This is a genomic window from Caballeronia sp. dw_19, from assembly GCF_018449515.1.
Lineage (GTDB): Bacteria > Pseudomonadota > Gammaproteobacteria > Burkholderiales > Burkholderiaceae > Caballeronia.
The window spans coordinates 1-57,671 of sequence record NZ_JAAVUQ010000016.1 but is presented as its reverse complement, the minus strand read 5'-3'; the positions used below and the strand labels follow the sequence as shown (position 1 = coordinate 57,671).

Genomic DNA, 57,671 nt, shown 5'->3' with positions numbered 1-57,671 from the left:
CATATCCCACCCATTGCCAGTCTTCACTCGCGCCAAGCGGCCGCATGATCGTCTCGCGGAACACCTCGGGCAACGGCCGTCCGAACAAATGCAGCAGCGCCAGTGAGAACTGGTTGATGCGGACGTCGTTGTATTCCCAGTACGTTCCAGGTGCCTGCACCTGCCGCAGGTCGCCCTTCTTGCCATCGGGCGCGCGTCCGAACGTGACCGCGCGAAAATGGTCCGCCTGATCCGTCAGTCCAAAATACTCGCCTCGCCATTCACTCGTCTGCTGAAGCAGATGCGCCCACGTAATGCGGGCATTGTGCTCATCATCGAAACCGATACCCGGTACGCGTCTATGCACCGGCTCGCTCACATCCGGCAGCAAGCCGCGATCAAACGCCACGCCGGCCAGCAAGGCCAGATAAGTCTTGGCGATGCTGAACGTCAGGTCGGCGCGATCAGGTTCGCCCCAAGTTGTGAGCACTTTGCCATCGATGGAAATCGCACCGGAAACCGGACCGCGATCGTGCACGGGACCCAGCAGCCGGTTCCACGGCGGCGGGTCGTTCACATGCACGCCCCAGGCGCCATCCACATTGCGGTCCCAGAGGCTTTCATGATCTATCGAGAACTGTACGGCTTGCTGCAAATCCTTCATGTCGGTCATGTCCAGTAGTTCATCCAACGGTTTAATGCACTTTCAGGCGCGTTCGCGCCCACAGCAGCGTGAAGAGACTGATGATGGCCGCGAGCATCAGATAAAGGCCGGGCGCCAGATTATTGCCCGTGACCGCGATCAGCGAAGCCACCGCAAGCGGCGTGAAACCGCCGAACACCGTGGTGCCCACGTTATAGCCCACCGCCATGCCGGTAGTCCGCGTACGGACGGGAAACAGGTCCGACATCAACGCGGGAATGGGCGCGAAATAGATGGCCTTGAGTACCGCGACCCAAACAACCGCGGCCAGTAACGTAAGCAGCGAGGGATGCGCGTTCATGAACATGAACGCCGGGTAGATGGTCACGAAAAACGCCGATCCTGCGCCAAGCATGATGCGGGTGCGCCCCACTTTGTCGGACCAATGGCCGACCATCGGCGTCAGCACCATGACGATAAAACCCGCCGCCAGCGTCGCGATAAATCCATACGACGGTGCAAGCCCCAACTGCCTGCTCGCATACGTCGGCATGTAGAGCAGCATATAGTTTGCCGTAGTCGTCAGCACCAGCGAACCGATGCACACCAGCACTCGTTCCTTCTGCGTCGCCATCACTTCGCGAATGGGCGAAGCGGACCGTTCGGTGCGTTCGAACGCGGGGGTTTCATCGACATGCCGGCGGATATACCAACCCACCGGCCCGATCAAGAGGCCGAACAGGAACGGGATGCGCCAGCCCCAGCCTTCGAGTTGCGCCGGCGTAAGCGTGCTCGTCAGCACCGCGCCGAACGCCGATGCAACCAGTACGCTCGCGCCCTGGCTCGCGAACTGCCAACTCGCCATGAAGCCGCTGCGCGCGGGCGCATGCTCGGTGAGGAAAGCCGTGGAACTGCCGAACTCACCGCCCGCCGAGAATCCCTGCAAGAGCCGCGATGCAAAGATGCCGATGGGCGCCAGCACGCCAATGGCCGCGTAGCCGGGCATCAGCGCGACCATGCCGGTCCCGAGCGTCATCATGGCGATGGAGAGTGTCAACGACGCCTTGCGGCCCTTGCGGTCGCTGTACGACCCCAGCACGAATGCACCCACCGGCCGCGCAAGATACGAGAGAGCAAAAGTACCGAGCGTCAGCAACAACGACACCGTTTTATCGGTGGTCGGAAAGAACAGTTTCGATAACGTCGACGCGAAATAACCATAGACCACGAGATCGTAGAACTCGAGCGCATTGCCTATGGATGTTGCGGCAATCAGCTTGTAGATGCTGGCGTGTCTTCGTGCTTCAGGCAAGACGGTGGTGGCGTCGGTGCTCATCGGGCAGACCTCGGCACAAAGGCGGCGTGGTCAGGTTCACCCAGATCCCAGAACAGACCCGCCATGATGCACAACCCCTCACGCACGACCGGACCAAGCAAATGCTCGTCGGGTGCATGCTGCGAGCAGCCAGGATACGAATGCGGCACCCATAGCGTGGGCATGCCGAGGACCTCCGCGAAAGCGTCGTTGGGCAGCGTGCCGCCCACGTTTGGCAGGAGCACGGGTGCCCGCCCCGTGGTCTGCTTGAGCGAGCGCTCGGCCCATTTCACCCAGGCGTTGTCGGGGTCCACGCGCGTGGCGGGCGAGCCCCGATCCACCTCGATGCTGACCCTCTCGAAGCCCCGTTCATCCAGATGGCGACGCACGATCTGCTCGAGGTTTTTCCAGTCCGTTCCGACCACGAAGCGGATCTGCATGTACGCGAACGCGTGCGGCGGGATTGCATTGACCGGCTTCTCGGGATTGCCGGTCCGGAACGCCAGCACCTCCATGTTGTTCCAGCCGAATACGCGTTCAGCCGGCGTGAGGCCGGGTTCGCCGTAACCTGTGTCGACTTCCGGCTCGCCCGGATTGCCGCCGACGGTAATGCCCTCCAGCGCGCGCCGCACCGCTTGCGGCACCTCCGGCGGTCTGAGACCTTCAACGAGGATGCGCCCGTTGGCATCGACCATCGACGCAATCGCGCTGGCCAGCACCACGCCGGGATTGCGCAACAAACCACCCCAGTTGCCCGAATGATGGCCACCTTCGCGCAGGTTCACATCAAGCTTGAAATTCACCAAGCCGCGTGAACCGAGGAAGATCGTCGGGTGCGCGGCGCCCAGACGCGGGCCATCGGAGGCAATCAATACGTCGGCGCTCAATTCGTCGCGAAGCAGCTCGCACACGGCATGCAGGCCGGGCGAGCCCACCTCTTCACCGGTTTCAACCAACAGCTTCACGTTGAAGCCGAGCCGCCCGTCCCGTGCGTCCAGCACGGCCTTGAGCGCGGCCAGGTTGATGCTGTGCTGGCCTTTGTTGTCGGCGGTGCCGCGGCCGTACCAGTGATCGCCGGCGACAGTGACTTGCCACGGCGACATGCCATCGCGCCATTGCGCGTCGTAGCCCCGTACCACGTCGCCATGCCCATAGGTCAGGATCGTCGGCAAGTCATCGCTTTCGTGACGATGAGCAATCAGGAACGGCCCCGCGCCCTTCGCGGGATTGTCGACCAACCGGGACGTGAAACCGAGTTCGGCCAGCGCTGGCGCGATCTCTTCGTCGAGATACGCACTTAGCAACGGGCCGCTTTCCGGCTCCTGGCTTTCGGTGCGCATCGCCACGCGGCGACGCAAGTCTTCGAGAAAAATGCCGGAATCGTAGAGATCGGCTGCAGCTTGAATAGCGGACTCGCGTGTCACTTCTTTATCTCCGATGAAGCACGCCAAAGGCGTTGGGTCTTCTAATCCGGGAAATCGATGACGCGATCTTGATACCGCCGATATTTATGGACAATGACAATATTTGGCAGATTCCGTTGCCGAAAAGGCAAAGCTCCCACGAGGCATGCGTCATGCAAACCACTGCGCTACGTTATTTCCTTGAGGTCGCCCGAAGCGGGTCGCTAAGCCGAGCGTCCGAGCGGCTGTTCGTCGCCGTATCGGCACTTAGCCGGCAGATTGCAAAGCTGGAGGACGAGATGGGCGTGCCGTTGTTCGAGCGGCGGCCGCGAGGCATGGTGCTGAGTGAAGCGGGACGCCTCCTGGCCGCGCATGCGCATCGCAGCCTGATGGAGCAGGATCGCGTGACCGAGGAGATTCGCGGCCTGACGACGGATCATCGCGCCACGATCCGTGTATCGAGTTCCGAAGGGGTTGCCCGGGATTTCCTGCCGCAGGTGTTCGTGCACTTCCTGAAGACCTGGCCGGCGGCGCATTTTCAACTCGATGTGGACGCGCCGACACAAGCCACGCAGCGAGTGCGTGACGGCACCGCCGACATTGCCGTGTGTTTCAGCGTCGCACCGGAAAAGGACGTCAACGTGCATTACGCGCAGCGCGCGCCGATCTTTGCGCTGGTCGCACAAGACCATCCGTTGGCGCAACGGCAATCCGTCTCGCTTGCCGACCTGAAACTGTGGCCGCTAGCGATCTATGACGAGGGCGTAACCGTCAGACAATTATTCGATATCGCCTGCAGCCTTGAAGGCCTGACCTTCGAGCCCGTGTTCGTGAGTAACTATGGCAGCGCACTGCAGACCTTCGTGCAGCAGACGAAGGCGGTCACGCTGGTCGGGTACCTGACGGTTCGCAGCCGCCTCAAGCCGGACAATCTGGCGGCTGTGCCTATCAGCAACCCGGAGTTGCATCAGCGGACACTTCAGGTTCAGACCATGGCCGGGCGTACGCTACCCAAGGCTGTGGCCGCGTTTCTTGAACTGCTGATAACGGCTATTCAAGATCCTTCGTGCCTCGACTGATTTTTTATTTAGGTCAACCCCGGAATCCACGACGTACCGGCTAACGGCACCCGCGCCATGGCCGCGGCTTCGACCGTCAGCGCCACCAGATCCTCAGGTTCCAGATGATGGACATTCTGCTTGCCGCAAGCCCGTGCGATCGTCGTCAGTTCCATGTTCAGCGTCTTCAGGTAATTGCGTACCCGGCGCGAGCCTTCTTCCGGCTGCACGCGCTGTTCAAGCAACGCATCCTGGGTCGTGACACCGACCGGGCATTTGCCGGTATGACAATGATGGCAAAAACCCGCCGATGTACCCAGCGCCGCATAATCCGCCGCGGCCGAATGCAGACCGCCATGCTGGAAATACGTATCGCTGTTGCAACCTAGCGCCATCAACATGCCTTGCCCGATCGCCACGGCATCCGCACCCATCGCCAGGGCCTTCGCAATGTCCGCACCGGTGCGAATCCCGCCCGACACGATCAACTGCACTTGCCCCTTCATGTTCAGGTCCTCAAGCGCGTCCACCGCCTGACGGACAGCCGCCAGCGTCGGAATGCCGACGTTCTCGATAAAACATGTCTGGGTCGCGGCCGTGCCGCCCTGCATGCCATCGACCACGACCACATCGGCGCCGGCATGGACGGCAAGCTTCACGTCGTTGAAGGTGCGCGTGGCACCCACCTTCACGTAGATTGGCTTTTCCCAATCCGTGATCTCGCGCAGTTCCTGGATCTTGATCAAGAGGTCGTCGGGACCGGTCCAGTCGGGATGACGGCTCGCCGAACGCTGGTCGATACCCGCAGGGAGCGTGCGCATGGCAGCCACGCGCGGGTTGACCTTCTGCCCAAGCAACATGCCGCCGCCGCCCGGCTTCGCACCCTGCCCGATTACCACTTCTATTGCATCGGCGCGGCGCACGTCGTCGGGATTCCAACCATAGCGCGACGGCAGGCACTGATAAACCAGCGTCTTGGACGAGCGGCGCTCTTCCTGCGTCATGCCGCCATCGCCGGTCGTGGTCGAAGTTCCTGCTGCGGTCGCGGCTTGCCCGAGCGCTTCTTTCACGTTCGCCGAAAGCGCGCCGAAACTCATTCCTGCAATCGTGATCGGGATATCCAGCACGATGGGCTTCTTCGCGAAGCGTGTACCGAGCACGGTCCTTGTCACGCATTTCTCGCGATAGCCCTCAAGCGGATAACGCGAAAGCGATGCGCCGAGAAACAGCAGGTCGTCGAAATGCGGCACCCGGCGCTTGGCGCCAAGGCCACGAATTTCGTACAGGCCGCGCTGTGCCGCCGTATGGATATAGTCGATCGTGCTGCGGTCATAACCTGCTGACTCTTCTTGCTGCAGCCGGGCAAAATGAACCGGTTTAGCTTCCATGGGGACCTTCTCAGAAGAACGGAAATGTCAATATTCCTGGTTCGCGTCGGCGTTCCAGTGGTAGAGGGTGCGCGCCGAAGCAATGCGCTTGAACGACATCGGATCGTGATTCAGTCCCGCAGCTTTCAGCAGATCGCGAACGGCCGAGACATCGGCGTCGGTCATCTCTTCGTACTGCGCGTCCGCGCCGAGCGACTTCACCGAGCCGCGTACGTAAAGCACCGCTTCGTAGAGGGAGTCGCCAAGCGCATCGCCCGCGTCGCCGCAGATCACCATGCGGCCCGCCTGCGCCATGAACGCCGAGAAGCTGCCAACCGACCCGCCGACCACAATGTCGCCACCTTTAAGCGAGATCCCACAACGCAAGCCCGCGTCGCCGTCAATCACGAGCAGCCCGCCATGCGCCGATGCCCCCGCGCCATTCGACGCAAAACCCTTCACGTGAACCTTGCCGCTCATCATGTTTTCCGCGACGCCCGTGCCCGCGCTACCGTCCACGATGATCGTCGCGTGTTTGTTCATACCGCCTGCGTAGTAACCCGCGTGTCCGTCGATCAACACCTGCACGGGGGCATCCACGCCAACCGCTAAATTGTGGGCGCCGTTCGGCGACACGACCGTCACCTGCCGCCCTTCGAGCGTCTCGGGCGCACCATGAAGAAACTGGTTGACCTCGCGGACCGACGCTTTCTCCAGGTCAAAGATCACGCTTTCCATACATACATCTCCTCGGGTGCAGGCTCAAACACTTTGGCATGCTTGATATCGGGCAAATGCGCCAGGGACCGGAATTCTGATGCGATCGCGACATAGTCATCGGTCTCGGCCACGACCGCTGGCTTGCAGGCAAACGGATCGCGAATCAACGCCAGTTCCGTCGATGTCCCCATCAGGAAGGTGTAGAAACCGTCCAGTTCCTCGAAGCCCTTTTGCAGCGCTACCGGCAATTCATCCCCTTCGCGCAGCCGCCATTCAAGAAAACGGCAGGCGGCTTCGGTGTCGTTGTCGGTATCGAAGTGAATGCCTTGCGGTTCGAGCATGCGGCGTACGCCATAGGGGTTCGATAGCGAGCCGTTATGCACCAGGCAGAAATCCTCGCCAGCCGTGAACGGATGCGCGCGATCGGGCGTGACCGCCGACTCCGTGGCCATGCGTGTATGACCCACGAGATGCGAGCCCTTCAGATTCGCGAAGTCGTAACGTGCTGCCACCTGTGCCGGCGTGCCGATGTCCTTGTACAAATCGATGGAACGTCCCGTGGAAAGCAGGTACACCAACGGAAACGCTGAGCGCAGCCACGTCTTCACGGCTTCCGGATCACCCTGCAGGGTCAGGATCGCGTGATTGCCTTGCGCGTCCACCTGCGCGTCCACATTCATCGCGCCGTTCAATGCAGCCGTCAGCCCGCTCCAGTCGAACCGATCACCCTCCGGGGTGAACCCCGAATACAGGCTGAGTTTTCGCCTGGCCGCATCCAGCGGCTGGCTGAACACCGCCAGGCCTGCCGAGTCCGGGCCGCGCTCGGTCATGCCAATCAGCATGGGCACCATCAAGGCCCCAAGCTGCTCGCGCAGTGCCGGTGTTTTCACCAGCAAACCTACGATTCCGCACATCGTGCTTCTCCTCAGAAAAATTCCAGATAATTCTTCATTTCCCAATCCGATACATGCCGCATGTATTCGAGCCATTCCATCCGCTTGAGCTTGAGGAATTCATCGGCGACAGGACCGAGCGCGTCGCAGATCAGGCGGTCGCTTTCGAGTGCATCCAGCGCGTGCTCAAGGTTCTGCGGCAACACGCCGATACCATGTTCCTTCAGCTTGGCCGGCGACCACTCGTAGAGGTTTTCATTGGCCGGGGCACCGGGCGACAACTCGCGCTCGACCCCGTCGAGACCCGCCGCGATCACCGCGGCCGTCGCCAGATACGGATTGCACGCGCCATCGGGCAGGCGCAGTTCAATGCGCTCGCCCGGCATGCGCACCATGGTCGAGCGATTGTTGTCGCCGTAGCTGATATACGCGGGCGCCCAGGTTGCGCCAGTCAGCGAACGGCCAACGACCAGCCGCTTGTATGAGTTCACCGTCGGGTTGCATAGCGCGGTGAGCGCCGGTGCATGGGCGAGCAAACCCGCCGTGAAGTGATACGCAAGCTTCGACAAGCCCATGCCCGACGGATCGCTTTTGTCTGAGAAAAGATTGCTCACGCCATCGCCGATGGACATGTGCATGTGCATGCCGTTGCCCGGCCGGTTCGCGAACGGCTTGGGCATGAACGAGCAGATCAGCCCCATCTCGTTCGCGATTTCGGAGGCCGCCATCTTGAAGAACACGTAGTGATCGCAGGAGGTCAGGCAATTCGTGTACGTATAGTTGATTTCGAACTGGCCGTTCGCGTCCTCGTGATCGATCTGATAGACATCGATACCCGCCGCGCGCATGGACTCGGTGAGCTTTTCCAGGAACGCGCGCGTACGCGACAAACCCTTGTAGTCGTAGCAGGGTTTGGCGAGCGTATCGCTGGCATCGCACGGCTCGATAACACCCGCCGCCGAACGCCTGAGCAACGAGAACTCTGGTTCAAGCCCTGTAAACAAGGTCCATTTGCGCTCCGCCAGCCGCGCTATCTGCTTTTTCAACGTCACGCGCGCATCGTAGGCCCAGGGTTCGCCCTTGACATGACCCTCGCAGACAATGCGCGCCGTACCGCTTTGCCAGGGCACGGTGGTGAGGGTCGAGAGATCGCCCACGGCCATGAAATCGGGCCCGTTCGGCTCGATGCCAACGCCCCAGATTGCAAAACCCGCGAACCCGGCACCCGCGGTGAGGATGCTGTTGAGGTGCGCGACCGGCACCGACTTGGCCTTGGCCACGCCGTGAATATCGACGAACTGCGCCAGCACGTATTTCACGCCTTGTTGCACGAGCCAGCTTTGCGCATCCTGCGCGGATTCAAAGCACGGGGTCTTGCCAAGCTCGGTGCCAAGCTCCGCGACCGGCGCGTTGCCGCCATCGTTCAGGTTCATCGTGACTCCTTGCATCGTCTATCGTTGGTTGAAAAAGCCATGCCTCTTTTGCATGGCCCGACTACGACCCGCTCGAAAATCACCCGTCCCGGCGCTCTGCCAAGCAAGTTCGTAGTATGTGCAGAAATTTATTGATATGCAACAATAATTCCTACCATGAAACATATGACGCGTACCTACCCCAACTGATCTGCTAACCTGCCGTTTTCTCATGAGGCGTGCAATGCAAACCGAGGATGACCGCAAGAATCCGCTTGAGCATTACCTTGGCGCGACCATCCGCGAACTTCGCCAGCGCCATGGCTTGACCATTGCCCAGGTTTGCGAACAGGCCGGCATCAGCCGCGGCATGCTGTCGAAGATCGAAAATGCCCAGACGTCGACCGGACTCGATGTTCTCAACCGGATCGCCCAGGCCCTCGGCGTGTCAATGTCGGCCCTGTTTCGCAATTACGACGTCCCCGACGGTGGTGCCCAGTTCGTCAAAAAAGGGGCCGGCATGGAAGTGGTCCGTAAGGGAACGAAACGCGGCCATACCTACCACCTGCTTGCCTATGACCAAGGCCCGAGAAAAATCTTCGAACCATTCCTCATCACGATGGATGACGAGGCTGAACGATTTCCGATCTTCGAACATCCCGGCACCGAGTTCATCCACATGCTGAAAGGAGTGATTGAATACCGGCACGGCCAGCAGACCTATGTCCTGCATCCGGGCGATACCCTCACGTTCCAGGGCGATGTTCCGCACGGTCCGGAGAAGCTCATCAAGATGCCCATCCAGTTCCTGTCGATCATCCTGTACCCGCCGACGGCCGCCGAATGAAGGCTCGGAACACGCCTCGACATAGCCATGCAACGATCATGCCAAGTTTCCCTTTGAGAACTAAAAGTTCATGACAGGAAACCATCCGGCGACCATGAAAGGTGGCACGGATGGAAGTGCGGGAAACGCGACCGCCTTAAGGCGGTGCGCTGTCTGCCTTGCTTGGTGCGTCGACGCACGCTGCCGGGCGCGCCCTTATAAAGTTCATCACAAACGCTTATGCAAAGTGCGCAACGAAGCTGAACACGCTCCGGTTTCCTGTCGCTACGGTTAGTGGCTCCGTCTGAAGTCTGCATCAATCCGCGCGCTCTGCATAAGTTTGCTTAATACAAAGCGGCTTAGCATTTCCTCTTCCTACAATCCGTTCATCGATCTTCTTTCAGGAAGTGCCATGAGCCACTACGACTTTATCGTGATCGGCGCCGGAGTTATCGGCGCGTCGGTTGCCCATCATCTCGCCGCGCTGGGCGCCAAAAGCGTGCTGGTCGTGGATCGCGGCACGATCGGAGCGGGCACGACGTCGCAGTCGTCGGGGCTGTTGCGCACGCACTATTCCGTGCGGCAGAACGTGGAACTCGCGCGTTCGTCATGGCACGCGTTCAACAACTTCGCGGCTTACGTGGAAGATGATGAAGCCTCGTGCGGTCTCGTGAAATGCGGTTATATGATCTGCGCGCCCGAAGGCGACAAGCTCGAGCCACTGCAGGCCTCGCTCGATGCACAGCAAGGCATGGGCATAGAGGTGCAACTGCTCTCAAAGGCTGAAGCCCGCGAGCGTTTGCCAATCGCTCAATTCGACGATGCCGCATTGATCGGCTACGAACCCGAGGCGGGTTTCGCCGATGCTTATCTGGTCGCGACGGGCTTCGCGCGCTCGGCTCGCCGGCGCGGCGTGAAGATCATGGAGAACACGACCGTGACCGGACTCGTGCGCGATGGTCGTCGGGTGACCGGCATCGAAACATCGGCCGGCACCTTCAGTTGCGGAGCGCTGATCAGCACGCAGAACATCTGGACACCCGAGCTCGCAGGGTGGATCGGCGTGCCGCTGCCCGTCAAACCGGAACGCCATACGGTGCTCGCCCTGGAGTGCGACGCCGCGCCCTATACATTCAGCATGCCGGCCTTCAAGGATCTCGGCTCGCCGGGCATGCTGTATTTCCGCAGCTACGGTGGCCGCCAGATGCTCGTGTCCGAAGGCGTGGTGGGTGAAACGCTGAACGCCCCGGAGACCGAGCAAGGCGATATCTCGCTCGACTATGTCGGCGAGGTCGGCGCCCAGGTTGCAGAACGTTTTCCCGCGTACGAAATGGCTGGGCTCGCGTCATCGTGGACCGGGGTGTACGACGTCACGCCGGACTGGAACCCCGTGCTCGGGCCAGTCGGGGACATAGAAGGATTGACGGTCGGATTCGGCTTCTCCGGGCACGGCTTCAAGTTGTCGCCGGGAATCGGCAAGATTCTCGCGCAGCATGCACTGGGGCAAACAACCGATGTCTCCCTCTCACCGTACGCGCTCGATCGTTTCGCGAGTGGCGCGTTGCTGGTCGGCAAATACGGTTCGGGCGCGGTGTCCTGATCCCTTCGACGGTAATAACCCTGAGATGACCATGAAAATTCTCGTCCCCGTGAAACGGGTCGTCGATGCCAACGTGCGCGTTCGCATCGGCTCTACCGGCAGCGTCGATACGGCAGGCCTGAAAATGTCGCTTAACCCGTTCGACGAATGCGCTATCGAGCAGGCCTTGCGTCTGCGTGAAGACGGCGTGGCGTCGAGCGTGACCGTGCTCACCTGCGGCCTGCCTGTTTGTCAGGATGTGCTGCGCACCGCATTGGCGATGGGTGCGGACAACGCAGTGCTGATCGATACAGCCGATGCTTCGCTGGACTCGCTCGCCATAGCACGCCTGCTGCATGCATTCATGACCGCCGAGGCTGATACCGATACCGACACCTTCGGTCTCGTGCTGTGCGGCAAGCAGGCGATCGATGACGACATCGGCGGCGTTGCAGCAATGCTCGCCGGGTTGCTCGGCTGGCCTCAGGCACTCAATGCATCCGCGATCGAAGCGGCAGGACGTGGCTGGCTGGTCACCTGCGGCGACGACGCCGGTACGGCCACCTGGCGCCTTGACGGGCCGGCCGTGGTCAGTGCGGACCTGCGCTTGGCCGAGCCTCGCCGCGTCACGTTGCCGAGCATCGTGAAGGCTAAACAAAAGCCGCTGCGCACGCTTGATGCCGCAACGCTCAACGTCGCTCTCGGCACACAAATCCGCATCGTGGAGATAGCCGAGCCGGCGGTCCGCCAGCCCGGCATCAAAGTCGCCGATACCGCCGCGCTGCTTGGCGCCATCGGCAGCGAGCGGCTGTTTCAGAACGTGGGAGCATGACCATGAGAAGTCTTGTCGTAGGGGAATGGGAAGACGGCGCGATCGCCGATGCGACCCTGCGTGTGCTCAGCGCGGCGAGTGAGCGTGGCGTACCGGTTGATGTGCTCACCTTTTCGCCTGCCATGGCGAATGCGGCTGCGTGCATTAACGGCGTCGGGCGCGTGTTGCTGGCATCGGACGACATACCCAATCCCGAAACACTTGCCGCGCTTCTTCAGCATATTGCTTCGGATTACTCGATGATTTCTGCGAGCCACCGCACAGCGGGACGCGCGGCCCTTCCCCGAGCCGCTGCGTTGACCGGCAACGCGTTTGTTGTGGACATCACGCGCGTTGTGACAGCACAGCGTTTCGTGCGCGGTCTCTACGCAGGCAGCGTGGTCGCGACAATCGAGAGTACGAGCGCCACGCTCTTTGCCACCATCCGGACGTCATCGTTCACGCCTGCTTGCGCAACCGGCGGCGCAGCTTCAATCGTAGCGCTCGATGCCATCACGCCGTTCACCGCAACCGTACTGACAGATCGGCAGGCCTCGGCGCAAGACGGGCGCGATCTGTCGAGCGCCCGCGTCGTAGTGGCGGGCGGACGAGGGCTGGCGTCGAAGGAAAACATGGACACGCTCGGCGTGTTGGCCCGCAACATGGGCGCCGCGCTCGGTGCGTCGCGTGCGGCAGTGGATGCAGGTTATGCGCCCAACGCCGCGCAGGTCGGGCAAACCGGCAAGACCGTGGCGCCTGAACTCTACCTCGCGTTCGGCATCTCCGGCGCAATCCAGCATCTGGCCGGGATGAAGGATTCGCAGATTATCGTAGCCGTGAACAAGGACCCTGATGCGCCGATTTTTTCGGTCGCGGACTACGGCATCGTAGGCGATCTTTTCGATGTCATGGGCGAACTCGATGCTCACGCGCGCGCAACAGGAGACGTCACATGAACGCAGTTTTCTCTGAAGAACGTTTCGAAGAACAAGCGTCGGTGCGCTTCTTCGATTGCTCGCGGATCGCGCCGGAGGCGTGGGCGAACGGTGCGGGCACGACCCGCACCATCGCACGCGGATTGGAGGGCGCATGGCGCGTGAGCCTCGCGGAATTGAGCGGTGCGGCGAAGTTCTCGCAGTTCGCGGGCTTCGATCGCACCCTGACCCTGCTCGACGATGAGACTGTCGATCTTCATTCGCAAGACGGCCAGTTAAACGCACGCGCAGGACAGCCAGTGCATTTTTCAGGTGACTTGCATGTATGGGTCACATTGCCCGCGCGTCCCGTCAACGTATTGAACGTCATGACGCGCCGCGACACCTGCGGCTCCCGCGTAAGCGTAGCGACGCATTCGGCGCGCATCACGTCCGCGTCATCGCAGATCCTGTTTTGCGTAGCCGGACAATGGTCGATAGAAAGCGCGTTGTTGCGCGACGTCTCGCTGCGTCCGCTCACGGGCATCTGGCTCGATGGCTTGCACGAAGACATCGATATGAAACCGTACGGTCCGGGTGCACAGCTTGTGTCGATTGCGATAGATCACGTACGCCATGGATAACCAAGCGCTCATCAAACAACACGGTCCCCGTGAATCCATGGAGTACGACGTCGTGATCGTGGGCGGCGGTCCTGCGGGGCTATCGGCGGCTATCCGGCTGAAGCAGCTTGCGCAGGAAAAAGGCGTCGAACTCGGCGTCTGCGTGCTGGAGAAAGGCTCCGAGATCGGTGCGCACATTCTCTCGGGTGCGGTGATGGACCCACGGGGTTTAAGCGAATTGCTCCCCGACTGGAAGACCCAGGGCGCACCGCTCGATGTGGAAGTCACCGAGGACCGCTTCCTGTTTTTATCGAAGGACGGTGCAAAACAGGTGCCCAACTGGCTGCTTCCCGACAACTTCAAGAACCACGGCAACTATGTCGTGAGTCTCGCGAACGTCACGCGCTGGCTGGGGCAACAGGCTGAAGCGCTGGGCGTTGAAATATTCCCGGGCTTTCCTGCGGCAGAAGTTCTCTACACCGAAGACGGCGCCGTGCGCGGCGTGGCGACGGGCAACATGGGCGTGGGCAAGGACGGCGAGCCGACCGGCAACTTCCAGCTCGGCATGGAACTGCACGCCAAATACACGCTGTTCTGCGAAGGCGCACGCGGCAATCTGGGCCGTCAGCTCACCGATAAATTCAAGCTCGGCCGCGACGCCGATCCGCAAGTCTACGGCCTCGGTATCAAGGAACTGTGGCAAATCGATCCCTCGAAACACAAGCCCGGGCTCGTGATTCACACGGCTGGCTGGCCGCTGGAAAACGATACCTACGGCGGCTCGTTCCTCTATCACATGGACGATAACCAGGTGATGGTGGGCTTTGTCGTCGGGCTGGGGTATTCGAATCCGTACCTGTCGCCGTTTGAGGAATTCCAGCGCTACAAGACGCATCCGGCTATCCGCACGTTCCTCGAAGGCGGCAAGCGGGTGTCGTATGGCGCGCGGGCGATCACGGCCGGCGGTTTGATGTCCTTGCCGAAGCTGGTGTTCCCGGGCGGAGCGCTGGCCGGCGACGACGCCGGATTCCTGAACGCATCGCGGATCAAGGGCAGTCACGCCGCGATCAAGTCCGGCAAAATGGCCGCCGAAGCCGCGTTCGACGCCGTGCAAGCCGGTCGTCAAGCCGACGAACTGAGTGCCTACCCCGAAGCGTTCGATCGCTCGTGGCTCAAGACCGAGTTATATCGTGCACGTAACTTCAAGCAATGGATGAGCAAGGGTTTGTATCTCGGCACGTTGATGGTCGGGTTCGAGCAGAAGGTCTTGGGCGGCAATGTGCCGTGGACGCTGCATCACCAGCACGCCGATAACGAAACGCTTAAACCCGCGTCGCAATGCAAGCCGATCGTGTATCCGAAGCCGGATGGGAAGTTGACGTTCGACCGGCTGGCGTCGGTGTTTATATCGAACACGAATCACGAGGAAAACCAGCCGCCGCATTTGACGCTGAAGGATGCATCGGTGCCGGTGGATGTGAATTTAAGAACCTACGCCGGGCCGGAAGGACGGTATTGCCCGGCACAGGTATACGAATTTGTGAAGAACGATGACGGCAGCGAGCGCTTGCAGATCAACGCGCAGAACTGCGTGCACTGCAAGACTTGCGATATCAAAGACCCGACGCAGAACATTGTGTGGGTCCCGCCAGAAGGTGGCGGTGGGCCGAATTATCCGAATATGTGAAGAGCTTAGGGGTTTGCGCGGCTCTGCTTGCCAGGCGTTAGCGCTCCACAGCCCGCCTACGGCACGCCGACCGCAACCGAGAGCCAGTGCGTCATCACCGACGGCTGGTAGGGCTTCTGCAGGAGCACCAGGGCGCCGTTTCCAACGGCCCTGGCCTGCAAGGAAGGCGTTGGATACGCGCTGATAAAGATGGTCACGGGCGCCTGGCCCTGCGCCACGAGACGCTCGTGCATTTCAACCCCTGACATGCCTGTCATGCGGATATCGGAAATCAGGCATGACGTGTCCACCGCCTCTCCCGATGCGAGAAACTCCTCTGCCGACTCGAACATGCGGGCTTCCCAACCCATCGAACGCACCAGGCTCCCTAGTGCGCGGCGAACAGCCTGGTCGTCGTCGACAATTGATATGACAGGCATTTTCTGCAAGACGCGGCCCTCGACCTCTCTCTCCCAAGGGATAACGGGCGGTGAAATTGCGCTCGTCCTTCTTGTAGTCTAAAGCCTACCTTACAAACCCGGCCTTCGCGATGATACGAATGTATAACCGGGTTTAGCCGTGCAGCGCGCTCCCAGCGGACCTCCGCTCTTCTTCTTTAGCCGACTGTGACGGAGGCCGGAAGCATGGCTGCGGGAAGGGAAAAGCTGAAGGTCGCCCCGCCATCCGGATTGTTGGCCGCCCAGATTTGCCCCCCATGTGATTCGATGATCGAACTGCAGATGGCCAGCCCCATTCCCATGCCCGTGCTTCGGGTTGTGAAGAAGGCATCGAAGAGGCGCGGCAGGTTCTGCTCGGAGATACCGGGCCCGCTGTCGCGAACGGAGACCACCACATTGCCTTCGGGATCGGTTGTCGTGGAGATAACCATTTCGCGCTTGCCCGGGACCGCTGACATCGACTGCATGCCGTTGATGATGATATTGATGAGCACCTGCTGGAGCTGCACGCGGTCGGCCAGCACCGGGGGCAGCACGGGCGCGGGCAGCAGCACGAGCGAGCCCTCGTGGCGCGCCACTTCCGCCCGGATCAGCGCAGTGGATTCCCGGACGAGTTCGTTCATCTCGACCGCGGCGCGCGCGGGTGGCGAACCCTTCATGAGCATCCTCACGCGATGAACGATGTCGGCGGCACGATTGCCCTCATCGGTCATCTGCGTGACACAACCCTCGATCTCTTCCATATTGGGCGGTTGCCGCCGCAACCAGCGCAGGCACGCTTCTCCATTCGTGACAATGGCCGCCAGCGGCTGACCAACCTCATGGGCAATGGACGCGCTCAGCTCGCCGAGCGCCGAGATGCGGCTCGCGCGCGCTAGATCATTCTGGGCCTGCTGCAGTTGCGCTTCGGTTTGCCTCATGGCGGTTATATCCATGACAGCACCGATGAACTGGCGTTTGTCCGCCTCTCCTTGCGCACCATGAGCGACGACATGCAGATACTTGATATGGCCATCGGGGAAAAGCAGCCGCAGCTGGATATCGAAATCGTCTGCCGTATTGCTGAGCTGGCTGAGCATCTGTTCGAAGATAGGCAGGTCTTCGGGATGCACGCGACGCCGCACCGTCTCGAGGGTCGGCGCGCTCGCCGGGTCATGCTCGAAAATCTCGAATGCCTGCTCCGACCAGAATATTTCCCCGGTCGCCACGTTCCACCCAAAGCTCCCGGTACGGCTCAGCTTTTGCGCTTCAGCAAGATATTGCGCCTGGCTTTTACGCAGCAACTCCTCGGCGCGCTTGCGCTGCGTGATGTCATTGTTCGTTTCGAGCGTTGCGAGCGGCGCGCCATTTTCATCGTGCTGCAAGGTCCACCGGCTAGCCACGGTGACCTGGGTGCCGTCGCGTTTGGTGTGGACCAGTTCACCCTCCCAATGCCCCTCTTGCAGGAGCATCTGACCAATCTCTTCACGCGGTGCGGGGAATACTGTCTTGAGCAATTCGTGGGCGAGCTTGCCGGTCGCTTCAGCCTTGCTCCAGCCATACAGCACCTCCGCGGCGTGGTTCCAGTAGGCGATGACCTCGTCCTTGTCACGCACGAATACCGTGTCATGGGTCAGGTCAAGCAGGCGTGCCTGAGCACGCTGGGTCTGCTCCATGCGCCGCGAGCGCCGCACAAGCGAGGTAATGGCAAGCGACGTGACGAAGAAAGCCATCAGGGGAAAATAGTCCTGAAGCTTCTGGATCCGGAAACTGAAAATGGGCGGAGTAAAGAGCACGTTCAGCAACGACGCGCCCACAACGGAAAAGATAGCTGAAGAAACGAAGCTGTCCAGAAGCGACAACAGCACAATGGCGATCAACAGGCTGAAGCCCGTAGTGGCCAGATTCAGCTGGAAGTAGAAACAGACGGCAGCAATGATACCTAGCGCTACACAGCCGCCAATCCACAGCCGCACCAGATAACCGGGCGCGCTGCTCTTGTATGACGAACCGATTGTTCCCACTACGTCCCTCCCTACGGCGAGACCGCTGCGCCATGGCAGCGCGTAGCATCGGCATGCTGGAACCATGCCTTGAAGGTTGTGCGTGCTGCCGATTCTTTACGTGAGCGAAAGCTGACAGCCACTTTTCGATGCTTCCGTTTTCCTTGTCATCATATACGTCCGTATAAGGGCAGTGAAGATCCGACTAAGCGGTTCCCCTCAAAGCGCTCGATCTTTTGCGAAGCGTACCCAGATTGTGAGCTATACCGCCGTATATCGCGATTACGCTTTTCGAGGCATCGTCCTACCCGACCGTAGAATAGCTTCCCCCACCCGCGCTCACTACGCTTAAGTCATCGCGTTCTTGCGCTCGCCGGATGACAGCGAAGCACCCTCCCCGCGCACAAGCAGCCTCATTGACCGTGCAGAACAGCGATTCGGCATGCCGGCACTTTTGCCCGCGCGTTGCCGCGCCCGACCGTTTTCCCTTTAACCGCATCTTCTGCCTCAAAGGAATTCACCGTGCCGCATGTTCTGCATACCTGGCTCTTCATTGGCGCTAACGCCTACGTCGAATACACCTTCGTTTCGTGGCTCAACAGAAGTGTCTACCGGCGCACCGTAGACCTGTCGGCCATCTGCATCCAATAGGCGTTTCGCGTCACGCCCCGTTGTTCGATAACCGCTCCGACTCTTACCCGATGAGAGGAAGATGATGTTGAACGCTGAACGCTATCGTGTGCCTGCCGAGCTCCTGTCGGAGACCGGCACGACCTACCCTTCCCCCGCTCTGCAAACACTGGCATCCACCGACCCATCTTCAGCCGCTCAGGGCAGATCCGCGCAGCCGCGGCGGGAGAGTGACAGCATCGTGCCGACGGATTCAGACCCGTGGTCCCGGATGCTGCTCGCGTTGCTGCAATTTTCCGACCCGCCCGACGAGTTCCCCGAGGAGCTCGTACGCCCTCGGTTCCCGCGGCCCGCAGTGAGCTCACGGGCGGGCCGCCGCGAGCTTCGTACCTTCACCGTGACAGTCCTCGAACAACTGGCGAACTCGCTCGTGGCCTTGTCGTGGCACGACCCTACGCTCTGTAACTATGAAGAACAAATCTGGTCGCAGACTCTCTCGCGCCGGTCCGGACGGTGCGCGCTCTCCGGCATGCACATCAGCAAGGGCGACTCGGTGTACAGGCCCAAAACGCGAGGCGGCGTGGCACCCCTGAACGGCGACGCAATGATTCTCGCGTCGGCGCTGCGCAAGATTCGCGACGGCTTACCCGAGCCGCAACCGGTGCTGCCAGCGGCTGCGGTCAGGCCCAGGGTCATAAAGAGGTAGAAGCAGAGGCAGAGGCAGAGGCGCAGTTGGATTGTCGCTCCAGAATCGCCAAAGCGTCTCCCGCGTCAGTATTTATTCGGCAAGGGACCGCGGTCATATTCGGGTCAAGCTTGGGTGAATGGCTGATCGTACTTTCCTGATGCCGCCGTATGACACCCGGGCATTTCCAACCTTGACCGGGCAATGGCGATGCTGACACGACAGGCGATTCACTCAGGTGCTTATCTCGAGAACTTCGAGTCCCTGCCGAATCTTTGGACGCAGGAGCGAATCGAGCGCTCTCTCACCGACACCATGAAGCTGCGCCCCAAGGACGCGGAGGACGTGTGGATTTTCGCGTACGGCTCGCTCATGTGGAACCCGTTGGTGGACTTCGATAAGCGCCAGGTCGCGACGCTGCACGACTGGCATCGCAGTTTCTGCCTTCGGATGGTCGCTGGTCGCGCCAGCCCCGAGATGCCCGGTCGGATGCTCGCGCTCGAGGCCGGAGGGCATGCCCACGGCGTGGCTTTGAGGCTGCCCCGGGCGACGACCGATGAAGAGCTGCGAGTCGTGTGGATTCGCGAGATGGTATTGGGTTCCTACGCGCCAACGTGGGCACCCGTCACGCTTGACGACGGCACCGAGACCCACGCGATTGCGTTTGTGGCTGACACACATCGCGAGCAATACGAAGCTGATTCGCGTGTGTCGACGGTGGCACCGCTCGTGGCAACTACCGCGGGCAAGTTTGGCAGCAACGCCGAGTATGTGTTCAAGCTACATGCCGCGCTTAAGCAGTGCAGCCTCCACGACCCCTACATAGAAGCGCTCGCCGGTGAGATTCAGCGCCTCTCCCGCCGGGCGCCAGGTGAACTGTCAGGCGCTCCTGAATGACGCGTCGCGGGCGCCCAGGCCGGTGACCCTTGCAGAGACTCAAACACAATGGACAAACTTCAGGCGATGCAGGTCTTCACCCGCGTGGTCGACACCAACAGCTTCTCTGGTGCCGCTGACTCCTTGCACATGACACGCTCGTCAGTCACCACCATCATCCAGAACCTCGAGGCTTACCTCAAGGTACGGCTTCTGAACCGGACCACCCGCCGCATCAGCGTGACGCCGGATGGCGCCGCGTATTACGAACGCTGCTCGCGGATTCTCGCGGAGGTCGAGGACTCGGAGAACTCGTTCTCCACAACGGCCAGCCCCAGGGGCAAACTCAAGGTGGATATGCCGGGCTCGATCGGGCGGCTTATCGTCGTACCCGCGCTGGATGACTTCCACGCTCGGTACCCTGACATCGACCTGATGCTCGGCGTGGGCGACAAGGCCGTGGACCTTGTGCAGGATAGTGTGGACTGCGCGATTCGCATGGGCCCGATGCAGGACTCCACGCTCGTTGCACGGCGGGTAGGGGTCTCGGAATTCGTGACCGTCGCAAGCCCCGACTATCTTGCGCGCAACGGCGAACCCAAGACACTCGCCGACCTCGATCGTCATATTGCGGTGAACTACTTCTCCAGCCGCAACGGCCGCATTGTAGAGATGGATTTTGTTGTCGACGGCAAGCCGGTCGAAATCCAGATTCGCTCAAGGCTCGCGGCCAACGACGGCGACGCGTACCTGCAATGCGGCTTGAAAGGACTCGGCATTATCCAGGTGCCGCACTTCCTGGCGCTTCCCCATCTCCAGTCCGGCACGCTGATCGAGGTGCTGGAGAAATGGCGGCCCATGCCCTTTCCTATTTCTGCGGTGTATCCGCAGAACCGCCGTCTCTCGCCGCAAGTGCGGGTCTTTGTAGAGTGGATCGCAGAGCTCTTCGAGCAGTGCAAGATCCTGCGAGCCGACAACCCCCTGCCCCCGGGCCTCGCACAGTACCTGAAGCCGCGTCATCCTGCGCGAGTCGCCACGCCACGCAGTGAGGATGCAACGGCAATGTGACCGGCGTCCGGCAGGTCCGCGCCGCTGACACCAGAGCGCGAGTCGATTCTTCGCAAGGCAAGGTAAGCGCAGTTCAGCGACTGCGTGCGCGATGCCCGACGGACCTGTCACGCCCGAACCTTTAGCTCCCCTTTTGATAACAGAATTCGCTACGAGCGAATTGTCTTGTCGAAAGTGAGACGTTTATCTCAACGAGGGTTATGTGGACAATCCGGTCTGCGAATAACGCTCACATCCCCCTCTAATTGAGAATTTCCACTCACCTCACATGAAAGCGAAGCTGGAATTATCCGACATCGGAATCGCGGGTCACGCGCAGCACATTACATTGCGCAGCTACCGGCCGATAACATCCGGCGCGCTTCCCATCGTGTTGTATTTCCACGGAGGGTGCTTCGTCAAGGGAAGCCTCGACGACGCGAACGAACCCGCTTCGTTTCTCGCGACCAGCACGCCGGCATGGGTTATTGCCGTGGGGTATTCGCTCGCACCCGCCTTCCCGTTTCCGGCCGCAACCGAGGACGCGTATCTCGCGCTGGCGTGGGCCGCATCCAACGCACGTTCGTACGGCGCAGACGCCACGCGTCTTGCTGCGGTCGGCTATGACGCGGGCGGAAGCATTGCGGCCGGCCTCGCCGCCATCGCACGCGACCGCGGTGTCCACAGGCTGGCGGCGCAAGCGCTTCTGGCGCCGCTGCTCGACCCGAGCATGACCCGGTTGATCGATAGCAAGGCCACCTCCTCGAACGATGATTTCGATGCCGAGGCATGCGCGCGCTTTTATCGCGCCTATCTTCCCACCGCTTCGCAGCGTATCCATCCTTATGCAGCGCCACTCGAATCACGACGGCTCGGCACCTTGCCGCCCACGTTGATCGCCAGCGCGGAAGCATCCCTGGTTCGTGCAGACGGCGAGACCTACGCAAGAGAGCTGATTGCGGCGGGCGTGCCGGTAGAGATGACACGGCATGGCGGCACCACCCATGGCGAACTCGTCTCGCACGCACCGGCACTGGCCGATGTTGCGGAGTTCTTGCGCAAGCGCCTCACCCCGTAGCGACATGCGCGGACATGAGCGGACGCAAGCGGACATGAGCGAAATTGTCGCCCTGGTGGATACAAAGAAACCACTGAAGCCTACTTTATAACCTCAAGCCCGGAAGCCATACTTCCGTCAACGCTACACACGCATCCGAGTCGCAGTGTTGTGACGGCTATGAGCCGAGCTGAATCCCGATGCGTTTTCCCGGATCACTTTGTATCTATAAGGAATACTACTTATGCTAACCCATCGCAAAAAACAGCTTACCGCCGCGCTCGGTGCCGTTGCTTTAGTTGGCGCAATAGCGGGCGTTGGCTTCACCCACGGAATCAATTCAGGGCCGGTCGCTGCAGCTCAAGCGGCTGACACCCCGGCGCCGGCGGCCGATGTCGATGTTGCCGCGGTTCTCTCCGAGACGATTACCGACTGGCAAAGCTATTCCGGCCGCCTGGAAGCGATCGACCATGTCGATGTGCGCCCGCTCGTGCCCGGCACTATCGTCGCCGTGCATTTCAAAGACGGCGCACTTGTGAAGAAGGGCGACCCGCTCTTTACGATCGATCCGCGCCCGTACGTTGCGGAAGTCGACCGCACAGCCGCGCAGCTAGCCGCTGCTCAGGCGCGGGCCACCTATACCTCGACTGACGCGGCGCGCGCTGACCGGCTGCTGGCGGATAACGCAATCGCCAGGCGCGACTACGACGAGAAACAAAACGCCTCGCGCGAAGCCGCGGCCGGTGTGAAAGCAGCGAAGGCGGCACTCGAAGCCGCGCAAGTCAATCTCAGCTACACCACGGTGAACGCGCCCGTATCCGGGCGCGTTTCGCGTGCCGAACTGACGGTGGGTAACGTGGTGTCGGCAGGCGCCAACGCCCCGCTGCTGACCACGCTCGTCTCCGTGTCGCCGATCTACGCATCGTTCGATGTCGATGAACAAACGTACTTGCAATATCTCGGCCGTGACCGCAATGCCAAAGTGCCGGTCTCGCTCGGTCTTGCGAACGAAGACGGCTATTCGCGCCAGGGCACGGTCACGTCAGTCGACAACCGGCTGGACACCTCGTCAGGCACCATCCGCGTGCGCGCCAGCATCGACAACACCGACGGCTCGCTCGTTCCCGGCCTCTATGCACGCGTGAAGGTTGGCGGCGGTGAAGCGCACCCGGCCATCCTGATCGACGACGCGGCGGTCGGCACGGACCAGGCGAAGAAATACGTTCTGGTGGTCGATGGCGCGGGCAAGGTGCAATACCGTGAAGTCCGCCTGGGCGGCCTGCACGACAACCTTCGCGTGGTCATCTCGGGCTTGAAACCGGGTGAGCGCATTGTCGTGAACGGTCTTCAGCGCGCCCGGCCGAACGACACCGTGCGGGCCAACCTGGTCAACATGGCCGACGCCGCGAAGTCAGCCGCGTCAGCGACATAACAGGCTACGGAGAAGCTCATCATGAACATCTCAAAGTATTTCATCGACCGGCCCATCTTTGCGGGCGTGCTGTCGGTGGTGATCTTGCTGGCCGGCATTATCGCGCTGACGAAATTGCCAACGGCGGAGTACCCGGAAGTCGTGCCGCCTTCAGTGGTCGTCCGTGCGCAGTATCCGGGAGCCAACCCGAAGGTCATCGCGGAAACGGTTGCTTCGCCGATTGAAGAACAGATCAACGGCGTCGAAAACATGCTGTACATGCAGTCGCAGGCGAACAGCGACGGCAACATGACCACGACCGTTACGTTCAAGCTCGGCACCGATCCGGACAAGGCGCAGCAACTCGTTCAGAACCGCGTCTCGCAGGCCATGCCGCGTTTGCCGGAAGACGTTCAGCGACTCGGGGTGACTACCGTCAAGTCGTCACCGACGCTGACCATGGGCGTGAACGTCGGCTCGCCCAACGGCCGCTACGATCTGAACTACCTGCGCAACTACGCGCTCATCAACATCAAGGACCACCTCGCACAGGTTCCCGGTGTGGGTGAAGTCGTGATGTGGGGTGGTGGCGACTATTCGATGCGCGTCTGGCTCGACCCGACCAAGGTGGCCAGCCAGAACATGACCGCTACGGACATCGTCAAGGCGATCCGCGAGCAGAACGTCCAGGTTGCAGCGGGTATTGTCGGCGGCGCACCGATGACCACGAACGTGCCGCTGCAACTCAGCGTAAACGCGCAAGGCCGCCTGAAGACCGAAGACGAGTTCCGCAAGATTATCCTGAAGACATCGCCCGATGGTGCGGTGACGCATCTCAGCGATGTTGCCCGCGTGGAAATGGGCGCGGCGGACTATGCGCTGCGCGCGAGCCTCGACGGCAAGCCCGCCGTGCAGATCATCATCTTCCAGCAGCCGAACGCGAACTCTCTGCAGATCTCGACCGACGTGAGACGGATCACGGCGGAACTGCAAAAGGATATGCCGGACGACGTCAAGGCCGAGATCGTCTATGACCCGACGCAGTTCGTGCGCGAAAGTATCGACGCGGTGATCCACACGCTCTTCGAGGCGATCGTCCTCGTCGTGATCGTGGTGATCGTGTTCTTGCAGACGTGGCGCGCGTCGCTGATTCCGCTGCTCGCAGTGCCGGTGTCGATTGTCGGCACGTTCTCGCTGATGCTCGCGTTCGGCTTCTCGATCAACGCGCTATCGCTCTTCGGGATGGTGCTTGCTATTGGGATCGTGGTCGACGACGCCATTGTGGTGGTCGAGAACGTGGAGCGGAACATTGCTGCCGGGCTCACGCCTCTGGAGGCATCGTATGAAGCAATGCGTGAAGTCAGCGGACCGATTGTCGCTATCGCGCTCACGCTGATTGCCGTCTTCGTGCCGCTCGCCTTCATGTCGGGCCTGACCGGTCAGTTCTACAAGCAGTTCGCGATGACCATCGCGATTTCAACGGTCATCTCCGCGTTCAATTCGCTCACGTTGTCGCCCGCTCTGTCCGCGCTGCTGCTGAAAAGTCACCATGCGCCGAAGGACTGGCTCACGCGGTTTATGGACCGGATCCTCGGACCGTTCTTCAACGTCTTCAACAAGGTCTTCAATCGCGGCTCAGAAGCGTACGGGCGCGGCGTGGGCGGCGTCATCAACCGCAAGTTTGCAATGATGGTGGTGTATGGCGTACTGCTCGGTGGCACGGTCCTTCTCGGCAAGATCGTGCCCGGTGGTTTCGTTCCTGCACAGGACAAGGATTACCTCGTCAGTATCCTGCAGTTGCCAAGCGGCGCATCACTCGACCGCACGGCGAAGGTCGTTCATCAGATGGGCGAGATTGCCCGCAAGCAACCGGGTGTCGAGCATACGCCGGAATTTCCAGGCCTCAACGTGACCGGCCTGATGAACTCATCGAGCAGCGGTCTCGTGTTTCCGGTGATGAGTCCATCCAAGCATCGCGGCAAGGACGAATCGGCGAATGCCATTGTCGGCAACCTGAACAAGGAATACGGCGGCATCAAGGACGCCATGATTGCGACGTTCCCGCCTCCGCCGGTGTCCGGCCTTGGCACGATCGGCGGCTTCAAGCTGCAGATCGAGGACCGCGGCGCGCTGGGTTACGAAGCGCTGAACAAGGCTACGCAAGCATTCCTCGCGGCCGCTGCGAAAGCGCCGGAACTTGGACCGTCGTTTTCAAGCTATCAGATCAACGTGCCGCAACTGAATGTGGAACTGGATCGTGAGAAGGCCAAGCAACTCGGCGTCAGCGTGACCGACGTGTTCGACACCATGCAGATCTACCTCGGCTCGCTGTACGTGAACGACTTCAACAAGTTCGGCCGGGTCTATCAGGTGCGCGCTCAAGCCGATGCGCCGTTCCGCGCAACGGCCGACAGCATCCTCGAGTTGAAGACGCGCAATGCCGCCGGCGACATGGTGCCGTTGTCGTCTCTCGTGAAGGTCACGCCGACCTTCGGCCCGGAAACCGTGATTCGCTACAACGGTTTCCTTGCAGCCGACATCAACGGTGGTCCGGCACCCGGTTATTCTTCCGGGCAAGCCATGGCCGCAGTCGAGCGCATTGCTGCACAGACGCTGCCGCGCGGCATCAAGTTCGAGTGGACCGACCTCACGTATCAGCAGATCCTCGCCGGCAATGCAGCGCTGTGGGTGTTCCCGATCAGCGTGCTGCTCGTGTTCCTGGTGCTCGCTGCAATGTATGAGAGCCTGACGTTGCCGCTCGCGATCCTGCTGATCGTGCCAATGAGTATTCTGTCGGCGCTGTTCGGCGTGTGGCTCACGCAAGGCGATAACAACATCTTCACGCAGATCGGCCTGATGGTGCTCGTGGGGTTATCGGCGAAGAACGCGATCCTGATTGTCGAGTTCGCGCGCGAGCTGGAAATACAAGGCCGCACGATTGTCCAGGCTGCCATAGAAGCATGCCGCTTGAGGTTGCGCCCGATTCTCATGACGTCGATCGCTTTCATCATGGGCGTGATTCCTCTCGTGGTGTCAACGGGCGCCGGTTCGGAAATGCGTCGCGCCATGGGCATTGCCGTGTTCTTCGGCATGCTGGGCGTCACCCTGTTCGGGCTTCTGCTGACTCCCGTGTTCTACGTGCTTCTGCGTAAGCTCGCCGGAGGCAAGCAACTCAAGGACAAGCATGGTAAGCACCCGCATATCCATGGCCCCCACGATCATGGTCCTGACGGCGGCGGCACGGGCGGCTCGCATGGCACGGCTGTGACGCCAACGCCCCGGCCCGAGATTCCCGAACCCGCACTGCAGGACTAAGGAGACCATCATGCATAGATTTCTTTCGATGAAAAAAGCCTTCACCGGCTCGATCCTGCTGGGTGCGTTGCTGGTCCTCGCCGGCTGTTCGCTGGCTCCGACGTACGAGGTGCCGTCGACGCCTGCAATCGCGACGTTCAAGGAAGCGCCGCAAGCAGAATTGAAACCGGATGAGCGCGGTACGTGGAAGGTCGCGCAGCCGTCTGAAGAGGCAGCGCGCGGTCAATGGTGGACTGTCTTCCAGGACCCGAAGCTGAACGACCTGGAAGAGCAGGCGCTGGCGGCAAACCAGAACCTCGCAGCGGCGGCCGCACGCGTGAAGGAAGCCCGTGCGATGAACCAGGCGGCACGCGCGGGGTTCTTCCCGTCGCTGGACGCCGGCTTCGGTCCAACGCGGCAGAAGGTGTCCGCCGCGTCGCTCTTCGAGCCGGACGGCACCAACGTGCCGCAGCAGACCCTCTGGCGTGCCCAGGCGAGCGTGTCGTATGAGGTGGACCTGTTCGGTCGCGTCACGTCGACGGTCGATGCGTCGAAGGCCGACATGCAGCAGAGTGAAGCCCTCTTCCGCTCGGTGCAGTTGGCGCTTCAGGCGGACGTCGCGCAGAACTACTTCGCGCTGCGTGAGCTGGACGCAGAGAGCCAGGTGTTTGCGTCGGCGGTCGACTTGCGGGAGCAGGCACTCAAGCTGGTTCAGCGCCGCTACACCGAAGGGGAGATTACCGAACTCGATGTGTCACGTGCACAGTCCGAATTAGCGACGGCCCGCTCGGACGCGATGACGGTCCAGCGCTTGCGGGCGACATCCGAACACAGCCTGGCCGTGCTGCTTGGCAAGGCCCCTGCGGAGTTCTCGATGGCCGCTGATCCGCTCAAGCCGGTGACCCTGCGTATACCGCCTGGTTTGCCGTCGTCGCTGCTTGAGCGTCGACCGGATATCGCCGCCGCCGAGCGTGCGATGGCCGCGGCGAATGCCCGGGTTGGTGTGGCGAAGGCCGCGTTCTTCCCGTCCCTCACGCTCACGGGCGCGGGCGGTTTCGAGTCGGCGACAATCGGTGATCTGTTCAAATGGAGCAGCCGTGCGTTCCTGCTTGGGCCGCTTGCGGGCACGTCGCTCAACATCCCGATCTTCGATGGCGGCCGCCGCAAGGGCAACCTCGCGAACGCGCGCGCCGTTTATGACGAGGACGTGGCGAACTACCGTCAGCAGGTGCTGACTGCGTTCCGCGAAGTGGAAGACAACCTGTCCGATATGCGCATTCTCGAGGACCAGACAAAGACGCAAGCAGAAGCCGTCAATGCCTCGGCTCGCGCGGCGCAGTTATCGCGGACGCAGTACACGGAAGGTGCGGTCAACTACCTCGACGTAATAGACGCCGAGCGTACGGTGCTGCAGTCCCGTCGCGCCGCGGTGCAGTTACAGGGCGTGCAGGCTGCGGCGACGGTCAACCTTATCCGCGCGCTGGGTGGCGGATGGGGCGATGCAATGGCCGCCACCGATGTTCCGTCGCTCGCCCAGAAGTAGTAGTGGACGTGATGTCATTGAGCAAACCGAGCGCCCATCCGGAGTATCGGATGGGCGCTCGGTCACTTGAAGTATCGGGAGTAGAGAGATGAAGATTCAAATGCCTCACCAGAGCCTGACAACGCCGCTTCACTGGCTTCATCGTGCGATCTGCCGACAGGTGAGAAGCCGGCTTCGCATCGGCTCCCTTGCGCTGGCGCAGGCACGAGTCCTCAAGGTCGCCATTGCGCTCTTTGTGGCCATCACAAACGCAATCGGGCGTACATGAACGCTTAGTTACACAGAGTGCGTCCGCGAATCGGACAAAGTTCAAGTGGGGATAGCTGCGTACCGCCGCAATTTAATCGGGACTCCGCTTGATGAGAGCGAAGCCCCTGGCCCAGGGTGTGGCAACATCGAGGAGATAGGGTTGGGCATAGATTACCCGCGGCGCGTTGCGCGTTAAAGCCCTTATCGACGAAAAGTCTTTTCGCTCTTTTTGAACAGAGATCGCACCCTCTCGATCATGCTGCGCGAGCGCTTGCAACAGCGGTCTTATCCCGCGGTTTGCTGCAGCGTTTCCGCCAGATGATTCACGACCGCGCGGGTCTTGGCTGCCATCTTCTGACCGAGCGAAATGATCGCGTGCACCGGTGGTCCATCGACGTCTGCTTCCGGAAGCAAATGAACCAGCTTGCCCGACTTGACGTACGGCAAAGCCACCCGGTCCAGGATCTGCGTGATCCCGAAACCGGTCACCGAAGCTTCCACCAGGGCCTGACCATCGGCAAGCACAAGTATGGGCACGGGGGACAGTTCGCGCACGGTGTCGCCGTCCCGGACCGTCCACCCACGCAAACGCCCGGTTGGTCCCCGGAAGACTATAGCGTCGTGGCTGGCCAGATCCGCCAGCGTCTTGACGTCGCCGCTACGCTGCAGGTATTCAGGAGACGCGTAAAGTCCGAGCCGCAAATCACACAGCTTGCGTACGGTCAGCTCGCTGTCCTCCGGGAGCGCACCTATGCGCACGACAACGTCCCAGCCCTCGCCGATGGGGTCGGACATCCGGTCGGTCAGCGCTATCTCCAGCGTAAGCTTGGGATGCTTCGCGCGAAGATCGATGAAGCTCGGCAGCAGCAGTCGCCCGAAACCCGCCGGCAAGTCTATTTTCACGCGGCCCACGGGCTCGGAGCGCCTTGAAGCGAGTTGCTGCTCGGCTTCGCGAAGGCCACACAGTGCTTGCTGTGCGGCAAGCAGGTAAGTCTCGCCGTCTTCGGTCAGCCGCACGGCGCGCGTCGTGCGCTGGAAAAGCCGGGTGCCGAGCCGTGCCTCGAGACGCTGCACGGCCTTGCCGACGTTGGACTTGCTGCTGCCGATCTCTTCTGCAGCGCGGGTAAAGCTGCCGCTCTGCGCGACCGCCACAAAAACCGCGATCTCGGCCATGGGTGCATCGACGCGCTCACTCATCACTTAACCCGCTTAGAAAAGTTGGAAAATAATAACCTGATTAGTGGCAGACATCTTGCCGCTTGCTCAAGATAAAAGGGCCGCCTCACCCTGAGACGGCCCCTCAACTCGTGCAGCATGGAATCTGTCAGGCGTTCACCGCTACATCGACAACAGCTTTCTTTTCGGAATTTACGTTTGCATCCGGTTCGTCGTCCTGCGCCGGCGTGCGGCTCAGAAAGGCAAACGTAGCGAACGCGGAGAGCAGCGTGATAACAATCAGTACATGCAGCAGGCTCGTGAACGCATCCGCGTAGCTTGTCGAGAGTGCATGACGGCTGACTTCAGGAAGCGTCGCCGCCGCCCGCGCCATATCACCGGTAGTCACACGCTGCGCAGCTTCTGCAATTCGCATGCTCAATTCCACCGACGTATCCGGAATAATCCGGGCAAGGCTCGTGTGTGCAAGCGCTGCCAGGATGGCCGTGGCAATCGCGAGCGCGATACCTTCGCCTGCCACGCGCGTGGTGCTAAAGATGCCGGACGCCATGCCTGCACGCTCTTTCGGCACAACGCTGACCGAGAGTCCATCCATGAGACCCCAGGGCATGCCCGCACCAATGCCGATCACCAGCATGGGCATGACAAGCGCCTCTTTTGAAGCGCTGAAATCAACGAGACTCAACCAGTAAAGACCGGCGGCCGCAATCAGGAAACCAATGCCCGACAGCACGCCTGCGGACACCCAACGCGTGAACGAGGCCACCAGCATTGGCACGACGAGCATGGGGGCGGACAGCGCAATCATCAGGAGACCTGCATCGATTTCGCTCAAGCCTTCCGCGCCGATAAAGCGCAACGGCAGCATCACGATAAGCACGATGTAGCAATAACATGTACCCACCGGCAGGATCTGCACACCAACGAAACGCGGATAGCGAAACAGGCTCAGTTCGAGCATCGGCCGCTTGACGCGCGTCTCGATCAGGACAAACGCAACCAGCGTGACGGCGGAGGCAACCAGCAGGCTGACGACCAACGGGCTTCCCCAACCGCTTTCCGGCGCCTGGATGACGCCAGACGTAAAGAGCGCGAGCGTCGCCGTGAAAGTGATCGTGCCCGGATAATCCAGCCCCATCGCACCCGGATCGCGGGTCTCCCGCATGCGCGGCACGCCGAAGACAAAGGCCACAAGACCAATGGCTGCAATGACCACGAAAATCGAACGCCAGCCGAAGTGTTCGATCAGCGCGCCCGCCAGCAACGGACCAAACGCCAGGCCGATGCCAAAGCTCGTACCGAGCATGCTGAACGCGCGGGTACGTGCGTGACCGTCGAACTCCTGGGCGAGTGACGCGGCGCCGCTCGAGAGCGAAGCAGCCGCCGCTACGCCTTGAGTCGCTCGCAGGATATCCAGCCAGAGCGTCGACGGCGCAAAGCTCATGGCGAACGACGTGATGATGAAGCCGCCCAGCCCGAAGACAAAAAGGCGCTTGCGGCCAAACTGGTCTGCCAGTGCCCCGGCGACCATCAGCAGGCTGCCAAAACTGAGCATGAACGCGTTGGTGACCCACGTAAGCATCGCGGGGCTGCCGCCAAGGTCCCGACCGATGGCGGGCGTAGCGACTGCGCCGCCCGAGAAGGCTAGTGGCAGCACAAGCGCGGACAAGCAGACAGCGGCGAGTATCAGCAGCTTATTGCGATCCGCTCCGTGTGATGTTGCAGTGTTCATTGGTGACTCTATCGGGGAGGTTGAAAATCCAGGCAGGACGACACGACTGGCGGACTCGGCGAGCCGTCGAAACGCATCATTGTGGATAGTGTGCAGCCCGGGATAAACAGCGCCGCAGTGGTCAGAGCGTCGCCCTGCAAGCGACAATCCACTTGGGCCTTCGCCACGAACCTGACTGTCTCCCGATAAGCGACACAGCGTCTCCCGAGCGCGTCTTCTCCTATCGCGGTAAAACACTTAGGATTACTTTTAAAAATACGCTTCAACGCGACGATGGCAGGGTTTCACGGAGTCGAACTGCACGCGGCGCACGGTTATCTGCTGGACCAGTTCTTCTGGCCAGGCACAAACAAACGTGATGACCGCTATGGTGGCTCGCTCGGCAACCGCGCACGCCTCGCGGCCGAGGCTATCGCGGAAATCCGTCGCATGACGGGTCCGGACTTCGCTGTCTCGCTGCGTATCTCACAGTGGAAGGTTCAGGACTTCCAAGCGAAGAACTTCAACACGCCGGCGGAACTCGAAGAATTCGCCCGCATCATGGTCGATGCAGGCGTAGACGTTTTTCATTGCTCGACGCGCCGCTTCTGGGACACCGAGTTCGAGTCGGACCAGAACCTGACTGCCTGGACGAAGAAGCTCTCGGACAAGCCGACTATCACGGTTGGCTCCGTCGGTATGACAGGCGAGCACATTGACACGCTCATGGGCGAAGGTAGCAACGTGGCTTCGCTTGACCATTTGCTGCAACTGATGGACCGCGGTGATTTTGACCTCGTTGCGGTCGGACGCGGCATGCTGGTCGATGCCGACTGGGCCAACAAGGTTCGCGAAGGCCGTATCGATCAACTGAACAACTGGAACCCGGACGTACTGAAGTCGTTGGCGTAAAGCGCTATATGAATTGCAGCCTTCGCAGATTCAATCCTGCCGGCGTAAACCGCAGACGGGTACCCAATCCACGATTGGGTACCCGTCTTTAACTACGCCTTTCTTCCCACCCATACTTTCGTTCTTCGGCAGACTTCGCTCTAGAAATTGAAGTTGTCGATATTCGAAGAATCAAACGTGGTCGGCGGTCCAAGCACGACTTCGCCACTCTTGCCCACCGTGCGCTTGCCCAGCTTGCCTGCGTCGAAGCTGTCGCCTTCCTTGCCCGTGATCGTGCCTGAAGCAAGATTAGCCGCCGCGTACGCCGCGAGGTAGCCGAGTTGACCCGGGTCCCACAACTGGAACGCCTTCACCGTGCCGTTCTTGATGAACGCGCGCATCTGGTTCGGCGTGCCGAGTCCGGTGACCATGACCTTGCCCTTGGCCGGCGACGTCGAGATATAACGCGCCGCCGCTGCAATGCCCACGGTCGTTGGGGAAATGATGCCCTTCAGGTTCGGATACGCCTGCAACAAGCCCTGCGTTTCGACGAACGACTTCTGGTCGTCGTCGTTACCGTAGGCAATCTTCACCAGCTTCATCTTCGAATATTCCGGCTTCTTCAGCTCCTCCTCCATCCACTTGATCCAGGTGTTCTGGTTCGTGGCGTTCGGCGTAGCCGAGAGGATCGCGAACTCACCCTCGCCTCCTATCAGCTTCGACATCAACTGCACCTGCCCCCGTCCGATCCCTTCCGAGTTCGCCTGATTGACGAAGATCTGGCGGCCATCGGGCGCGGTATCCGAGTCGAACGTGACGACCTTCACGCCTTGCGCCATCGCTTTCTTCAGGTACGGAACGACCGCGTTGGCATCGTTCGCGGCAATCACGATCGCATCCTGGCGCTGCGTGATCAGCGTGTTGATGTACTGAACTTGCGACGATGCACCCGCATCCGATGGCCCGACAACCTTGCCCTGGCCGCCCATCTCCTTGATCGCCGCCAGACCGCCGTCGTCAGCAATCACTTCGTACGGGTTGTTGATCTGCTTGGGCAGGAACGCTATTTTCAGGTCTTTTTTCAAGTCCGCGGCGTTCGCGCTGATCGGAATCAACGCCGCCGCGGACACCGCGATCAGCGCGGCGCATAACGCCGGACCGCGGATGGACTGGAAGGGTTTGAACATGCTTGTGTCTCCTGATGTCGCGCGCTGCTCCGGTTCAGTGAATGGCCGGAGTCTTCACGCTGGTTTTAAAAAGCCAAGCTTCAGATAAGCGTCTGCGTCATCAAGCGCTTTTCGCGCATGACACGCCAACGTGCAACAAGATTCGGAATCAGCACCGACGACAACAACAAACCACCGGTCACAATGGTCAGCGTCTCGCTCGATACATCCGAGAGCGTCAACGCATTGCGCAACACGCCAATGATCAGCAACGACAGAAGTACGCCGATCATGGACCCACGTCCACCGAAAATACTCACGCCGCCGAACAGCACGGCCGCGATCACCGACAGTTCGAATCCCTCGCCGTTGTCACCGCGAGCGCTGGTGAAGCGCAACGTGTAGACCACGCCCGCGAGCGCGCTCATCGCGCCGGACAGCATGAAAAGCTTGAGCTTCGTCCGTGCCACGTCGATGCCGGAAAACTGCGCGGCAACAGGATTCGCGCCGATCGCATAGAGGCTGCGTCCGAACGGCGTAGCTTGCAGCAGCACAGTGAAAACGACAGCGCCAATGATGACAAGGACAAACGGCATGGGCAGGAACGCCGCCACGGTATCCATCCCGAACGCTGTATAGGACGCGGGAAAATCCGCGACGGCCTGATCGCCGAGCAACACATACGCCAGGCCGCGAAACAACGCCAGGGTGCCGATGGTCACGGCCAGCGAGGGAAGATTGAAGCGCACGATCACCAGCCCGTTGAACAGGCCGGCAAGCGTTCCCGCGACCAATACAATGGCGATCACGAGCGGCATGGGCAGGCCCATGTGCCACAGCACGCCCATCAGCGCACTCGATGCACCGAGCACGGACGCCACCGACAAATCGATTTCAGCCGCGACAATGATCAATGTCATCGGCAAGGCGATCAGTGCGATCTCGGTGAAGTCGGCGAGCATGTTCGAGAGGTTGGCGCTCGAGAGGAACATGGGCGACAACACGCGCCCGAGGATCAGTCCCAGCACGAGCACGACCACCAGCATGGTTTCCCACGAGAGATGCCGGCGCCGGGTCATCGTCAATGCGGAATCGGGTTTAGCCATGATCGCGTTTCCTCATCATGCGGCGCGCGACCGAGCGCGCCAGCAATGTGTCGAGCGTGATCGCCGCGACAATCAGCGCTCCTTGAATGGCCTGCTGCCAGAACGGCGATACGCGCAACACCACCAGCGCAATGTTGATCACGCCAAGCACAAGCGCACCGAGCGTCGCGCCGAGGATCGTGCCCACGCCACCCGTGATCGCCACGCTGCCCACCACGGCTGCGGCCACCACCTGCAATTCGATACCCTTCGCCGTGCTCGCTTCGACCGTGCCGAAACGCGCCAGCCAAAGCACACCAGCAAGGCCCGCAATTGCGCCGGACAACAGGAAGCCGATCATCACGCGGCGCTCTACGCGAATACCCGCAAGCCGTGCGGCTTCCGGGTTCGACCCGATCGCATAATGCTCGCGTCCACCGCGATATTGCTTGAGATAGACGCCCATCGCGAACAGCACGACCACCGCTATCAGCACGAGGTTCGGCAAACCGAGCAGCGAACCCGTCGCAATGCGCGAGAACGCATCCGGAAGGCTGGTCGCGTTGATCTGGCCGCCGTGGACCCAGGCGTAATCGGCGCCGCGCACTATGTACAACGTCGACAAGGTCGCCACCAGCGAAGGCACGCGCCCGAACGTGATCAGCGTGCCGTTCACCGCGCCAATCGCAAGGCCAATGGTTATCCCCGCGAGCATCGCGACCGCGATCGGCATATGCGGGAACGTCACGAAGAGACTGCCGACCGAATACGCGCTGACACCGACAACGGACGCTACCGACAGATCGATATGCCGCATCAGCATCACGACGGTCATGCCCGCGGTGAGCAAGCCGATAATCGATACATTGAGCAGTACGTCGCGCAGATTCTGCAGGTTCAGGAACTCGGGTTTCACCGCAGCGGTAGCGGCGATCAGCGCAATGAGCACGACAAACAAGGTCGCCTCGCGGCTGCGAACGAGGTCCGCCAGCAGATTGCGGCGTTTGGTTTTGGGCGCGTGCACGGCGGGCATGGCGGGGGAATGTCGTGTCATCATGCCGCCTTCCCCAACATGGACGACGATGCGCCGAGCGCGGCGCTCATCACGCGCTCTTCGTTTGCATCGGCGCGGGCGATGTCGGCGCTGATACGCCCTTCGTGCATGACAAGAATGCGGTCGGCCATGCCGAGCACTTCGGGCAGCTCGCTTGAAATCATCAGGACTGCCATGCCTTCGCGCACCAGTTCGGCGAGCGTTCTATACACCTCCGCCTTTGCGCCGACATCGATACCGCGAGTCGGTTCGTCGATGATCAGCACTTTAGGCCCTGTAGCCAGCCACTTTCCGAGCACGACCTTCTGCTGGTTGCCGCCCGACAGCGTGCCTACCGGCGCGTCCAGATCGCCCGCTTTGAGCCGCAGGCGTTTACCCCAGTCGGCCGCGAGCGCATTTTCACTGCGTGACGAGATCAGCCCGTGTTTGACAAGGCGTCCCAGCACCGTCAACGAAGCGTTGCGCGCAATGCTCAGTTCCAGCGCAAGACCTTGCGCACGGCGGTCCTCCGGCACCAGCGCGAGCCCCGCGCGGACTGCCGCTTGCGGCCGGCCGAGTTGCAAGAGTTTGCCCGCGATATGAACCTCGCCCGCATCCACCGGGTCGATGCCGAAGATCGCCCGCGCCACTTCGCTGCGGCCTGCGCCAACCAGCCCCGCCAGCGCCACGATCTCGCCTGCGCGAACCTCGAACGAGATGTTCTTGAACACGCCGTCGCGCGTCAGGTTACGAACGGACAGACGGACCTCGCCGGGCGCGACATCGGCTTTCGGATAGAAGGTATCCAGATCGCGCCCCACCATCTTGCTGACGATCGAATCAATGGTCATGTCGGCGGTCATGGCGTCGAAGACCTTCAGGCCGTCGCGCATGATCGTCAGGCGCTGCGTCAGCGCGAATACTTCATCCAGCCGGTGCGTGATGAAAAGAATGGCGGCGTCGCGTTCACGCAATGCGCGCACGATTGAGAACAAGCGCTCCACTTCAGTCAACGACAACGCCGCTGTCGGCTCGTCCATGATCAGCACATTCGCGTTCAGGGAAAGCGCTTTGGCGATCTCGACTACTTGCTGATCGGCGATGGACAGACCGCGCACCAGGCGTTCCGCACGCAGATTGACGCCAAGCGATTGCAACAGCGCGTCCACTTCGCGATTCATTTCGTCATAGCGAATCCGGCCGATCCGGTCGCGCGGCTGACGTCCCATGTAGATGTTCTCCGCGATGGACAGATCCGCGAACAACGTAGGTTCCTGATAGATCACAGCGAGACCCGCGTCGCGCGCTTCAGCGGGATTCGCGAACGTACGCGCTTGCCCGTCGACCAGCAATTCGCCCGAGTCCGGCTGGTAAACACCCGCAAGCAGCTTGACGAGGGTCGACTTGCCTGCGCCGTTCTCGCCGAGCAACGCATGCACTTCACCCGGCCACATCGCGAGGCTGCCGTCACCGAGCGCACGCACGCGGCCAAACGACTTGCTCGCGTGCCTTAGCTCAAGCCGAGGCGGATTGTTATTGCCCATACTGTCTCCTTCAGATGCGATAAATACGTTCTGCGTTGCTTTTGAAAAGCGCGTCTTTTTCTATATCGCTCAGGTCTTTTATGATCGACGCATACGCGTTCCACAACCCTTCATACGTGGCGAACAAACGGTCGACCGGAAAATTCGACGCGAACATCGCGCGCTCGCAACCGAAGGTGTCGATCGTCTCCAGCACATACGGGCGGAAACTTTCGACGCTCCATTGATGATCGAACATGGCGAGCCCGCTGATCTTCACCGCTACATTCGGACATGCAGCGAGCGCACGCAGTCCGTCACGCCATGCACGAAACCCCTCCACCGACGAACGATCCACAAACATGCCGGCATGATTCACGATGAACTGCGTATCGGGATGCTCCTGTGCAAGTTCAGCCGCTTCTTTCATCTGCGATGGGTAGAGCTGCAGATCGAATGACATCGAATATTTCTTCAGCAAGGCGAAGTTCTTGCGCCATTGCGGTTCACGCATGTAGTGCCGGCCCACGTAGTCATAAAGTGGATTCGCATGAACGTTGAGTATCTGCCGAATACCACGCGTATTGGCAAATGCAGCGTGCCCTTCGAGCACTTCCTGAGCGTTGTCCGCCGACAGATCCGCGCCCGCCACGATCGCGTTTGGTAACCCGTGGCCCTCGTTATCGGCGACGTGTTGCAGCCAGCGTGTTTCTTCGACCGGATCGGCGGGATCGTGATTGGCATCCACATGCACGAGTTTCAGCACCTGGACCGGCCCGGCGTCCCGCAGCAAATCGCCGATCAGATAGTCATGCTTCAGATCGCGCGCATCGCCGACGAACGACTTGCCCGGGTTCGCCAACCATGGATAGTGATGCGTCTTCAGATCCCAAAGGTGAATGTGCGGATCGACAACCTGCATGGATATGTCCTCGTGCCGCAAAGGCTGAAGCAAAAGCGTCAGGGTAGATGGAAGACCGGCACGAGCGCGGCTTGCACCGGCGAGCGGTCAGGGTTTGTTTCCATCAGGTCGGCCATGCTGTCCCACCATTTGCGCATGATGGGCAGATCGGGCAAGGCGTCCATGGTGTGGCCGCGCTCACGCTTGAGCGTGGCGAACAGGTGCCCGGTGGGTTCGTCGAGGAAAATCCAGTAATCGCGGACTCCGGCGTGACTTAACGCCTCGGCCAGCTCGGGCCATATGTCGCGATGACGCCGCTCGTATTCATCGCGCCGGCCCGGTTTGAGGGTCATCCTGAACGCAATCGTCTCCATTGCGGCTTGCCTTTTATGGTGTTGAAACCAGTTGAATCCCGGCTTTTGCGTTACGACTATAATTCGCCGACCGATAACATGACAATCCGAAGTCAGGATCAGCCGATCGCAAAACCGAATCGCTTAATGAACACACGAGGACGCCCGATGACCCAGAACGTCTCCCAGATTGCCCTCGTCAACCGCCTGAAATTCAAGCATCTCGCGCTGCTTGTTGCCCTCGATGACGCTCGCAACCTGCATCAGGCCGCCGAGACGATCAATGTCGCCCAGCCGAGCGCCAGCCGCATGCTGAGCGACATAGAAGAAGCGTTCGGCTTCCTTCTGTTCGAACGCAACGCGCGCGGCATGCAGCCCACGCCGCTCGGTGTCGCCACGCTCGCCTATGCACGGCGGTCGCTTGCCGACCTTACGCGCTTCGCCGCCGACCTCGAAAGCAAGCGGCGCGGTGGTCATGGTCAGCTGACCGTCGGCGCGATCATGGGCGCGGCGCCCGACGTGCTCGCCATGGCCATCGCCGAACTGAAAAGCGAACGGCCGCTGCTCAACGTTCGTATTCTTGGCGAGACCAGCGACCAGGTGGTGCAATTGCTGCACCGCCGCGAAGTGGATCTCGCGCTCGGCCGTCTCACCACGCCGCTCCAGCATAACGACTTCGACTTCGAACCGCTCTCGCGCGAGGCCATGCGGCTGGTTGTGCGCGCCGCGCATCCGCTCGCCCATGAAACCACGCTCTCGCTCGACGCGCTGATCTCCTGGCCCTGGATCCTGCAACCGATCACCAGCCCGGCGCGCGCGTTGTTCGAAGAAGAGCTTGCGCGGGCCGGACTTGCTTCGCCCTCCAACGTGGTCGAGTGCGCGTCGATTTTCGCTACGCTTCAGCTTCTGCAGAACAGCGACGCCGTCGCCATGCTGCCGGAGTCCGTCGTACGCGATTACCTGCGGGCGCATTTGCTGATCGAACTGCCCGTCGAGATCGGCAAAAGCCTCGCGGGCTTCGGCTTGTTGCGGCGCAAACATGAAACGCTCAGCGAACCCGCTGAATACTGCATCGCGTTGCTACGCAAATACTCGGCCGGCTCGTTCACTGAAGGTTGACGAACAGGCCGCCATCCACCAGAAGTGATGCCCCCGTAACGTAACGCGCGCGATCCGATGCGAGAAACGTCACGCACTGCGCGACGTCGTCGGGTTCGCCCAGGCGTCCCAACGGAATACGCTTTTCGAAGTACGCGCGCTTCTCGGTATCGGCGAGATCTTCCGCATTCAGGTCCGTTGCGATCGTACCGGGCATCACCGAATTGCAGCGGATGCCGTAAGGCCCGAGCGCAATCGCGCATGATTGCATCAACGAATGAACGCCCGCCTTGGTCGGCGTGTAATGCGTCTGCATGCCCCCGCCAACGAGCGCGCTGATCGAACTCGTCGCGACGATCGCGCCGCCGGTACCTTGCAGTTTCATCTGGTTGGCAACGGCCTGCGTCACATAGAACGCGCCGTTCAGATTGACGCCGATGGTCGCCTCGTACACCGACGCCGGCATGTCGAGGAACGAGTGAAATGGACAGATGCCGGCGTTGCTGGCGAGAACGTCGACATGACCGAACGCGTCGACTGCCTGTTTCACAAGCTCCAGTCCCGTCTCGCGTTGCGCCACGTTTCCTTCGACTGCGATCACTCGCCGACCAAGCGCCTCTATCTCGACGATCACCTCTTGCACGGCCGACAATCGTCCATACGAGCGGTCGTTATCGCCCCAGTAGTTCAGTACGACGTCCGCGCCTTCGTTCGCGCACGCCACGGCGATCGCGCGGCCAATGCCTCGCGATCCGCCCGTGACAATCACCACTTTGTTGTCGAGCAGCACGGTTAAACCTCAGCGTTTCAATGTTTCAGTGTGTATAAGGACGCACCAGGGTGCATTCCGGATTGAGCCGCACGCCAAAACCCGGCGTCTCCGGCACCTTCATCCGGCCATTCACGGGCACGGGTTCATCCAGCAGCAACGGATTGAACATGGGCACGACTTCATCGGCTTTCGGCGCCATCATCAGGAACTCCGCGAACGGCGAATTGTGCCGCGTCACCACGAAGTGATAGCTATAAACCGATGAACCATGCGGCACGACCAGCACGTTATGGGCATCAGCGAGTGCGGAGATCTTGATCAGTTCCGTGATGCCGCCGCACCAACCCACATCCGGCTGAACCAGATCGGCACAGCCCATTTCAAACAGCATGCGAAAACCCCAGCGCGTGGCCTCGTGTTCGCCGGTCGTCACCATCATGCCGCGCGGTACCGAGCGCCGCAGTTCGGCGTAACCCCAATAGTCGTCGGGCGGCAACGCTTCTTCAAGCCACTTCAGGCCGTATTCCTTCGCCGCGTGTGCGAGGCGCGTTGCGTAGTTCAGGTCGAGGCTCATCCAGCAATCGAACATCAGCCAGAAGTCGTCGCCTACTTTCGCGCGCATATCGGCTAGCTTTGCGATGTTCTTCGCGAGCCCTTCCTCGCCTTCCGCGGGTCCGTGCTGCAACGGCATCTTGCCGCCGATAAAACCCATTTCCTTCGCCAGGTCAGGACGTGCGCCGGTTGCATAGAACTGCAGTTCGTCGCGTACAGGTCCGCCTAAAAGATGAAACACCGGCTCCTTGCGAACCTTCGCGAGCAGATCCCACAAGGCAAGATCGACACCCGAAATAGCATTCAGCACAATGCCTTTGCGCCCGTAATAGAGCGTGGCGAAATACATCTGGTCCCACATTTTTTCGATGTCGGTTACCCGTTGCCCTTCAAGAAACCGCGCCAGATGTTTCTCCACGATAAACGCCCCGATCTCACCGCCGGTGGTGACCGCGAAGCCGACCGTGCCGTCGCTCGCTTCAATTTCGACAACCAGCGAGCCGAGTACATTGATGCCAAACGACTGGCGGCTTTGCCGATACTCGGGGTAACGCGCCATGGGCGTGGAGATATGGTCGTCGATCCAGTGATCGGCGCCCTGGTCGTGATAATCGGCGCCGCCGCCGCGAACGGTGAACGCGCGAACGTGGCGGATGGTAGGCATGGACATGATCGGACTCCGTTAAGGTTCTAATATTCAGGACGCTTTGGCACGCTTGTCGTGAGGCTTGTCATACGGATACGCGGGGATACGCGGGCGCATGTGCAGGCCGCACGAACACGATGATTGCCAACGCTGCAAGCACGGCGACGAATCCGAGCAACACGAGGCCGGCACTCGTCGACACATACGCGCGTTCCGCCGCCGTGCGCACCATCGGCGCGACGAAACCGCCGAGGCCGCCAAGCGAATTGATCAGCGCGATGGCACCGGCCGCAGCGGCGCCGGTCAGGTAATGCGTGGGAAAGGTCCAGAACAGCGGTTGTGCTGCGATCAGGCCGCTCGCCGCGAAACATAACGCTATCAGCGAGATCACAGGTTGACCTGCGAGTCCCGATATCGCGATACCCGCACCGGCCATGACCAGCATCAGCACGGCGAGCCATCGATGCTGACCATGGCGATCCGCATACCGCGGCACCACCCACGTAACAAGCACCGCACATAGCCACGGGATGGCCGTGACGAAACCGACCTTCGCACCCACGTTCGCGCCAAGCAATGCGGCCACTTGTTGCGGCAGATAAAAGATCACGCCATACACGGACATCTGAATCAGGAAATACACCGCCGACAGGATCAGCACCCGCGGATCAATCAATGCGGCAAGCACACCGCGAGGTCCGTGCGCTGACGCTGCCTGTGCATCGTGGGAGAGTCGCGAGAGCAGCAGCTCACGTTGGGTGGTATTTAACCAGCGGGCCTTGGATGGATCGTTGTCGAGATACCAGAATGCCCCTATGCCGACGATGGATGCAAGAACACCTTCCACCAGGAAGAGCCACTGCCAGCCTGCAAAACCGAGTGCTCCATGCAGATCGAGCAACGCGCCGGACAATGGGCTGCCAAAGATGAAGGCGAGCGGCGCGCCGAAATAGAACACGCCTAGCGCCCTCGCGCGCGCCGATTGAGGAAACCAGCGCGTGAGGTAATACACAATGCCTGGGAAGAAACCTGCCTCAGCCACACCCAGCGCGAAGCGCAGGACATAGAACATGGTGGCCGTATGCGCGAACGCCATCGCTGCGGAAACAAGCCCCCATGTCACCATGATCCGGCACATCCAGAGCTTTGCCCCCACACGATGCAGCAGCAGATTGCTCGGCACTTCAAACAGCGCGTAGCCGACGAAAAACACGCCCGCTCCGAAGGCAAAAGCCGCATTCGACAGACCCGTATCGTGCTGCAGCGCTTTTTGCACGAAGCCGATATTTGCCCGGTCGAGAAACGCCAGCATGTACATCAGCAGCAGGAACGGCAGCAGCCGACGCATCACGCGCGCGACGACAGCGTCCTCCGCGGTAGCGGTATCGCTCATGCGTGTCTCCAGATATTTTTATATAGCGGGCGCGCTTGTAGGGGCACCCGGGAGCGGCTTCAGTACGTCGCGCGACCACCGGACAGATCGAACACCGACGCCGTGCTGAAAGCGCAGTCTTCCGAGCTGAGCCACAGAATCAGGGAGGCCGCTTCTTCCGGCAGGAGGAAACGATTCATCGGAATCTTCGACAACATGTAGTCGATATGCTGCTGCGACATGGAATCGAAGATCTCGGTTTTCGCAGCCGCCGGCGTCACCGCGTTCACCAGGATGCCGCGCGTGGCGAGCTCCTTGCCGAGCGACTTCGTGAGCCCTATCAGGCCAGCCTTCGAGGCGCTATAGTGCGACGCATTCGGATTGCCTTCCTTGCCTGCCACCGACGCAATATTCACGATCCGGCCGTAGCCTTCCTTCAGCATGTGCGGCACGACGGCGCGGCAGGTGAGATACGGGCCGATCAGGTTCACATCGATCACACGGCGCCATACGTCCGGCGCCAGCTCCCAGGTCGTGCCATTGCCGCCGGTGATGCCCGCGCAGTTGATCAGCACATCAATCTTTCGATGCGCTTCCAGCGTCTGCTGCGTGGCTTGTTCAACCGATGCCTCTTCCGTCAGTTCGACCACGGCGACGCTGACCTTACCGGCCTTCGCGAGCTCACCGCGGGCTCGCTCAAGGCGTTCCGCGTCGATGTCCCATAGTGCGACTTCAGCGCCCGAAGCGAGCGCGCGTTGCGCCACTGCATAGCCAATACCGCGTGCGCCACCGGTAATCACCACGGTCCGTCCGGCCAGATCGATCTGGTTCATCGTGTCTCCTTTTGTCTTTAGGATGATTGTTTGTTTCGGCACCGTGTTTCGGCGCCTGCTTAAAGCCGCTGATGACTGAACTATAGGGGCGTGCTCATAGCAAAACAATCCGACTATTCGATGGTCCGATAGCAAAAGTGGATCACAAACCCGTAGAGGAACTATTCGGGTACGGGTTTAGCCCGATGACGCCTGCCGACGTTAAGCGCCAAGCTGGTGAATCGGTCGTTCTTGCCGCATCGTTCTTGCAGGCATGCGGTTTGCATCAGCCGAGATGTCCATTGATTCAAGGGGAACATGGAAACCGCAGCAATGACACCTCCCCGAAGTATCGTTATCACCATGCCGGTAGCCCGCTACGCGGATTTCACCTGACGGAGAAAGCTATGGAACCTGTTTCGCACGGAATCATCTTCTGGCTGATCATTGGCGCAATTGCCGGCGCACTCGCTGGCCGGATCGTTGATGGAGGCGGCTTCGGAATTATTGTGGACATCATCGTCGGCATTGTCGGCGCGTTCATTGGCGGCTGGCTGGGCGGCGTGCTCGGCCTGCATCTGGGCGGCGGCATCATAGGGTCGCTGATCACTGCGTTGATTGGCGCCGTGATCCTGCTGCTCATCCTGCGGCTCTTTAGTCGCGGGCGAACCGTCTAGCCGCGATCACGGGTGGCCGGTGCTTTAATTAGGCCGGGTGGTAGTCACCGCAGTTCGTTTGAACAAAATCCCGCGCAGGCGACTCGCCTGCGCGGGATTTTTATGTTGGCGCAAGGATAGCCAGCGGGTTGCCCAGTTCCAGGAGCTGATCGCGGAAAAAGCCCGACGCCCTCATCGAGCAGCTTGGCGCTGCTGACCGTGCTCGAACCGTGGCTCAAGAAAACCCGCGCTCTTTACCGTAGACAAACCCACACAGATCGACATCCTCACCGAACTTCATTGCGTGGGTCACGAATTAAATCCGCGTCGAGGAATAGATGATATAGATCATCAGGATAGCGAATCAACCGTCCTTTAATCACGAATCTCGGGAATCCAGCCCGCCTTGGCCACATCTGCCCGCCTGAAATCCACAAACCGGGACTCAAGATCCGCAATCGTGCGGATATCATTCTTGACGAGGTCGTCGCGCGTGATCAATGCGGGTTTTATTTCAATCCTGTGCCCCGGGTCCTGGCCCGCTACCAGCAGCGCCGCCGCTCGCACCGAAACTTCTCCCACTACGGCCGGATTAGTCGCGGCAGTGGCGACCCATGGACTCCCGGGCGCCCGGATCGCCTCTATATCAGCCGTCGATATATCGGCGCTATAAATCCGGACCTTCGAGGCAATGCCCGCCTCGTCGGCCGCCAGCTTTGCGCCGCGAGCGAACTCGTCATAGGGCGCGAACACCACCCGCACATCTGGATGCGCCCGATAAGCCGCCGCAGCCTGGTTGGCAACGGACTGTGCGATCGGATTATCCACTGTGCCGAAGCGCGCCTCCTCCCGGACCTTCGGATGCGCGGTCTTGAACGCCTTCCAGACCGCGTCGCGCCGGTCAAGCGGAGCAAAACCCGGCACATAGACATACGCGGCGGCAAACGCATCGCCGTTATCTTTCACTGCCTGATCGAGCAACAATGTCGCGAGATCGTGGTCACTCTGCTCGATCTGCGGAACCTTAGGATTGCCGAGGTCAACGTCAAATGCCACCACCTTGATGCCTTTATCGAGCGCCACCTGCACCACGTCCTTCAAGGACTCCGGCAAACCATGATTCACGATGATGGCGGAAACGCCCAGGTTGATCGCCTGTTGAATCTGGTCACGTTGCTGGGCAGCGTCCTGACGGCCCTCGTAAATGCGCAGGTCGATGCCAAGCGCCTTGGCCTGCTTTTGCGCACCCGCCTCATACGCCTGAAAGAAATCGCCGGTCGAAAGATAGTTGACCAACGCGATCCTGACGCCGCCTTTATTGAAAGGCGCGGGAGCATTGGGTAAGCCACCTGCTGCATAGGCGGTTATGCTGCCAGCAAGCAATGCGGCGGCGAACAAACGGCCGATAGGTTTAAGCATGAAGGATGGTTTCCGTTTCCGTGGAGTGAGAGCGTGGGGACAACGCTAAGCTGAAAACGCGCAGCGGCAAGGCGCCGCCGCACGGCTTGGCCGATTACGCGAGGGCCGCGCTGTTTTATGGCGCTGTTTTATGGACAAACCGGTTTCAGTTCCACGGGTGGCGCGCCGGCTTGACGCCATTCAAGTAGTAGTTGCCCACAAGGTGATATTTCCAGCGCACGGGGTCATGCAGCGTATGCGTGCGTGCATTGCGCCAGTGGCGGTCGAGGTTGTGCGCAGCAAGCGTCGACTGCGTTCCCGCCAGTTCGAACAGCTTTTCGCTGGCGAGCAATGCGATCTCGGTGGTCAATACCTTTGCTTCGCCGACCGCCACCGATGCACGGGCGATATCGTCTTCGTCTGGCGCATGCGCTTGTGTTGCAATGGCGTCCAGCGTACGCGCCGCACGCTCAAGCAACGCCTCGGCCGCGTGCAACTGAATGTGAAGATGACCCACCTCACGGACCACAAGCGGATCGTCGCTTGCGCGCTCCACGCCGCTATCGATCCACGGACGGGAACGCTCGCGTACAAATTTCAGCGTGTCGTCGACAGCGGCCCGTCCGATACCCGCATCGATAGCCGCCTGGATGATCTGGGAAATCGGGCCATTGAGCGTCGGCTGGTCTGATACGCGAAATGCCGGAAACACGTGGGATGCTGCAACCCGCACTTGGTCCGCGATAACCGTGCCGCTTGCTGTGGTGCGTTGGCCGAAGCCCGACCAGTCGTCGATAACCTGCAAGCCCGCCGTACCTGCTGGAATGTAGGCGAGCCAGCCACGGCGTTCGTCGTCGAGACCGAGGACCGGCACGTAGTGCGCGAACAGCGCACCGGTTGAATAGAACTTCGTGCCCTGGACGACATACTCGTCACCCTCGGCCGTGACGCGTGTCTTCAGGTCGAGGACGTGCTTTGTTCCCTTCTCCGAAAAGCCGTTGCCGAAACGCTTGCCCTTCAATATCTCGCCGAAGAAGAATTGCTTCTGCTCGTGGGTTCCTGTTAGCGCGATGACGTCGACGAGGCCCAGATGGTTCTGGGGCAACTGTGCCAGCGACGGATCGGCGGCGGCGATGATCTTGATGACTTCGGTCAGTGTCACATAGGACACGCCGGCGCCACCGTACTCTTTGGGAACGGTGATCGCCCATAAGCCGGCTTGCGAAAACCAGTCGATTTCCTCATGGGGTAAGCGTCGCTCGCGATCGCGGTCGCTGGCATGTTCGGCCAGGCGAACGGCCACTTCGTGGGCGCGCGCAATGGCTTCGGCATCGTCACGGATGATATGTGCGGGTGCTTTCTCTGAGGATCCGTCTGAAGATCCGCCTGGATGGATTGATGCAGGACGCGTCGCTGTATTTTCCGGAATGGCTGACATGCTTACCCTTTTGTGTGTCGGATCGACATCAATCTAGCAGCGCCATGAGCGGGTTCAAACCGAACGATAACGCTAAGGACATCAAGGGGTCGCTTCTAGGCTTAGCTCTATCAGTTCTTAGGGTTTTGCTCGCGCCGGTGGACGGGGTTGGGGTTTCTGGAGCATTGGTCGGACTTAGCGGGTGGGGTTCGAGGTTTTGGGGTTAGCGGTCGGGGTCAGTGCCGGGTTGGTGCTTTCGGCCGTGGTGGTCTGCGAGAGTCGGATTTTCTCTTTATCACTATTAGCCACTGTGCGTGGCGGCACGTCATTTCTTTGTCCAAAGCGACAAAGAAACGAAGCAAAGAAAGCGCTTTTAAACCACGCTACCCTAAGTGTCCACAGCGTGCAGTTTTCATTCATAGGTGCCCCAAAAGCACGGTGCTCGCCAGAGCGAAGTATGTTTGAAACCCTCCTTCTCGCGAATCCTGACACGAACACGCTTCGCCCCGTACGCTCTCGGGCAAGCACGATTGCCAAGGACTCCAAATGGCCTAACACGTATTTACGGTCGCGGTATTTTGGTTGGCTGCCTGGTCTACGTGGTCGTATTCGTGGATCGCAGCCTGATCCGTAGCAGCTTGACGTGAATTACCGCTTCGAGTTTTAGTGAATTGGCTACCTGCCCCATACGATTATTTTCGTTGGTTACTGCCTTAAGCGCCTTTGGATTTTGAAACGTCGTGGGTTGGCGGCGTGGTTCGACGAGAGTACAAATTGATGGTTGGTCGTCCGCGGATAGCGCGGGGTGTCCCTTGGGCAGGTTCAATCACTGGTGGCGAAGCGTGTGGGTATCCGTGTTCGGAGAAGGAGGGGTTCAAACATCCGTCGCTCTGGCGAGCACCGTGCTTTTGGGGCACCCATGAATGAAAACTGCACGCTGTGGACACTTAGGGTAGCGTGGTTTGAAAGCGTTTTCTTTGCTTCGTTTCTTTGTCGCTTTGGACAAAGAAATGACGTGCCGCCACGCACAGTGGCTAACAGTGATAAAGAGAAAATCCGACTCTCGCAGACCGCTAACGCCGAAAGCACCAACCCGGCATAGACCCCGACCGACCGCTAACGCGCAGCAACAACCCCCCGTGCAATTGCCGCTTCCGAGTCCTGCATACCCCACCGCCCGGACCGCGCCGCAAACAACACCATCGCTCCGGCGAGGCGCGCACGGGCCTCATCGGTTGGTGCAACCGCCCCCCCTCGCGCCCTCTCCCGCGCCAGTTCGCGCGCCGCCTGAACGCACGCAAACAACGGCCCGACCGCAAGCTCCATCTGCGTGTTCCACGCAAACACCCGCTGCGTTTGCAACGGCCGCAACGCGACCCTCAACTCATGCCAGCGCCGGTCGAGCGCGCGCATGGCCGTCAGCGGATGGAGCTCAAGCCCATCAACACGCGTAGCGCAAACACGCAAGACCTCGTCGAGGGCATCAAGCACACCGGTCACCTTGACATCGACGTGATGCGACGTGCGCAGCGGCATCATCGATACCGCTACGGCTATCGACACAATGCAGCCAACGAACACTTCCTCCACGCGCATCTCAATCAGCGGTCCAATGGCAAAGCCCAACTCGCCATAGATCAGCCCAACCAGCACGGTGATGAAAAACACACCCTGCCCATACAAGGTCAGGATGAAGTACGCCCAGCCGAACACGCACGCAGCCATCGCGGCAACCAGCAGCCATGGCGCGCCATGAAGCGCGCCCACGAGCGCTGCACTGACAGCCACGCCCGCAAGCGTGCCAAGCACGCGCTCACCGGTCTTGCGGATCGTGTCGCCGCGCGAACGCGTCCCGAGAAACACCACGAAGGTCGTAATGACGGCCCAGAACCATCGCTCCGGCGACACCGAATGACCGATCAGCATGGCGATCAGCGCAGCCGTCGTCGCGCGGCAGGCGGGCAGCCAGGAAAGCGCATCGCGCCAAACGAGCGCAGCGCCAACCGGCCGCTTCACGCCTGTCTTCGCCGCGCGCGCAGTAGACGCCACCGCGTCACGGCCTGCACGCGATAACCGCCGAAGGGCAATCCGCAAACGAACATCGCTTCGATCAAGCCGGCTGGCATCCACAGCATGCTGGCCCGCCGCAACCTCGACATCGATCAGGCACGCCCGCAGTCGCTGCACGCCCGGGAGGTCGAACAAGCCAAGCTGCTCTTCAACCGCGAGCGCCGCTTCGTTTAACAGCGACAAATGACGTATCGCGCCCGGCGCATCAGCGCGACGATCGGCGAGCACGGCCGTGGCACGCTGCATCACCGCGCTCAGCGCGCGGCGCAGCGTGGCCTCGGGCCGGGTCGGCACCAGCACCCGACCGGTGAACGCCACGCAAGCAAACGCGATGGTCGACAACCCGAGCATCGCAAACACGTGCGCGAGCGTCGGATGTAGATACAACCCTAGGTAGAACGAAACAACCGCTGTCATCGCGCCGCCAAGCGCACGCGGACCGCATGCCTGAACCAGCATCGCCGCGAACAGCACGGCAAGGAATGCGGCATCTGCCACGAGCGGCCAGGCCGCCAGCGTGCTTGCCACGATCAGGCTCGCGGATCCCGCACCATAGATAACAGCAAGTGACCCGAACCAGGCACGCGGCGTGGCATCGCGGAGAAACAGCGGCACGACCATCGCGAACAGCAGCGCAAAAGCGGCGAGCGTCGGCGGCCGATGCGTATGAACCGTCCAGCCGATCGTCATTACGCCCGTCAGCACGCAGGCAATCACGCTGCGAAGCGCGGTGTGAAAACGCAGAAGTCCAGGATCGGCGCCGAGCAGGCGGGTGAGCAGACGAGAGGAAGGGGAGACGGCGCCACGGGTGGTGGCCCGGTGGTTACGCGCGCGATGGAAACCTCGCGCAAGGGAGCATAGGGATGCTGCAATGGACATGTGTAATACCCGGGACAAGTGTCGGTAGCGGCTCGTGGCCGGTTCCGATACGACGAGTCCACCTCGCGGCGAACCCTCCTGTTTGGTGCGTCAGGCAAAACGTTGGACCGGGATCGCCAGACCAACGCAATGCATGCGACGCACGCGAAGCATGTTGCCGCCTCGCGTATACCCGCATATTACCGTGTCAAAATTCCTGGACCGGGGTTTACCCGATTTGCGCGGGCCGCCGCATTTCATTGACGGCGCCGCACGCTTCCGCCACGACTTGCGCAAGCTCGGCAAGCTGGGTATCAGCGGTCGACGTTGCCTCGGCCAGCGACAGGACCGCCGCTTCGAGGTCCGCGGCGGCGCCTTCGTTATCGGAGAAAAATTTCAGCGGCAAGGCCGCAAGCGCTTCGGCATTCGCCGACGCCTGGTCGGTCAGCGCGCACAGCCGCACCAGGTTCTCGCACAAGGATTCAAGGGCGTCAGCCGCATAACGGCAAAGGGCGGCATCGCTTGCGGGATCCTGGGCCATCCCGTTCAGCGTGGCTTGCGACTTCTCGACTTCACGTGCGAGCGCGTAACTCTGGTCACGTGCGGCCGCGAGGCGCACCGCGTAGTCGCTTAATTGCAAGACCCGCTGCGCCGTATCGGTAAACATTGTGTCCTCCTGTGTCGTCCGGTCGACCAGATGCGTTTTTGGATCAACTGAATCTGGTGCGACCGGACCGCAACAATGTTGTTATGGTCCGGCCGGCGTTCCTCGTCGAGCACACAGGAGCCGCCGTTGCGGGACTTCGGATAACAGCCAGTGACAGTCGATTGGCTGCCTCTGCCCACTTCTTTACGGCATGTAAATCGTAAGCTTTAACGAATTTTTCATAACCATCTGCCTTTCCATAACGGCGGCATGGACAAACCTTGGGCACTGTCGCAACGACCGGCAAATCCTGTTAGCCACGCGACTTACTCTCTCCCTATTGATTAACACTCCCTACTTTATTCAAACATTTTAATTACGTTTTAATTACGATATGGATGTTATTTCGATTATTTAATAAATCCTACACGTGTAATTTCTATCCTCTGGCGTGTCCTTTCCCGACGTCATCCGCATGCGCATGGCGCCGTCACGCAAACCGTCCAGAGGACGCTTGTGCTCAGCAGATTACTTGGTCTCGACTGGCTGTGCGGCGCTGTGCTTGCGTGCACGATGCTCGCCGCATGCGGTGAGCACGATCAACCCGCAGCATCCACGCCGCAGCAATCCTCAGCTTCCCCGTCTTCATCACCCGCTTCTTCGTCTTCTTCCCTTCAGCAAGCCGATGCGTCCGCCTTGACCGGATCATCAGACATACAACGCTGGGCTCTGCAGCAAACCCAGCCGGCAACAGAGACACCCAGTCTTACCCAAGCCGCCCCGCCCGCCGCCGCTTCCGATCCCTTGTTGCCCCCGGTTATTCACGAGGCCGAGTAACACAAGGCGACACGAAAGCGGCCGGCGGGCCCGATCAAGCCTCCCCCACCACGACCGACAGAGACCCATGAACTTAAAAAGCCGACGTGACTTTCTCAGGGCTGCCGCACAGGCAGCCGGTTCCGCCACCGCACTAGGTATCGTGCCGGCTGGCATCCGCAATGCACTCGCCATACCCGCCAATAACCAGCACGGCAGCATCCAGGACGTCGAGCATATCGTCGTGCTGATGCAGGAAAATCGCTCCTTCGACCATTACTTCGGCACGCTCCAGGGCGTGCGCGGTTTTGGCGATACCCGCGCCGTGCTGCTTCCCAACGGCCAGCCGGTCTTCAACCAGCCTATTGCTGCGGGACTCGGCGAAGTGCTGCCGTTCCGCCCCAGCGCGCCCGACCTCGGCAACCAGTTCATCCAGGATCTGCCGCACGACTGGACCTCGGGAAAAGGCGCTTACGACCAGGGACGTTACGATCAGTGGGTGCCATACAAAGGTACGACCACGATGGCGTATCTGACCCGCCAGGACATTCCGTTCCACTATCAGCTCGCCGACGCCTTCACCATTTGCGACGCGTACCACTGCTCGATCAACTCATCGACGGACCCGAACCGCTATTACATGTGGACCGGCTGGGTGGGCAACGACGGCAAGGGCGGCGGCCCGGTGATCGACAATGCCGAACTCGGTTATAGCTGGTCGTCGTATCCGGAAGTGCTCGAAAGCGCGAACATCTCGTGGAAGATCTATCAGGACATCGGCATCGGGCTCGATGCAAACGGCTCGTGGGGCTGGACCAGCGACGCGTACATTGGCAACTATGGCGACAACTCGCTGCTCTACCTGAATCAGTATCGCAACGCGCAGCCCGGCAGTCCGCTGTATAACAAGGCGCGCACCGGCACGAACGCGGCAGCCGGCGACGGTTATTTCGACATCCTCAAGCGCGACGTGCAGAACAACGCGCTGCCGCAGGTTTCATGGATCGTCGTGCCCGAAGCGTTCTCCGAGCATCCGAACTGGCCGGCCAACTATGGCGCGTGGTACGTCGACCAGGTGCTGCAGATCCTGACGTCGAATCCGGCGGTGTGGAGCAAGACGGTGCTGCTGATCAACTACGACGAAAACGACGGTTTCTTCGACCACGTCGTGCCGCCGTTCCCACCCTCCTCCCCCGCTAACGGCAAATCCACGGTCAGCACCGTCAACGAGATCTTCCCGGGCAGCAGCAGCTATCAGGCGGGTCCCTACGGCCTTGGATCACGGGTGCCGATGCTGGTGGTCTCGCCCTGGTCGAAAGGCGGTTACGTGTGCTCGGAACTGTTCGACCATACCTCGGTGATTCAATTTATCGAAACGCGTTTTGGTTCGCGCGCAAACGTTACCGAATCGAACATCACGCCGTGGCGCAGGGCGATCTGCGGCGACCTGACATCCGCGTTCAATTTCAAGAACCCGAACGCCGCATTGCCGGCCTTGCCGGACACGAGCGGCTACGCCCCCACGCAACAGATTCGGCATCCTGACTATGTGCCGGTGCCGCCCGCGGTTCAGGCCGTCCCGAAACAGGAGCCCGGCGTGCGCCCCACCCGCGCGTTGCCCTACGAGTTCTTTGTTCACGCACAGACGAATACGGGCAAAGGCGTCACCTTCGACTTCATCAACACGGGCGATGCCGGCGCGACCTTCCTCCTGTACACGGCTAACAGTCAGACCGCGCCGAGCTGCTATACCGTCGAAGCCGGGAAACGCCTGCAGGATCAGTTCCCGCTGACCGCAACCAATACGTACGACTTCATCGTGTACGGTCCGAACGGGTTCCTGCGCCGCTTCACTGGCACGGCGGTCCAGCAAAGCTGGTGGAATGACAAGCAGGCGCTGCCGGAAGTCGCCGAGGGTTACGACGTCGCCAACGGCAACCTGCAGTTGCGCCTGAAGAACCAGGGCACGACGAGCTGCACGTTCAGCGTAGCGAACGCCTATACGCCCGGCACGGTCATCACGCGCCAGGTGCGTGGCGGCGACACCGAAAGCCTTTATCTGGACCTGCGCGGGTCGTATGGCTGGTACGACCTGAGCGTCACCATCGCCTCGGACACCAGCTTCGTGCGGCGTCTTGCAGGACACGTGGAAACCGGCAAGAGCAGCATGTCCGACCCGGCACTCGGAAGCTGAAACCGGCGGTATCAATAAAAACGCTGCTGCGAGTGAACCCGCAGCAGCGTTTTTTTATTCAGCACACAAGCAGCCTTCAGGTACCCAGATACCCCAGCGGCACCGTCGAGTTCGATTGCGCAACGCTCGCGTTCTTCGACACCACGTACATCGGCATCTCAGTCAGGTTCAGCGTGACTACGCCGTTGCTGTAAGCCACCGTCGACGCGTTGCCCATCCAGTCCAGCACCTGCACCGTACCGCTCGTTCCCGCCGCGTCGACGCTCAGGTTGTAGCTCACGCTATAGCTCTGGCTGAAGCCGGTGCTCGCGCTCCATACCGCGTTGTTGTGGGTCCACAGTGCGGTAATCGGAATGCCCGTGCCGCGCTGCTGGAATCCATAGGCATAGACACCCGACGGTGTGCCGTTCACCGGCCCGAGCGTGGTTGTGCCGTCAAGCACACGCGTCATTGCCGCGATCGCCAGCGCTGCCGGCTTCGGACTGATGTTCGTCGCACCGTACGCGCCCTGCGGGTCAGCCAGGTCGAAGAAGGTGCCGTAACCCGGTTCGGCCGGATAATCCGCACCGTAGAACACGTAGGTCTGGTCGGCGCCTTCGCCAAGCATGATGATGTGCGTGCGCGCCACCACCGCGCCCTGCGCGAACAGAACATTCGAGGTCGGATAATTGGGACCGTACGACGTACCGAGGTCGTAGCTGATCCCCGTTTCCGTCACGAACAGCTTCATCCCCGGCTTGTAGTCCTTCTGCATTTCCTGGCGCAGGCCGCGCATCTCGTTCATCAGCGCGTTAGCGGCATTCGCGGGACTCGGGTCGGTCGCAAGACGCTCGGGCGGATGCGACGGCGACGTGCCTGCATCGTAATAACCGTGCGTCGCGATACCGTCCAGATACTGGGCCAGACCCAGCGGCGCCATGGTTTGCAGGCGCTGCGTGGTGAGCGCCGGAAACGCGTCGGTGGGACCCATCACGACGGCATTCGGATCAGTCGCGTGGAGGCCTGTATAAACCAGTTTGTATAGCTGTACGAAATTTGCGTTCGTATCCAGCCAGAACTGGTTCGGCTCCCAGGTCACCTGATAGTAATTTTTTGCCATTGCGGGCAGGTATTTCTGCCGCATCGCTTCAGTTTCCGTACCGACCTGGCTCATGTACGTCTGGTACCCCGCCTGGTCGGTGGGCAGATAGGAGCTGGCGTTGAAGGCGGCGGTCGGGCTGTCCCACGCGGGAATCCCGTCGAGCCGAACGAGCCGCATGATCTGGCCTGACGCATAACCGGTGTCGGTTGTGGTGGCGCTCGGAGTCCAGGTGTTCGGTCCGTTCGGCTCCGTGGCCGACAGTTCGCGGTCATCGATGGTCGACGTGATACCCAGCGCATTGAGCATCGCGGTCCAGCCGTTGAACCCTTGCATGCCGAATCGATGCTGTTCCTGGTGTGTATAGGTCGGGGTCGGCACGCTCGCGGTCACATTGGGCAGCACCCCAAAGGTTGCAATCCCGGTCGGGCGCGTACCAGCCGTCTGGACGGCGCCGCCCGCTTTGGCCAGCGTCGCCGATACCGCGAAGTAACCGGCCAGCGTCGACGTGCAACTGAGCGTCGTGGTGCTGGAGCCGGCCGGTGCGGGGAAACTGCCGCTGGCTACTGTGTTGCCGAGGCTGTCATTGACGGACCACCCGAGTGTGTCGGCGGCCGAGGGGCTGGCGGTAATCGCGAGCGGGAACGTGCTGCCCGCGGCAAACATGCGCGTGCCGTCGGTGCTCGGCGTGTCGGCTGTAATGACGCCGCTGGAGGACGAACCGGTGACGGTAACCGGCGACGCGCACGTCATGCGCAGCGCGGCGCTCGCGACCACGGAAGGTGACACGACAGCAGCGGGGCTTGCCGCCCCCGAAGAACCCGTGGTGCCGGCAGCAGTGCTTGCCGTCGTACCGGCTGTCGTACCTGCCGTCGTTCCCGACGTGGCAGCGGCCGTCCCGCCGGATCCGCTGGAAGAGCCGGTTGTCGCCGCGGTGGAACTGGAGCTGGCGGGATCGCTGGACCCTCCACCGCCGCATGCCGCCAACGCTAGCACAACTGAATATATTGAATAACTGAGTAAAGGATGTGTTTTCATTTGAATGGCTGCCTGATCGTAGCGATGGACCTGAACCGGGCAAACCTTCTCCCCCAAGCGCCCTGGAGGAACTCGGTAACGATTGAATCAGGAGGAAAGGCTGGCAGGGTCGCTGGCAAAATCCGCCAAAACGCCGCGACTGAAAAAGAACGTATGTTCTGCCTACTTGTCGGAATGAATGTTACACAGACGAAACGTTTTGAGACAGTAAAAAAGACGTAACACGTTGTAACGTCTGATTATTAATCGGTAATTTCGAATATCGTCTAATTAAACAGGACCAATAAAAGCGCTTTAAATGGTTGTGCTGATATGGATAGCAATGTATTAAGGGATTGATTAGACAAATACTAAACTTTCCTTTCAGAGCCGCGTATCAAAATAGAAGCGTTTTTCGATCCGTCCTCGATACGCGTATTGAACCCCGATTCGCAATGCGGCAAAGGGGCGGCGATGGCGGAATCGGCCGGGTGCACTCCGGGATATCGGCTCGCACGACGGAATAAACAATTCGCACGGAAAAGCTTTTGGAAATCCGGTTTAAATTCCTAAGCTGGCAATGTGCGTCGGCTGCAAACAGGGCGTCCGATGGCGTGCCCGCTATGTGAGTGAGGAGTGAAGGGGTTGGGGAGACATGCACTGGCTTTGTTTGCAAAGCCAACGCGGCTGATTCGCGCTATCGGCCGGCACAATCGCCCAACGCAATCGGCCAGGGAACCGCAAGACAAAGAGCAAGCTGGAGCAGACGCCGTGCGGGCGCTTTCAGCGCAGGGTTGGTGGGATGAATGAGCCGGCGAAAACCGGTCCCTCCCGAGCGTGCGCAACCCGCGCGCAACCGTTTCTGCCCGGGCAAATCCGCGTTGCCTTTATAATCCGCCATGATTCCAATTTTCTGCCCCCCCGCCTGCCATCCTCTTTGCGGCTTCCGCGAAGTCCTCCCCTATGCGGTGGCCGTATGAAAACCCCCAAAAGGCTGCTGCCGTTGCTGGAAGAAGGCTTGATCGACGAAGTGATCGGCCAGTTGATGAGCGGCAAGGAAGCGACCGTTTATGTCGTGCGCAGTGGTGACTCCACGCGTTGCGCGAAGGTCTATAAAGACGCGAAGCAGCGCAGTTTCCGGCAGGCAGCTTCTTACCGGGAAGGCCGCATGGTGAAAAACAGCCGGCAAGCGCGCGCGATGGAAAAAGGCACGCGCTATGGCCGCCAGATGCAGGAAGAAGCATGGCAAAACGCCGAAGTCGACGCACTGTTCCGCCTCGCCAATGCCGGCGTGCGTGTGCCGCAACCTTACATCTGCACGGATGGCGTGTTGCTGATGGAACTGGTGGTAGATGCCCAGGGCGATGTCGCGCCGCGTCTGAATGACGTGGACATGAGCCACGCACGTGCGCTCGAGCTGCACGAACTGCTGCTGAGTCAGGTCGTGCGCATGTTGTGCGCCGGCATGATTCACGGCGATCTGTCCGAATACAACATCCTGCTGGCTGCCGACGGTCCGGTGATCATCGACTTGCCACAGGCCGTGGATGCCGCCGGCAATAACGAAGCGGCAGCCATGCTGCAACGTGACGTCGATAACCTCGCGACCTACTTTGGGCAGTTCGCGCCCGAATTGCTGAAGGCGAGTTACGGTAAGGAAATGTGGGCGCTATACGAAGCGGGCCTGCTCACTATTGATACAAAGCTCACGGGTCACGTGGAAGTCGACACCACTCCGGTGGATCTTGAAGCTGTCATGCAGGAAATTGAAGACATCAGGCTTGAAGAGGAAGCGCGGGTGAGACGCGAGCAGGAACTCGATAGTTAGTTTTTCGCTCGCGCCGGTGGACGGGGTTTTGGGGTTGATGGGCGGGGTTGTCGGGCTAGCGGTCGGGGTCAGTGCCGGGTTGCTGCTTTCGGCCGTGGTGGTCTGCGTGACTCGGATATTCTCTTTATCACTATTAGCCACTGTGCGTGGCGGCACGTCAT

Annotated in this window: 46 protein-coding genes (1 of these 46 running past the window's edge); 20 read left to right on the top strand and 26 right to left on the bottom strand. The window is 60.7% G+C overall.

Going from position 1 to position 57,671, the window contains the following annotated elements; genetic code table 11:
* The 3 genes in view from HB376_RS21340 to HB376_RS21330 are tightly spaced (at most 31 nt apart) and all read right to left on the bottom strand, a layout consistent with a single transcriptional unit that may run on beyond the window.
* Positions 1-643, bottom strand: the 5' portion of a protein-coding gene (locus tag HB376_RS21340; protein ID WP_213765761.1) for a serine hydrolase. Its footprint begins 413 nt before the window's first position; the window shows 643 of its 1,056 coding nt (coding positions 1-643); it begins with the start codon at positions 641-643; its stop codon lies off the left edge, out of view.
* Positions 644-674: 31 nt separating this feature from the next.
* Entirely contained in the window at positions 675-1,958 is a 1,284-nt protein-coding gene (locus tag HB376_RS21335) for an MFS transporter (protein WP_213765660.1), read from the bottom strand.
* Positions 1,955-3,361 (bottom strand): M20/M25/M40 family metallo-hydrolase, encoded by a 1,407-nt coding sequence (locus HB376_RS21330; protein WP_213765659.1) that lies wholly within the window; start codon positions 3,359-3,361, stop codon positions 1,955-1,957. The genes HB376_RS21335 and HB376_RS21330 overlap by 4 nt, the downstream gene beginning before the upstream one ends.
* A gap of 152 nt (positions 3,362-3,513) precedes the next feature.
* Here HB376_RS21330 and HB376_RS21325 point away from each other — a divergent pair, with 152 nt between their 5' ends.
* Positions 3,514-4,419: a LysR family transcriptional regulator gene (locus tag HB376_RS21325; RefSeq protein ID WP_213765658.1), complete on the top strand. Its 906-nt coding sequence runs from the start codon at positions 3,514-3,516 to the stop codon at positions 4,417-4,419.
* Between the two features lie 8 nt (positions 4,420-4,427).
* On the opposite strand, the gene HB376_RS21320 is transcribed toward HB376_RS21325, so the two are convergent.
* The 4 genes from HB376_RS21320 to glnT are packed head-to-tail and all read right to left on the bottom strand — an operon-like array spanning position 4,428 to position 8,811.
* On the bottom strand, positions 4,428-5,786 hold the full coding sequence (locus HB376_RS21320; protein ID WP_213765657.1) for an FMN-binding glutamate synthase family protein: 1,359 nt from the start codon (positions 5,784-5,786) through the stop codon (positions 4,428-4,430).
* 27 nt (positions 5,787-5,813) lie between these two features.
* Positions 5,814-6,503: a protein glxC gene (locus HB376_RS21315; protein ID WP_213765656.1), complete on the bottom strand. Its 690-nt coding sequence runs from the start codon at positions 6,501-6,503 to the stop codon at positions 5,814-5,816.
* Positions 6,491-7,399 (bottom strand): class II glutamine amidotransferase, encoded by a 909-nt coding sequence (locus HB376_RS21310; RefSeq protein ID WP_213765655.1) that lies wholly within the window; start codon positions 7,397-7,399, stop codon positions 6,491-6,493. Before HB376_RS21310 ends, HB376_RS21315 begins: the two co-directional genes overlap by 13 nt.
* 11 nt (positions 7,400-7,410) lie before the next feature.
* Positions 7,411-8,811 (bottom strand): type III glutamate--ammonia ligase, encoded by a 1,401-nt coding sequence (gene glnT, locus HB376_RS21305; protein WP_213765654.1) that lies wholly within the window; start codon positions 8,809-8,811, stop codon positions 7,411-7,413.
* 223 nt (positions 8,812-9,034) lie between these two features.
* Between glnT and HB376_RS21300 the strand changes: the two genes are divergently transcribed.
* From HB376_RS21300 to HB376_RS21275, 6 genes are all read left to right on the top strand, one after another.
* Positions 9,035-9,637 (top strand): XRE family transcriptional regulator, encoded by a 603-nt coding sequence (locus HB376_RS21300; protein ID WP_213765653.1) that lies wholly within the window; start codon positions 9,035-9,037, stop codon positions 9,635-9,637.
* Positions 9,638-10,028: 391 nt separating this feature from the next.
* Entirely contained in the window at positions 10,029-11,216 is a 1,188-nt protein-coding gene (locus tag HB376_RS21295; protein WP_213765652.1) for an FAD-binding oxidoreductase, read from the top strand.
* A 31-nt stretch (positions 11,217-11,247) separates the two neighbouring features.
* Positions 11,248-12,027: an electron transfer flavoprotein subunit beta/FixA family protein gene (locus HB376_RS21290; protein WP_213765651.1), complete on the top strand. Its 780-nt coding sequence runs from the start codon at positions 11,248-11,250 to the stop codon at positions 12,025-12,027.
* 2 nt (positions 12,028-12,029) lie between these two features.
* Positions 12,030-12,962: an FAD-binding protein gene (locus HB376_RS21285; RefSeq protein ID WP_213765650.1), complete on the top strand. Its 933-nt coding sequence runs from the start codon at positions 12,030-12,032 to the stop codon at positions 12,960-12,962.
* Entirely contained in the window at positions 12,959-13,564 is a 606-nt protein-coding gene (locus HB376_RS21280) for a HutD family protein (RefSeq protein WP_213765649.1), read from the top strand. The genes HB376_RS21285 and HB376_RS21280 overlap by 4 nt, the downstream gene beginning before the upstream one ends.
* Positions 13,557-15,230, top strand: a complete 1,674-nt coding sequence (locus tag HB376_RS21275) for an electron transfer flavoprotein-ubiquinone oxidoreductase (protein ID WP_213765648.1) — start codon at positions 13,557-13,559, stop codon at positions 15,228-15,230. Before HB376_RS21280 ends, HB376_RS21275 begins: the two co-directional genes overlap by 8 nt.
* Before the next feature lie 56 nt (positions 15,231-15,286).
* Here HB376_RS21275 and HB376_RS21270 read toward each other — a convergent pair whose 3' ends face one another.
* Together HB376_RS21270 and HB376_RS21265 are read right to left on the bottom strand one after the other, a co-directional pair.
* The gene (locus HB376_RS21270) at positions 15,287-15,649 is read right to left on the bottom strand and encodes a response regulator (protein ID WP_213765647.1); all 363 of its coding nucleotides are present in this window, start codon (positions 15,647-15,649) and stop codon (positions 15,287-15,289) included.
* A 176-nt stretch (positions 15,650-15,825) separates the two neighbouring features.
* The gene (locus HB376_RS21265; RefSeq protein ID WP_346730542.1) at positions 15,826-17,670 is read right to left on the bottom strand and encodes an ATP-binding protein; all 1,845 of its coding nucleotides are present in this window, start codon (positions 17,668-17,670) and stop codon (positions 15,826-15,828) included.
* A gap of 850 nt (positions 17,671-18,520) precedes the next feature.
* Here HB376_RS21265 and HB376_RS21260 point away from each other — a divergent pair.
* The 7 genes from HB376_RS21260 to HB376_RS21230 all read left to right on the top strand — a co-directional run bounded on the left by HB376_RS21260 (position 18,521) and on the right by HB376_RS21230 (position 28,192).
* Positions 18,521-18,985 (top strand): DUF3331 domain-containing protein, encoded by a 465-nt coding sequence (locus HB376_RS21260; protein ID WP_346730541.1) that lies wholly within the window; start codon positions 18,521-18,523, stop codon positions 18,983-18,985.
* A 189-nt stretch (positions 18,986-19,174) separates the two neighbouring features.
* Positions 19,175-19,861 (top strand): gamma-glutamylcyclotransferase, encoded by a 687-nt coding sequence (locus HB376_RS21255; RefSeq protein WP_213765645.1) that lies wholly within the window; start codon positions 19,175-19,177, stop codon positions 19,859-19,861.
* Between the two features lie 48 nt (positions 19,862-19,909).
* Positions 19,910-20,908 carry a LysR family transcriptional regulator gene (locus tag HB376_RS21250; RefSeq protein WP_213765644.1) on the top strand — a complete coding sequence of 333 codons (999 nt, stop codon included), beginning with the start codon at positions 19,910-19,912 and terminating at the stop codon, positions 20,906-20,908.
* Between the two features lie 268 nt (positions 20,909-21,176).
* The gene (locus tag HB376_RS21245) at positions 21,177-21,965 is read left to right on the top strand and encodes an alpha/beta hydrolase (protein WP_213765643.1); all 789 of its coding nucleotides are present in this window, start codon (positions 21,177-21,179) and stop codon (positions 21,963-21,965) included.
* Between the two features lie 223 nt (positions 21,966-22,188).
* Positions 22,189-23,376 carry an efflux RND transporter periplasmic adaptor subunit gene (locus HB376_RS21240; protein ID WP_213765642.1) on the top strand — a complete coding sequence of 396 codons (1,188 nt, stop codon included), beginning with the start codon at positions 22,189-22,191 and terminating at the stop codon, positions 23,374-23,376.
* A gap of 21 nt (positions 23,377-23,397) precedes the next feature.
* Entirely contained in the window at positions 23,398-26,670 is a 3,273-nt protein-coding gene (locus HB376_RS21235; RefSeq protein WP_255631483.1) for a multidrug efflux RND transporter permease subunit, read from the top strand.
* A 10-nt stretch (positions 26,671-26,680) separates the two neighbouring features.
* Positions 26,681-28,192, top strand: coding sequence for an efflux transporter outer membrane subunit (locus tag HB376_RS21230; protein WP_213765641.1), 1,512 nt, complete (start codon positions 26,681-26,683; stop codon positions 28,190-28,192).
* 534 nt (positions 28,193-28,726) lie between these two features.
* Here the strand turns inward: HB376_RS21230 and HB376_RS21225 are convergent.
* Positions 28,727-29,638 carry a LysR family transcriptional regulator gene (locus HB376_RS21225; protein ID WP_213765640.1) on the bottom strand — a complete coding sequence of 304 codons (912 nt, stop codon included), beginning with the start codon at positions 29,636-29,638 and terminating at the stop codon, positions 28,727-28,729.
* A gap of 127 nt (positions 29,639-29,765) precedes the next feature.
* Entirely contained in the window at positions 29,766-31,349 is a 1,584-nt protein-coding gene (locus HB376_RS21220; protein ID WP_213765639.1) for an MFS transporter, read from the bottom strand.
* 273 nt (positions 31,350-31,622) lie between these two features.
* On the opposite strand from HB376_RS21220, the gene HB376_RS21215 reads away from it, so the two are divergent.
* On the top strand, positions 31,623-32,240 hold the full coding sequence (locus tag HB376_RS21215) for a hypothetical protein (RefSeq protein WP_213765638.1): 618 nt from the start codon (positions 31,623-31,625) through the stop codon (positions 32,238-32,240).
* Positions 32,241-32,380: 140 nt separating this feature from the next.
* On the opposite strand, the gene rhaS is transcribed toward HB376_RS21215, so the two are convergent.
* From rhaS to rhaM, 6 genes are all read right to left on the bottom strand, one after another.
* Positions 32,381-33,406, bottom strand: a complete 1,026-nt coding sequence (rhaS, locus tag HB376_RS21210) for a rhamnose ABC transporter substrate-binding protein (RefSeq protein WP_213765637.1) — start codon at positions 33,404-33,406, stop codon at positions 32,381-32,383.
* An 80-nt stretch (positions 33,407-33,486) separates the two neighbouring features.
* Entirely contained in the window at positions 33,487-34,491 is a 1,005-nt protein-coding gene (locus HB376_RS21205; protein WP_213765636.1) for an ABC transporter permease, read from the bottom strand.
* The gene (locus HB376_RS21200) at positions 34,484-35,524 is read right to left on the bottom strand and encodes an ABC transporter permease (RefSeq protein ID WP_213765759.1); all 1,041 of its coding nucleotides are present in this window, start codon (positions 35,522-35,524) and stop codon (positions 34,484-34,486) included. Before HB376_RS21200 ends, HB376_RS21205 begins: the two co-directional genes overlap by 8 nt.
* Positions 35,524-37,047, bottom strand: coding sequence for a sugar ABC transporter ATP-binding protein (locus tag HB376_RS21195; RefSeq protein ID WP_213765635.1), 1,524 nt, complete (start codon positions 37,045-37,047; stop codon positions 35,524-35,526). The genes HB376_RS21200 and HB376_RS21195 overlap by 1 nt, the downstream gene beginning before the upstream one ends.
* 10 nt (positions 37,048-37,057) lie before the next feature.
* The gene (locus HB376_RS21190; RefSeq protein ID WP_213765634.1) at positions 37,058-37,948 is read right to left on the bottom strand and encodes an amidohydrolase family protein; all 891 of its coding nucleotides are present in this window, start codon (positions 37,946-37,948) and stop codon (positions 37,058-37,060) included.
* Positions 37,949-37,986: 38 nt separating this feature from the next.
* On the bottom strand, positions 37,987-38,301 hold the full coding sequence (rhaM, locus tag HB376_RS21185) for an L-rhamnose mutarotase (protein ID WP_213765633.1): 315 nt from the start codon (positions 38,299-38,301) through the stop codon (positions 37,987-37,989).
* Positions 38,302-38,448: 147 nt separating this feature from the next.
* On the opposite strand from rhaM, the gene HB376_RS21180 reads away from it, so the two are divergent.
* Positions 38,449-39,399 carry a LysR family transcriptional regulator gene (locus tag HB376_RS21180; protein WP_213765632.1) on the top strand — a complete coding sequence of 317 codons (951 nt, stop codon included), beginning with the start codon at positions 38,449-38,451 and terminating at the stop codon, positions 39,397-39,399.
* On the opposite strand, the gene HB376_RS21175 is transcribed toward HB376_RS21180, so the two are convergent.
* From HB376_RS21175 to HB376_RS21160, 4 genes are all read right to left on the bottom strand, one after another.
* Positions 39,386-40,168, bottom strand: coding sequence for a glucose 1-dehydrogenase (locus HB376_RS21175; protein WP_213765631.1), 783 nt, complete (start codon positions 40,166-40,168; stop codon positions 39,386-39,388). The two genes, HB376_RS21180 and HB376_RS21175, sit on opposite strands and share 14 nt — an antisense overlap.
* A 25-nt stretch (positions 40,169-40,193) precedes the next feature.
* Positions 40,194-41,372 carry an L-rhamnonate dehydratase gene (rhmD, locus tag HB376_RS21170; protein WP_165103356.1) on the bottom strand — a complete coding sequence of 393 codons (1,179 nt, stop codon included), beginning with the start codon at positions 41,370-41,372 and terminating at the stop codon, positions 40,194-40,196.
* Between the two features lie 61 nt (positions 41,373-41,433).
* Positions 41,434-42,741: an MFS transporter gene (locus HB376_RS21165; RefSeq protein WP_213765630.1), complete on the bottom strand. Its 1,308-nt coding sequence runs from the start codon at positions 42,739-42,741 to the stop codon at positions 41,434-41,436.
* Between the two features lie 59 nt (positions 42,742-42,800).
* Entirely contained in the window at positions 42,801-43,553 is a 753-nt protein-coding gene (locus HB376_RS21160) for an SDR family NAD(P)-dependent oxidoreductase (RefSeq protein WP_213765629.1), read from the bottom strand.
* Positions 43,554-43,939: 386 nt separating this feature from the next.
* Between HB376_RS21160 and HB376_RS21155 the strand changes: the two genes are divergently transcribed.
* Positions 43,940-44,209 (top strand): GlsB/YeaQ/YmgE family stress response membrane protein, encoded by a 270-nt coding sequence (locus HB376_RS21155; protein ID WP_213765758.1) that lies wholly within the window; start codon positions 43,940-43,942, stop codon positions 44,207-44,209.
* Positions 44,210-44,563: 354 nt separating this feature from the next.
* Here HB376_RS21155 and HB376_RS21150 read toward each other — a convergent pair whose 3' ends face one another.
* From HB376_RS21150 to HB376_RS21135, 4 genes are all read right to left on the bottom strand, one after another.
* Positions 44,564-45,607: a substrate-binding domain-containing protein gene (locus tag HB376_RS21150; RefSeq protein ID WP_213765628.1), complete on the bottom strand. Its 1,044-nt coding sequence runs from the start codon at positions 45,605-45,607 to the stop codon at positions 44,564-44,566.
* Positions 45,608-45,752: 145 nt separating this feature from the next.
* Entirely contained in the window at positions 45,753-47,024 is a 1,272-nt protein-coding gene (locus tag HB376_RS21145; RefSeq protein ID WP_213765627.1) for an SfnB family sulfur acquisition oxidoreductase, read from the bottom strand.
* A gap of 1,095 nt (positions 47,025-48,119) precedes the next feature.
* Entirely contained in the window at positions 48,120-49,952 is a 1,833-nt protein-coding gene (locus tag HB376_RS21140; RefSeq protein ID WP_213765626.1) for an FUSC family protein, read from the bottom strand.
* A 208-nt stretch (positions 49,953-50,160) separates the two neighbouring features.
* Positions 50,161-50,598: a hypothetical protein gene (locus HB376_RS21135; RefSeq protein ID WP_213765625.1), complete on the bottom strand. Its 438-nt coding sequence runs from the start codon at positions 50,596-50,598 to the stop codon at positions 50,161-50,163.
* Between the two features lie 883 nt (positions 50,599-51,481).
* Between HB376_RS21135 and HB376_RS21130 the strand changes: the two genes are divergently transcribed.
* Entirely contained in the window at positions 51,482-53,587 is a 2,106-nt protein-coding gene (locus HB376_RS21130; RefSeq protein ID WP_213765624.1) for a phospholipase C, phosphocholine-specific, read from the top strand.
* A 76-nt stretch (positions 53,588-53,663) separates the two neighbouring features.
* Here the strand turns inward: HB376_RS21130 and HB376_RS21125 are convergent, their stop codons facing one another.
* A complete protein-coding gene (locus HB376_RS21125) occupies positions 53,664-55,331 on the bottom strand; it encodes a hypothetical protein (protein WP_255631482.1) in 1,668 nt (555 codons plus the stop codon).
* Between HB376_RS21125 and HB376_RS41130 the strand changes: the two genes are divergently transcribed.
* Both HB376_RS41130 and HB376_RS21120 read left to right on the top strand, forming a co-directional pair.
* A complete protein-coding gene (locus HB376_RS41130) occupies positions 55,312-55,680 on the top strand; it encodes a hypothetical protein (protein WP_255631481.1) in 369 nt (122 codons plus the stop codon). The two genes, HB376_RS21125 and HB376_RS41130, sit on opposite strands and share 20 nt — an antisense overlap.
* Before the next feature lie 978 nt (positions 55,681-56,658).
* On the top strand, positions 56,659-57,510 hold the full coding sequence (locus HB376_RS21120; RefSeq protein ID WP_213765622.1) for a PA4780 family RIO1-like protein kinase: 852 nt from the start codon (positions 56,659-56,661) through the stop codon (positions 57,508-57,510).
* The last annotated feature ends 161 nt before the right edge of the window (positions 57,511-57,671 follow it).

What these genes read in the sequence shown, in the direction of transcription:
- HB376_RS21335 (WP_213765660.1), bottom strand. Translation starts at nt 1,958, where the DNA reads ATGAGCACCGACGCCACCACCGTCTTGCCTGAAGCACGAAGACACGCC.
- HB376_RS21325 (WP_213765658.1), top strand. Translation starts at nt 3,514, where the DNA reads ATGCAAACCACTGCGCTACGTTATTTCCTTGAGGTCGCCCGAAGCGGG.
- HB376_RS21320 (WP_213765657.1), bottom strand. Translation starts at nt 5,786, where the DNA reads ATGGAAGCTAAACCGGTTCATTTTGCCCGGCTGCAGCAAGAAGAGTCA.
- HB376_RS21315 (WP_213765656.1), bottom strand. Translation starts at nt 6,503, where the DNA reads ATGGAAAGCGTGATCTTTGACCTGGAGAAAGCGTCGGTCCGCGAGGTC.
- HB376_RS21310 (WP_213765655.1), bottom strand. Translation starts at nt 7,399, where the DNA reads ATGTGCGGAATCGTAGGTTTGCTGGTGAAAACACCGGCACTGCGCGAG.
- glnT (WP_213765654.1), bottom strand. Translation starts at nt 8,811, where the DNA reads ATGAACCTGAACGATGGCGGCAACGCGCCGGTCGCGGAGCTTGGCACC.
- HB376_RS21300 (WP_213765653.1), top strand. Translation starts at nt 9,035, where the DNA reads ATGCAAACCGAGGATGACCGCAAGAATCCGCTTGAGCATTACCTTGGC.
- HB376_RS21295 (WP_213765652.1), top strand. Translation starts at nt 10,029, where the DNA reads ATGAGCCACTACGACTTTATCGTGATCGGCGCCGGAGTTATCGGCGCG.
- HB376_RS21290 (WP_213765651.1), top strand. Translation starts at nt 11,248, where the DNA reads ATGAAAATTCTCGTCCCCGTGAAACGGGTCGTCGATGCCAACGTGCGC.
- HB376_RS21285 (WP_213765650.1), top strand. Translation starts at nt 12,030, where the DNA reads ATGAGAAGTCTTGTCGTAGGGGAATGGGAAGACGGCGCGATCGCCGAT.
- HB376_RS21280 (WP_213765649.1), top strand. Translation starts at nt 12,959, where the DNA reads ATGAACGCAGTTTTCTCTGAAGAACGTTTCGAAGAACAAGCGTCGGTG.
- HB376_RS21275 (WP_213765648.1), top strand. Translation starts at nt 13,557, where the DNA reads ATGGATAACCAAGCGCTCATCAAACAACACGGTCCCCGTGAATCCATG.
- HB376_RS21270 (WP_213765647.1), bottom strand. Translation starts at nt 15,649, where the DNA reads ATGCCTGTCATATCAATTGTCGACGACGACCAGGCTGTTCGCCGCGCA.
- HB376_RS21255 (WP_213765645.1), top strand. Translation starts at nt 19,175, where the DNA reads ATGCTGACACGACAGGCGATTCACTCAGGTGCTTATCTCGAGAACTTC.
- HB376_RS21250 (WP_213765644.1), top strand. Translation starts at nt 19,910, where the DNA reads ATGGACAAACTTCAGGCGATGCAGGTCTTCACCCGCGTGGTCGACACC.
- HB376_RS21245 (WP_213765643.1), top strand. Translation starts at nt 21,177, where the DNA reads ATGAAAGCGAAGCTGGAATTATCCGACATCGGAATCGCGGGTCACGCG.
- HB376_RS21240 (WP_213765642.1), top strand. Translation starts at nt 22,189, where the DNA reads ATGCTAACCCATCGCAAAAAACAGCTTACCGCCGCGCTCGGTGCCGTT.
- HB376_RS21235 (WP_255631483.1), top strand. Translation starts at nt 23,398, where the DNA reads ATGAACATCTCAAAGTATTTCATCGACCGGCCCATCTTTGCGGGCGTG.
- HB376_RS21230 (WP_213765641.1), top strand. Translation starts at nt 26,681, where the DNA reads ATGCATAGATTTCTTTCGATGAAAAAAGCCTTCACCGGCTCGATCCTG.
- HB376_RS21225 (WP_213765640.1), bottom strand. Translation starts at nt 29,638, where the DNA reads ATGAGTGAGCGCGTCGATGCACCCATGGCCGAGATCGCGGTTTTTGTG.
- HB376_RS21220 (WP_213765639.1), bottom strand. Translation starts at nt 31,349, where the DNA reads ATGAACACTGCAACATCACACGGAGCGGATCGCAATAAGCTGCTGATA.
- HB376_RS21215 (WP_213765638.1), top strand. Translation starts at nt 31,623, where the DNA reads ATGGCAGGGTTTCACGGAGTCGAACTGCACGCGGCGCACGGTTATCTG.
- rhaS (WP_213765637.1), bottom strand. Translation starts at nt 33,406, where the DNA reads ATGTTCAAACCCTTCCAGTCCATCCGCGGTCCGGCGTTATGCGCCGCG.
- HB376_RS21205 (WP_213765636.1), bottom strand. Translation starts at nt 34,491, where the DNA reads ATGGCTAAACCCGATTCCGCATTGACGATGACCCGGCGCCGGCATCTC.
- HB376_RS21200 (WP_213765759.1), bottom strand. Translation starts at nt 35,524, where the DNA reads ATGACACGACATTCCCCCGCCATGCCCGCCGTGCACGCGCCCAAAACC.
- HB376_RS21195 (WP_213765635.1), bottom strand. Translation starts at nt 37,047, where the DNA reads ATGGGCAATAACAATCCGCCTCGGCTTGAGCTAAGGCACGCGAGCAAG.
- HB376_RS21190 (WP_213765634.1), bottom strand. Translation starts at nt 37,948, where the DNA reads ATGCAGGTTGTCGATCCGCACATTCACCTTTGGGATCTGAAGACGCAT.
- rhaM (WP_213765633.1), bottom strand. Translation starts at nt 38,301, where the DNA reads ATGGAGACGATTGCGTTCAGGATGACCCTCAAACCGGGCCGGCGCGAT.
- HB376_RS21180 (WP_213765632.1), top strand. Translation starts at nt 38,449, where the DNA reads ATGACCCAGAACGTCTCCCAGATTGCCCTCGTCAACCGCCTGAAATTC.
- rhmD (WP_165103356.1), bottom strand. Translation starts at nt 41,372, where the DNA reads ATGTCCATGCCTACCATCCGCCACGTTCGCGCGTTCACCGTTCGCGGC.
- HB376_RS21165 (WP_213765630.1), bottom strand. Translation starts at nt 42,741, where the DNA reads ATGAGCGATACCGCTACCGCGGAGGACGCTGTCGTCGCGCGCGTGATG.
- HB376_RS21160 (WP_213765629.1), bottom strand. Translation starts at nt 43,553, where the DNA reads ATGAACCAGATCGATCTGGCCGGACGGACCGTGGTGATTACCGGTGGC.
- HB376_RS21155 (WP_213765758.1), top strand. Translation starts at nt 43,940, where the DNA reads ATGGAACCTGTTTCGCACGGAATCATCTTCTGGCTGATCATTGGCGCA.
- HB376_RS21150 (WP_213765628.1), bottom strand. Translation starts at nt 45,607, where the DNA reads ATGCTTAAACCTATCGGCCGTTTGTTCGCCGCCGCATTGCTTGCTGGC.
- HB376_RS21145 (WP_213765627.1), bottom strand. Translation starts at nt 47,024, where the DNA reads ATGTCAGCCATTCCGGAAAATACAGCGACGCGTCCTGCATCAATCCAT.
- HB376_RS21140 (WP_213765626.1), bottom strand. Translation starts at nt 49,952, where the DNA reads ATGTCCATTGCAGCATCCCTATGCTCCCTTGCGCGAGGTTTCCATCGC.
- HB376_RS21135 (WP_213765625.1), bottom strand. Translation starts at nt 50,598, where the DNA reads ATGTTTACCGATACGGCGCAGCGGGTCTTGCAATTAAGCGACTACGCG.
- HB376_RS21130 (WP_213765624.1), top strand. Translation starts at nt 51,482, where the DNA reads ATGAACTTAAAAAGCCGACGTGACTTTCTCAGGGCTGCCGCACAGGCA.
- HB376_RS21125 (WP_255631482.1), bottom strand. Translation starts at nt 55,331, where the DNA reads ATGTTTGCCGCGGGCAGCACGTTCCCGCTCGCGATTACCGCCAGCCCC.
- HB376_RS21120 (WP_213765622.1), top strand. Translation starts at nt 56,659, where the DNA reads ATGAAAACCCCCAAAAGGCTGCTGCCGTTGCTGGAAGAAGGCTTGATC.